This is a genomic window from Devosia sp. Root105, assembly GCF_001424865.1.
Classification (GTDB): Bacteria; Pseudomonadota; Alphaproteobacteria; order Rhizobiales; family Devosiaceae; genus Devosia_A.
The window spans coordinates 227,052-282,966 of the sequence record NZ_LMCR01000021.1 but is presented as its reverse complement, the minus strand read 5'-3'; the positions used below and the strand labels follow the sequence as shown (position 1 = coordinate 282,966).

The window sequence follows — 55,915 nt, the reverse complement described above, 5'->3', positions numbered from 1 at the left end:
GTAGGAGACGATGTTCCAATTGATGTCGAAGCCGGTGATCTTCTCCAGCGCCGGCTTATAGGCCATCGAGGTCGCGCGGTTGGCGCGCGCTACCTTGGCCGGATCTTCGCCCGCCAGCATCATCGGGTTGTCGCCCGAAATGGCGAGCCGCGCCGCATTGCCGTCGAACGCCTTGGCCATGCCCTCGAACAGCCAGCCCGGCGCCTTGTCGAAGCTCGCGTCCGCGGCGTGCCGATAGCGGTTGAGGGTGATCTCCTCGTCCGAAAAGATCGGCTGCACGATGCCGGCGCCGGCCTTGTAGGCGTGCTCGGTGATCTTGCGGACCAGTGGCAACGCCGCCATCGGCGCGGTCAGGACCAGGTCCTGCCCGGGCTGCAGCTGGAGCCCCACCTTGATCGCGACTTCCGCGAGCTTGTCGAGTTTGACCGGATCGATAGGGGTGTTGCCCTGAGCCATTGGAAAACCTTCGCGAAAATTGAGGCACGACCCTTACCCCTCGCTTCAGCCTGCTTCAAGGCGGCGAGATGCCGTAATTCGTCATCGCTGCGCTCGATCCTGGTCCCGATGCCCAATGCCCAAGCCCGTTGGGCCGCCAGCCGCTCGACGGCCTCGTCTTCGGGCCACTGCATGCCCATCCGCGTCCAGTCCATGTCCATCTCCAGTGCTTGTCACAGGGATGGTCGAGCCGGCTTTGGGGGATTCGACATTTTGGGAATCGAGCGCTTGGCTACCCCTCACCCCGCGGTGAGGCCTTCGGCCTCATCCGCCACCCTCTCCCCAAAGGGGCGAGGGGGCGATGTGGCACTGCCGGCGCAAAGTGCGTCCCCTCGCCCCCCTGGGGAGAGGGCCAGGGTGAGGGGCGCCAAGCACACTGCAGGTTAGTGCGCTCGCCCCGGCATCCGGTTGAACGCATCGAGCGCCGCGATCTTGTAGGCTTCGGCGAGCGTCGGGTAGTTGAAAGTGTTCTCGACGAAATAGTCGACCGTACCGCCCAGGTTCAGCACCGCCTGGCCGATATGCACCAGCTCGGTCGCCCCTTCGCCGATGATGTGGCAGCCCATGAGCTTGCGATCGTCGAGCGAGAATAGCAGCTTCATCATCCCGGATTGCAGCCCCATGATGTGCCCGCGCGAGGTCTCGCGGAACCGCGCTACGCCGCACTCGTAGGGGACGCCCTTGGCCTTGAGCTGCTGCTCGGTCAGCCCGACCGTCGAGATCTCCGGCACCGCGTAGATGCCGTAGGGGAAATATTCGGGGGCAGGGGGCATCGGCGCGCCGAATGCATGGCAGGCGGCGATCCGCCCCTGTTCCATCGAGGTGGAGGCGAGCGAGGGAAAGCCGATCACATCGCCTGCCGCATAGATATGCGGCACCGCGGTCTGGAAGGTCCGCGGGTCCACGGTCAGCCGTCCACGCTCGTCGGCGGTCAGCCCGCACGCCTCGAGTTCCAGCGCCGCTGTCGCACCCACCCGGCCGGCGCAGTAGAGCAGCGCCTCGGTGCGGATCTGCCGCCCGTCGCTCAGCGAGCTGACGGCAAAGCCGGCGGCGTCGACCTCGACCTTTTCCACCTTCACCCCGAGCCGCAGTTGCATGCCGCGCTTTCTCAGCTCGTGCACGAACTCGTCGATGATCTCGCGGTCGATGAACTCGAGGAAATTCTCGCGCGGTTCTACCAGCGTTACCGGTACGTCGAGCGCCGAAAAGATCGTCGCATACTCGATGCCGATCACCCCGGCGCCCACCACCGTCAGGCTCCTGGGCACCTTGGGGTCCGACGCCACGTCGTCGCTGTCGAACACGTTGGCCTGGTTGAACGGGATGTGCTTGGGCCGGTATGGCGCCGTGCCGACCGCGATGACGAAACGCTCGGCTTCGTACTCGCTTTCGCCCTCGCTGCCGTTCTTGATGGCGATCCGCCGCGGGCTGACGAAGCGGGCCCGCCCGGCCACCGTCCGCACCCCGTTGCGGGCAAACTGGTGCTCCAGCACGTCGATCTCGTGGTCGAGCGTCATCCGCAGCCGCGCCCCGAGATCCTTGCCCTCGATTTCCTTCTTCACCCGGTAGGCGAGCCCGTAAAAGCCGCGCTCGCGCCAGCCCGAGAGGTTGAGCACCGTTTCACGCAGCGTCTTCGACGGGATCGTGCCGGTATGCACCGACACCCCGCCGACCCGCAGCCGGTTCTCCACCACCAGCACCGCCTTGCCGAGCTTGGCCGCCTGAATAGCCGCCCGCCGCCCCGCCGGCCCCGAGCCGATGACGATCAGATCGAAAGTGTCCATGTGTGCTGTCCCCCGAGGCTGACTGTTGCACGCGGCAGATGAAGCTCACATGGCAAAGGCTGCATGGCGGGAATGCACCGCGCTTTCTGCCCTCAATGCGAGGTCCGAGATTGTGGCGCGGGGGAGACTGTACGATCATAAGCAAACTGTCGGTTCGATTTGAGCATCCCGAATGACGGGATGCCCGCCAATTGACCCTGGACGCAGGCAACGTGAATGGAGGTTTCGATGGAACCGGAATTCATCCGGGAGCCGAACTTCGACGTCATCGGCATCGGCATGGAATTTCTGATCCCGCCGATCGCCTATCGGACTCTCGACCGCAAGCTACTCAAGATTCAGTGGCATCGGGCAAAATCACCTATCACCTGCCGGAAACCTATCAGAGTGTCAGGTTCGAGACCCTCGCGGCCGCATTCTACGCGGCGTATGGCAAAGAGATGAGCTAGCAGCCACGTCAAGCGATTGGCCTCTGCCCCACAATGATGCAGGGCATCTCAGCTCAGAGGGGTGTAGGCGATATTCTTGCGACCTCACGGAAGGGTTAGGGCGCGGGGTAGCCTCGCTCAGTAAACCTCCGGCACATAGAGCTCCGGCTTCACCGCGTGCCGCACATAGTCGGCGTGTCGCACCCGGTCGGGCAGCTGCACGTCCTGCTTGGGCACGTCCTCGTAGTTCACCTGGCTCAACAGGTGCGCAATACAGTTGAGCCGCGCCCGCTTCTTGTCCACTGCCTGCACCACCCACCAGGGCGCTTCCTCGGTGTGGGTGCGGTCGAACATCTCTTCCTTGGCCTTGGTGTACTCTTCCCAGTGCACCCGGCTTTCGAGGTCCATGGGGCTGAGTTTCCACTGCTTCAGCGGATCGTGCAGCCGCATCTTGAAGCGGAATTCCTGCTCCTCGTCGGTGATCGAGAACCAGTATTTGACGAGGATGATGCCCGAGCGAACCAGCATGCGCTCGAACTCCGGCACGGTGCGGAAGAACTCTTCGAGCTCATCCGGCGTGCAGAACCCCATCACTCGCTCGACGCCGGCACGGTTGTACCAGGAGCGGTCGAACAGCACCATTTCGCCGGCTGTCGGCAGATGCGGCACATAGCGCTGGAAGTACCACTGGTGCCGCTCGCGCTCGGTCGGCGCCGGCAGCGCCACCACCCGCGCCACCCGAGGGTTGAGCCGTTGCGTCACCCGCTTGATGGCGCCGCCCTTGCCGGCCGAGTCGCGGCCCTCGAACAGCACCACCATCTTGAGCTTCTTGTAGGCCACCCAATCCTGCAGCTTCACCAGCTCGTGCTGCAGCCGGAACAGCTCGCGGAAATACACCTTGCGGTCGATGGTATCGTCGACCGGACCGGACATGCCCTCGGCGACCAGCTCATCGAGCCGGTCGTCTTCCATCTGCATTTCCAGCTCTTCGTCGAAGTCGTCGGCGATCGCCTGCTTGATCCGCTCGAGTTCGGCCGGGGTCTTGGCTTCGTGATCGTTCATCGGTGCACCCATGGATAGCTCGCGGGGAGGGGTGCCCGTTCCATATGAACCTATTGTGACCGTATGTCGGGCCGTCCTGGTGCGAAGCGATTATTGCTCGGCGACGCCCGCGAGCCGCAGCCCATCGAGGATCGCTTTGGTCCGCGAGGCATCCTTCTGCGGCTGCGCCGCCCAGACCTGGGCGATGGTCACGCCGGGCGACAGCCGACGCAGCGTCAGGAGGTGGCGCTTGGCTTCGTCCATCCGTCCCAGATGCGCATTGGCGGCGACCAGCATCCAGTAGGTGCACACGAAGCTCGGGTTGGCCGAAACCGAACGCTTGGCCCAGACCAGCGCCTCCTCGTAGTTCTCCTTGATCATCTGCGCGTGCGAGATCGCCGTCAGCGGCCAGTGTGCCCCATCGAGGCTGGGGCTGAGCCGGATCGCGTGCTCGCTGAAGGCGATCGCATCATCGACATTGCCGATATGCAGGTGCGTGATCCCGGCAAAGATCATCACCGTCAGGTTGTTGGGGTTGGCCTCCACCGCCCGCTGCGTCAGCATCAGCCCGCGGTCGTAATCGCGCAGGTTATGGATCAGCATCATCGAGCTGAGCGACAGCGCCACCGCGTCGTCGCGCGCATTGGCCAGCGCCCGCTCCACCAGCTCGATGCCATGCGCCGTGTCGTCGGTGCCGATCGCCGGCCAGCCCATGGTCGAGCGGTGCAGCATGGCGTTGCCCGCATAGACGAGGAAGGTCGGGTTGTTCGGCTCGAGCTCGATGGCTTTGAGCAGCAGGGCAATCGCTTCGGCATTGGCGTCGCGGGTCTGCGACAGGTGCATCGGCAGGGCGCGCAGGTAGAGGTCATAGGCCTCGACGCTGTCCGGCCGCTCCCGCCGCGAGCGTTCGATCTCGGCCCAGCGGATCGTCGGCTCGGCCACCGAGGCGACCTTGAGGGTGATCTGGTCCTGGAACTCGAACACGTCGTCGAGCTTGCCGTCGAACTTGTCAGCCCAGAGGTGGGCGCCGGTCATCGCGTCCACCAGCTGCGCGGTGATGCGCAGCCGGTCGCGGGCCCGCCGCACGCTGCCCTCGAGCACGTAGCGCACCCCCAATTCGCGCCCCACCTGCCGCACGTCGACGGCGCGGCCCTTGTAGACAAAGCTCGAATTGCGGGCGACTACCGCGAAATCGCGGAACCGGCTCAGCGCGGTGATGATGTCCTCGACCACCCCGTCGGCGAAATACTCCTGTTCGCTGTCGCCGCCCATATTGTCGAACGGCAGCACGGCGACCGTGGGCCGCCGCGGCGTTACCGGACCGAACTCCGGCGACCTGGTACTTCGGCCGACCCCGGTCACCACCTCGAACACCCGCACCGGCCGGGCGATGTTCTTCAGCTCGCGCTCGCCGAGGTCGCGGAAACCGGTCTTCATCCGGTCGCGGACTTCCTCGAACACCTTGCCCGAAACATAGACACCGCCGGGCTCGCCGATCTGCTGCAGCCGCGCCGCGACATTGATACCGTCGCCATAGATGTGGGAATCATCGTGCACCACATCGCCCTGGTTGACGCCGACGCGGAAGATCAGCCGCTTGTTGGCCGGCACGTCGGCATTGCGCTCGGCCATCAGCGCCTGCATGGCGACGGCGGCTTCAACGGCTGAGACTGTGCTGGAGAACTCGGCGACGATGCCGTCGCCGGCAAGGTCAACCACCCGCCCGCCATGCCGCTGCAGCAGCTGGAGCACGGCAGTCTGGTGTCCCTTCAGCGCAGCGACGGTGCCGGATTCGTCAGCGCCAATCAGGGCGCTGTATCCCGCTACGTCCGCACACAACACCGCCGCCAGGCGGCGCGACAAAACATGTTCCATTTCCGCTTCCTAGGCGGAGTCACCGCGCCCTGTCTCAGGGTAAAGCGTGGAGTTGTTACTTGGAAGTGGAAACGTAAGCTCACTCTGCTTTCGAGATGAGCCGAAAATCCGGCAGATCACGTAAGGCCAGCTCCGGTCCGGCCGGCGAATAGACCACGAACAGCTGCATCAGGCCGGTCCCGGTATTGAGCGTCGAGTGGAATCGGTCCTCCGGTACGAACACCGTGCAGCCCGGTCCGACCTTCTGTACCACCGGCACGCCTTCGGGCGTCTCGACCATCTGCTCGCCCTCGCCCGAGATCACGAAAATGATCTCTTCGGCCCCCGGATGGTTGTGCCGGCTGTGCCCCTGGCCCGGCGGCAGTTCCACCACCCCGCCGGAAAACCGCTTCGCCCCATTCACCTCCGGCGCCACCGTCAGCGCCAGCTGTCCCCAGTCGAACCCGAACGCGCTGACATCGCGTGGGTAGACAAAATTGTTCTCGGCCATTGTTTTTCTCCACATCGGGCTCCGCACCCCCACCTTTGATCCCTCCCCGCAACGGGGGAGGGAGACGACTGCGCCTCTGGTGCCCCACGCTCTCCCTCCCCCTTGCGGGGAGGGTAGCGCCGCCAGGCCCATCGGGCCTTGGCAAAGCTAGGGTGGGGGGCGCCTCGCGCTCGAACGGTCGACTAAGCCCCCGTCCGCAACCCCTTGAAGCTCTCGACCTGGCGCTTGATCGCCACTTCCACCGGCAGCCGCTCCATCGAGCTCGCCCCGTAAAAGCCGTGGCAGCCCTTCACCCGGTCGAGGATGAACTTCGCGTCGTCAGGCATCGAGATCGGCCCGCCATGGCAGAGGACGATGACGTTATCCCTTACCCGGCGCGCTGCCGCCGCGATCGCTTCGATCTCGGTCGCACACTGCTCGAGCGATTTCGCCGCCGTCGCGCCGATGGCGCCGCCGGTCGTCACCCCCATATGCGCGACGATGATGTCAGCGCCGGCCCTGGTCATCGCCACCGCTTCGTCGGGGTTGAACACATAAGGCGTGGTGAGGAGGTCCAGCTTGTGCGCCTCGGCGATCATCTCGACCTCGAGCCCATAACCCATGCCGGTCTCCTCGAAGCTGACCCGCATCACCCCGTCGAACAGCCCGATGGTGGGAAAGTTCTGCACCCCCGAGAACCCCATGGCTTTGAGCTCGGCGAGGAACTGCGGCATCAGGACGAACGGATCGGTGCCGTTCACCCCCGCCAGCACCGGGGTGCGCTTCACCACCGGCAGCACCTCGCGCGCCATGTCCTTGACGATCTCGTTGGCGTTGCCATAGGCCAGCAGCCCTGCGGCCGAGCCGCGCCCGGCCATGCGATAGCGCCCCGAATTGTAGATGATGATCAGGTCGATGCCGCCGGCTTCTTCGGCCTTGGCCGAAATGCCGGTGCCGGCCCCGCCGCCCACGATCGGCTGCCCGCGGGCCACCATGTCGTGGAATTTTCTGAGGATTTCGGCGCGCGCGATGGCAGCCATGCTGTCTCCCAAGAGGTTATTATGACGTGATTTCGTGAAAGGCGCGCATCGCGGCCTCGGCAAAACTAGGGTCGTTGATGTGGCAGTCGAGCCGGATCAGCTGCCGGTCGCCGGTCCACTGCACCGTCCGCTCGATGGCCTCGAACAGCTCGGCATCGGCCTCCGCGTCGCGGAACGCACCGCCCTCGATATCGAGCGCCGAAACGCCCCGTAGCGGCAAGAGGAAGCGCACCGGCCCGACCGCGGCGTTGAGCTTGCCGCCGATCCATTCCCCGGTCGCCCGGCACTCGTCGGCGCTGGTGCGCATCAGCGTCACATTGGCATTGTGCGCGTAGAACAGGCGGTCGGCATAGTGTGGCGGCACGGTCTCGGGCGCCCAGAAGTTGACCATGTCGCAGGCTCCGACCGAGCCGACATAAGGCACCGGCCGCCGCGACAGGCAGTCGAGCCGTTCCGGCCCAGCCGGCAGCACGCCGCCCAGCAGGTAGTCGCAGACTTCGGTTGTCGTGACGTCGATCAAGGCGCCGACCAGGCCGGAATCGACCAGCATTTCCATGGTCTTGCCGCCGGTGCCGGTGGCATGGAAGACCAAGGGTTCAACGGCCCCGGTCAACAGTTCGACGATCTGGGTGACCGCCGGCGTCGTCACCCCGAACATGGTGAGCCCGACCGCCAGCTTGGTCGCCGGTTCCACCATCGTGGGGTTGGCGCTCATTGCCACCACGGCGAGCGCCGCATTGGAGAGGATAACACGCGATATCCGGTTGAGCCCGGCGAGGTCGGTCACCGACGGCATCATCACGATATCGCTGACCCCGACATAGGGCCCGACATCGCCCGAGGCGAGGGTGGAGACCATTACTTTAGGCAGGCCAATCGGCAGTTTCCGCATCCCTGCTGTGACGATCGAGGTGCCGCCGCCGCCGCCGATCCCGACCATTCCAGCGATGTCATCACGTGTTATGACAAACTGCGCGAAGGCCGCTGCCATGCCGGCCACGGCAACACCGCGGTCGGTGCCCTCGAGCAGCCCGGGTGGTCCGAACTTCGCCACCTCCGCTGCCCCGACTTCCGGTGGAATGGTCGGCGCGCGGATGCCCACATCGACCACCAGCGGATCGGCGCCGAGCGCTCGGATTTTCTCGGCGAGGAAGGCCAGTTCCTCGCCTTTGGTGTCGGCGGTGCCGACCACATAGATGCGCTTCATCGCACCCCTCCCGACACCGTTCGGGTGACCCCCGCCGGTGTTCTCGCCGCCATGTCATGGCAGAGGCCCGCCGCCATTGCAAAGCATTTTGAGATGTGCGTATCATTTCGATATGGACGTCTCACAGCCCGACGAGCAGCAGGTTTCCGAGCCGAAAGGCGCCAGGGCGCGCACCCGTAAACTCATGCTCGAAACCGCCATCGCGCTGATGCAGCAGGGCCAGACGCCCTCGGTCAGCGATGTCGCCGAAGCCGCAGAGGTGTCGCGCGCCACGGCCTATCGCTATTTCCCCAGCCAGGCGGCTTTGGTCCACGCCGTAGTCGATGAGGGGCTGGGGCCGATCCTCAACTGGCAGAGCGCCAGCGACGATCCCGAGACCCGCGTCCTCGACCTCCTGGCGCTCACTATGCCGCGGGTTGCGGAATTCGAGGCGACCTTCAAGGCGGCGCTCAAGCTGTCGCTCGAGCAGTGGGCGCAGCGTCGTGCCGGCACCCTTGGGGCCGAGCCGCCATTCAAGCGCGGCCATCGCGTCGAGCTGTTGCAAATGGCGATAGCGCCACTCAAGAATAAATTGCCCGAGGCCAAGTTCCAACGACTCGCAAAGGCGCTGTCATTGGTCTACGGTCTGGAAGTTCTTATTGTTCTCAAAGACTTGTGGGGGCTTGAGTTCGAAGAAACTACCGAGGTCGCGACCTGGGCGGCCGCCGCGCTAGTTCGTGCCGCGGTCGCGGAGTCCGCCGCCTGATCCGGCATGGGAAACTATTTTCCTAAACTGGGCCTCGACTTGCATAAATGCTAGCATGTTAGCTTGACGAGGCTGGCAAAACGTTGAATTTGTAGTTCTGACGCACGTCGATCAAGGAGGAGGATCAAGTGCGACGGGCGCTGAGGGGCGCCGCAGCCGGTGACCGCGGGAGGCCTTGGGAGAGGTCGCTGCTGCTGGTCCCGGCGATGAGGGACATTGTTTCCCGCACGTCGCGAGAGAACGACCGGCCGCCGAAGCTTGGGAGAGCTTTTGGCCGGTTCGCTGCTGTGAAGGCCCCCGGCAAGGAGGAGGGGCTTCGGCTGGTGCCGCATCTGCCGGCCGTCGGAAGCGCTAGAGGGAGGACCATAATGCGCACTGCTACCAAGGGCATGCTGGCCGGTTTGGGCCTGATGCTTGCGTCGAGCACGTCTGTGCTCGCGCAGGAACTGACGATACTCTGGGCCGAATGGGATCCGGCCAACTACCTGCAGGAACTGGTCAATGCCTACCAGGCAGAGACCGGCGTCACCGTCACCGTCGAGACTGTGCCGTGGCCCGATTTCCAGACCAAGGCGTTCACCGAATTCAACGCCCAGGGTTCCGCCTATGACCTCGTCGTTGGCGACAGCCAGTGGCTGGGTGCCGGCTCGACCGGCGGCCACTATGTCGACCTCACCGAGTTCGTCAAAACTCACAACCTCACCACCACAATGGCTCCGGCCACCATGCAGTTCTACTCGGAGTACCCCGGTGGCTCGGGTACCTACTGGTCGGTGCCGCTCGAAGGCGACGCCGTGGGCTGGGCCTATCGCAAGGATTGGTTCGAAGATCCGACCGAGATGGCGAACTTCAAAGCCAAGTACGGCTACGATCTCGGCGTGCCGAAGGACCTTAAGCAACTCGTCGATATCGCCGAGTTCTTCCACCGTCCGGCCGAAAATCGCTACGGCGCTGCCGTCTATACGCAGGTCCCGGGCGACGCCATCACCATGGGTGCCGAGACATTCATCTTCTCGTATGGCGGATCGCTCGGTGACTACGCCAACTACAAGGTCACAGGTCTGCTGAACTCGAAGGAGTCGGCCGAGGGCCTCGAGGACTACAAGAAGCTCTATACCTACGGCCCTCCGGGCTGGGGCAACGCCTTCTTTGCCGAAGTGAACACGGCAATCGCGCAGGGCCAGGTAGCGATGGGGATGAACTTCTTCGCGTTCTTCCCGTCGCTGCTCAATGAGGCGACCAATCCGCAGGCCAAGAATATGGGTTTCTTTGCGAACCCGCCCGGCCCGCGTGGTGACGACTTCGCCGCTCTGGGCGGCCAGGGGATTTCGCTGGTCTCCTACAGCCAGAACAAGGACGAGGCGATGAAGTTCCTCGAGTGGCTGGTCAAGGACGAGACCCAGAAGAAGTGGGCCGAACTGGGCGGTTATACCGCTGCTGCGGCCATCCTCGAGTCGGACGAGTTCCAGAACGCGACGCCGTACAACAAGGCGTTCTTCGAGACCATGTTCAAGGTTCGTGACTTCTGGGCACTGCCCGAATACGCCGAGCTGCTCGACGAGGGCCAGCAGGGCTTCTACGACTATGTCGTGAACGGCAATGGCACCGCTCAGGAGGCGCTCGACAAGCTCGCCGCGACCTGGGTCGAAAGCCTCAAGGCTGCCGGCTACCCTGCCGAGTAACCCAACGACTGCGACCCGGGGAGGGGGAACCTCCTCTCCGGGCCAATTTCTAATCGGGGGATCATGCATTGACGACCATGATGACGACGCTCAGCCCGACTTCGCGAGCGGCTACGCGTGGCTGGAGCGACATCACCATCAGGAACCTTTTCGTCATCCCGACGGTTGCGTTCCTCATCATTTTCAACGTCTTCCCGCTGCTCTATTCGCTGGGCTTCTCGTTCACCGATTTCCGCGCATCGAGTAAAGACGCCGCCAATTTCGTCGGCCTCCAGAACTACGCCGACATCCTGGCCGATCCGGTGATCTGGCGGAGCTTCGCCACTACGCTCTGGTATGTCATCGTCTCGGTGAGCGGCCAGTTCGTCGTCGGCTTCGGGCTGGCGCTGCTGCTCAATCGGCCGATCCCCGGCAAGGGGCTGCTGACCACTCTGCTGCTCTTGCCCATGATGCTCTCGCCGGTCGTGGTGGGGCTGTTCTGGAAGCTCATTTACGATCCGTCCTGGGGTATCCTGAACTACGCGCTGGGCCTGGGCAAAACCGCCTGGCTCACCGACGCTAACCTTGCGCTTTACGCTGTCGCCATCACCGATATCTGGATGTGGTCGCCCTTCGTCATGCTGCTCTCGCTCGCTGGTCTCAGTGCGGTGCCCAAGCATCTGTACGAAGCCGCCTCGATCGACCGCGCCAGCAAGCTCTACACCTTCTTTCGGGTCACGCTCCCACTGGTCGCGCCGATCCTGCTCATCGCCGTCATCTTCCGCACCATGGAGGCCTTCAAGACCTTCGACATCGCCTTCGTGATGACCGGCCAGCCGCAGGCGGAACTGATCTCGTCGCGCCTCTACAAGATGGCGTTCGCGCAGTGGCAGACGGGGCCGGCCTCGGCGCTCGCCTACATCGTGCTGATCATGGTGCTGTGCATTACCAACATCTACGTGAAGTACCTCAACAAGGCCAAGGAGCGCTAGAATGGCTGTCGTTTCAACGCGCTCCGGACGACTGGGCAACCGCATTGCGATCGCTGTCGTGATCGTCGTCACGCTGATCTTCCTGTCCCCGATCTACTGGATCACGACGACGGCGTTCAAGCCGCTCGTGCAGGCCACGTCGGTGCCGCCCTCGGTGCTCTTCGAGCCCCAGATCACGCCTTTCGTGAAGCTGTTCACCAAGCGGGCCCAATTGACCGCGCCCGTCGCACCCGAGGTCTATGAGGCGGCGCCCTGGTGGGAGCGGCTGGTTCTCGACGGCGGCGAACGTCTCGCCCGCGACGGTAAGGGCGATGTCGTCTTTTCCGCCTATCCGGATCGATTCATCAACTCGCTGATCATCGCCATAACCTCGACCATCCTTGCGGTGTCGATGGGCACGATCACCGCCTATGGCTTCTCGCGCTTCCGGGTGAAGGGCGAGGCCGACCTCCTGTTCTTCATCCTCTCGACGCGCATGCTGCCACCCATCGTGGTCGCTATCCCGATGTTCCTGATGTATCGAGCGGTCGGTCTCAACGACACCCATGTCGGACTGATCATTCTCTATACCGCGTTCAACGTGTCGTTTGCGGTCTGGCTGATGAAGGGGTTCATGGACGAGATCCCCAAGGAGTATGAAGAGGCTGCTCTGGTCGACGGCTACACGCGCATGCAGGCTTTCTTCAAGATCGTCCTGCCCGAGGCCGCCACGGGCATCGCTGCCACCGCAGTATTCTGTTTCATCACGGCCTGGAACGAGTACGCTTTCGCGCTCATCCTCACCAATCGCCGGGCGCAGACAGCGCCTCCCTTCATTCCCAGCCAGATCGGCACGGGTCTGCAGGACTGGACCGTCATCGCTGCCGGTACGGTGCTGTTCCTGATCCCGGTCGCGATCTTCACCTTCCTCCTGCGCAACCACTTGCTGCGCGGCATGAGCTTCGGAGCGATCCGCAAATGACGCCTGAAGAAACCAAGGCTGAGCGCGACAAGAAGCAGGCGTTTCGACGCTTCAACGCCCGTATCCTTGAACCCGGTTCGATGGCCTTCATGCTGCTGGGGATACTGTTCCTGTGCCAGCCCTGGGTCGAATTCCTCCACCAGTACTCCGTCCTCGTCATGCTGATCGGCCTCATCGGCTTCAACGTCGCCGTACATATCCCGCCCCCGGACGGTCCCGAGCCTGACGCGGACGATACGGGCCCGGTCTCCATCTCGGCCGCGGTCAAGGGGCACCCACATGGCTGAGATTGAACTTCGCCATATCGACAAGCATTTCGGACCGGTTCACGTCATTCGCGATGTCAACCTCACCGTCAAGGATCGCGAGTTCGTCGTCTTCCTTGGTCCCTCAGGCTGCGGCAAGACCACGACGCTTCGCGCCATCGCCGGGCTCGAGGAAATCGACTCGGGCGATATCCTGCTCGACGGCAAGCCGATCCAGAACCTCAGCGCCGCTGATCGCGACATCGCCTTCGTGTTCCAGAACTATGCGCTCTATCCGCATTTCACCGTCTATGAGAACCTCGCTTTCCCGCTGCGCGCCGTCGGCACCAGCAAGGACGAGGTCGATCGAACCGTGCGCTCGGTTGGCAAGTCTCTAGGCATCGGCCACATGCTCAATGCACGCCCTTCGTCGCTGTCGGGCGGCGACATGCAGCGCGTCGCCATCGGCCGCGCCCTGGTGCGCCGGCCCAAGGCCTTGCTGCTCGACGAGCCGATCGGTTCGCTCGATGCCAAGCTGCGCGAGACCATGCGTGTCGAACTCAAGCGCCTGCATTTCGAGAACGGCTCCACGTCCATCTACGTGACCCACGACCAGGTCGAGGCCATGTCGCTCGCCGACCGCATCGTCGTGATGAATGAGGGCGTCCTGCAGCAGGTCGGCACCCCGACCGAGGTCTATCTGTATCCGGCCAATCTGTTCGTGGCGCAGTTCATCGGCTCACCCATCATGAACATTTCCGCCACCAGGATCAGCGAGGCCGATGGCACCGCCCGGATCGCTCTCGACAGCGCCAGCTTCGAGTTGCCGCGCGAGCTGCTCGGCATGCTGCAGCAGAAAAAGGCCGGCACCGATCTCTCACTCGGCGTGCGCCCCGAGGGTGTGCTGCTCAGCCACGACAGCAAGGCGGGTTACCAGCCGGCCGAGGCTCACATCATCCAGCCCTTCGGCAGCTTCGACATCGTCGATCTCAAGCTCGGCGAAAAAACCCTGCGCGCCCGCACCGCGTCGGGCTTCGTGACCAAGGCCGGCACCCAGGTCTGGGCTCGGATCGACCCGTCGCAGGCGCATTTCTTCGATACCAAATCGGGCGCCTCGCTCGACATCCGGCTGGCGCGTGACGAGGAAAGGTCGCGAGACGTTCCTACGCCGATCACCCGACAAAACGTGGAGCTCTAGGCGACCGACATGGCCCGTATCCGTCTCGACAAAGTCTCCAAGCGGTTCGGCGTGCATACTGCCGTCTCGGACCTCAGCATCGATGTGGCCGATGGTGAATTCTTCGTCCTGCTCGGCCCCACCGGTGCCGGCAAGACCACGACCCTGCGCATGATCGCCGGGCTCGAGAAGCCCAGTGCCGGCAGCATCTACATCGACGACGAGAACGTCGATGCCTGGGGCCCCGCCGAGCGCGACGTCGCCCTCGTCCTGCAGCAATACTCGCTCTATCCGCGTCTCTCCGTACGCGAAAACCTGGCCTTCCCGCTGCGCTCGAACGTGCGCAAGATGAGCCAGCCCGACATCGACAAGCGCATCGACTATGCCTCGAAGACGCTGCGTATCACGCACCTGCTCGATCGTAAGACGGACCGTCTGAGTGGCGGTGAAATGCAGCGCGTCTCCATCGGCCGCGCCATCGTGCGCGAACCCAAGGTCTTCCTGATGGACGAGCCGCTCTCGGCGCTCGACGCCAAGCTGCGCGAGGCCCTGCGCTCCGAGCTCAAGGACCTGCAGATGCGGCTCGGCGCCACGTTCATCTTCGTCACCCACGACCAGGTCGAGGCGATGACCATGGGCGACCGCATCGCAGTGCTCAACAAGGGCAGGATCGTCCAGGTCGGTACGCCACGCGACGTCTACACCAACCCGCGCGACACGTTCGTTGCGAGCTTCGTCGGCTCGCCCGCCATCAACCTGTTGCCCGGCAGCCTTGCCGGTGACGTGGCAAGCGTCGCCCAGGCTTTTGAGATGCCGATCACCCGCAGCGCCGCGGTTGAGGGGCCGGTGACCTTCGGCATCCGGCCGGAAGACGTCGAGGTCACCGCCGGCGCCCCGAACGAGGCGCGCATCCACGACGTCGAAAACCATGGCATCGAAAAGATCGTCACCTTGCGCGTCGGCGACAACCTGATGCGCGCTGCCGTCCCGGCCCGCGTCGAGGTCAAGGTCGAGGAAGCCGTGCGCTTCAGCTGGAACCCCGACAAGGTGATGCTGTTCGACGCCAAAACCGGCCTGAACCTCAGGGGGCAGGCGGCCTGATTTGTTTTGAGACTTTAGACCCCAGGGGAGGGGGACCATGGCATCCAACAACTACCCGAAGCTCCACAACGCCACCTGGCCCGGCGTGGTCGGCAAGGGCGCTCCCGGCGCCGAGCCGATTATCTCCCTCGATACGCTGCTGCAGCTCACGGCCAATGCCGAGGTCGATGGCCAGAAGTTTGACGGCGTCGATCTGTGGCTCGCCGATCCCCACATTTCCATCGATAGCTCGAAGGACGATGTGAAACGCATGGCCGACCACATCGCGAGCTTCGGCCTCAAGGTCGGTAGCTTCGTTGCCCCAATCTGGGGTGGCGCCGGTGGCGGCTCCGCCATGGGCGACGCCGATGAGGTCAAGCGCTTCCTCACCCAGGTCGAGAAGGCCTGTCGCATCGGCCAGCAGATGCGCGAGCTCGGCATCCGCCCTACCGGCGGCGTCCGCATCGACAGCTCCACCGGCGTCGAGGCCTGGGACACCGACCCGACGGGGAACACCAGGAAGATCGCCGATACCTTCCGCGAGGCCGGCCGCATCGCCCAGCACTATGGCGAGTACATCGTCGCCGAAGGCGAGATCTGCTGGGGCGGCATGCATTCCTGGCGCGAGAACGTAAAGCTGCTCGAGCTGGTCAACATGCCCGGCGTCGTTGGCTACCAGGCCGACATGGCGCACTCGATGCTGTTCGTCCTCGGCGCCAATGCCGAGAAAGACCGTATCCTGCCCACGGATTTCGAGTGGAGCGACAAGGCGGCGCTCGATGCCGCCTATCACAAGGTCGCCGACGCGCTCCGCCCCTGGACGCTGGATTTCCACGTCGCCCAGAATGACGGCACCACTTTCGGTTCCGGCGACCACGAAAAGACCGGGCGCCACTGCCAGATCGACGACCCCAATGGCCGGCTCGATGTGGTGAAGCACGCCGGCTACTGGCTGCGCGACGACAAGGGCGAGCTGACCAAAAAGATGCGTCACATCTGCTGGGACGGCTGCATGTTCCCCAACGCCGTCATGGAGCAGCAGGAAACCTGGAACAAGGTCCTCGGCGCCATGCTCAAAGTCCGCGAAGCCCACGGCTGGCGGGAATAGGCGTCATGGGGAAGAGGCGTTGCACTTTCCCCACCTACCGGGTCATCCCCGCGAAAGCGGGGATCTCCGTTTGCGATCTCTCGGCGTGCGCCCAAACGGAGGTTCCCGCTTTCGCGGGAATGACTCCGTGGGTAGCCGCGAACTAGGAACACTCCAATGACCAAACAACTCAATGTCGGCATGGTCGGCTACGGCTTCATGGCCCGCTGCCATTCGCACGCCTGGGCCTCCGTCAGCCATTTCTTCGATACCGGCTATCATCCGGTACTGAAGGCGGTGGCGGCGCGCAATGACAGCAAGGTGCGCCGCTTCGCCGAGCAGTGGGGCTATGAGAGTATCGAGCATGATTGGCGCGCCCTGATCGAGCGCAAGGATATCGACGCCATCGATATCTGCGTGCCCAACGACCTTCACGCCGAAATCGCCATCGCCGCGGCTCAGGCCGGCAAGATGGTGCTGACCGAAAAGCCGCTGGCCCGCACCGCGGCCGAGGGCCAGCCGATGGTCGATGCGGTCGAGAAGGCCGGCGTTCCCAACCTCGTCTGGTACAATTATCGCCGCGTCCCGGCCGTCACGCTGATCAAGCAGCTGGTCGACGAGGGCAAGCTCGGCCGCATCTTCCACTACCGCGCCAAGTTCCTGCAGGATTGGACCATTTCGCCCGATGTGCCGCAGGGCGGGCAGGGCACCTGGCGCCTCGATGTCGATGCCGCCGGCTCCGGCGTCACCGGCGACCTCCTGGCGCATTGCCTCGACAGCGCGCTGTGGATCAACGGCGATATCTCCTCGCTCACCGCCATGACCGAGACCTTCGTCAAGGAGCGCACCCACGCCGAAACCGGCAAGAAGCAGACCGTCGGCATCGATGACGCGGCGGCGGTGCTGACCCGCTTCAGCAATGGTGCGCTCGGCACGTTCGAGTCGACCCGCTACGCCCGTGGCCACAAGGCCGCCTATACACTCGAGATCAACGGCGAGAAGGGCTCGCTCGCCTGGGACCTGCACGACATGAACCGGGTGCAGTGGTTCGATCATTCCACCGAGGGCCGGCTGCGCGGCTGGACCAACATCCTCGTCACCGACGGCGACCACCCTTATCTCGGCAAGTGGTGGGTGCCCGGCCTGGTCATCGGCTTCGAGCACAGCTTCACCCACACCGCTGCCGATTTCCTCGAGGGCCTCGAAACCGGCAAACCGGCCGCGCCCACGTTCCGTGACGCGCTGGCGACCAACAAGCTCTGTGACGCGATCATCAGCTCGGGTAAGTCGGGCAGCTGGGTCAACTTGTAGCGCCAAGCAAACGGAACTAACCAATGAAACTCGGCTTCAATCTCCTGCTCTGGACCACCCACGTCACCGACGAACACTGGCCGATCATCGAGCGCCTCAAGGCCGTGGGCTATGACGGCGTCGAGGTTCCGATGTTCGAGGGCACGCCCGATCATTACGAAAAGCTCGGCCGCCGCTTGCGCGATATCGGGCTGGGCGCCACCGGCATCGGCGTCATGCCCGGCGGCGGCAAGTCTGCCGTCTCCCCCGAACTGAGCGAACGCGCCGGCGCCCTCAGCCACCTGCAATGGCTGACCGATTGCACCGCGGCGCTCGGCGGCACCCTTGCCGCCGGCCCGTTCCACCAGCCGCTCGGTGAGTTCACCGGCCGCGGCGCCACCGCCGATGAGAAATCACGGGTCCGCGACATCCACAAACAGGCGGCGCAGTATGCGGCGAAACAGGGCGTTGCCCTCTCGGTCGAGCCGCTCAACCGCTTCGAGTGCTATTTCCTCAACTCGGCCACCCAGGCCGCCGAACTGGTGCAGGCCGTCGACGAACCGAACTACGGCTATCTCTACGACACCTTCCACTTCAACATCGAAGAGAACTCGATCACATCAGTGATCCCGGCCACCATCAACCAGATCAACCACGTCCACATTTCCGAGAATAACCGCGGCGTCCCCGGCGCCGGGCACATCGATTTCCAGTCGGTGTTCAACGCCCTGAAGCGGGCCGGTTACGACGGCTGGCTCACTATCGAAGCCTTCGGTTCGGCCCTGCCGGACCTCGCCGCCGCCACCAAGATCTGGCGTCCGCTGTTCACCTCGGAAGCCGAGGTCTACGAGCAGGGTTACAGGCTGATGCGGGACGGCTGGGACCGGGCGCGCTGATCGCCTGAACGCGCCGTTCAGCGCCACGACATCGGCAGTGGCGCACCCTCAAGCCCGACGCGCACCCCGCGCGGGCTCCAATGAGGGACATCGATCATGAAAACGCTTCTTGTTCTTGTTGCTGTACTTGGGCTCACCACCGCAGTCGGTGCTGCCGACAATGTCTACCAGACCTCGAAAAGTCTGACGATCGGCCAGTATGGCGCCAATTGCGCCAGCATGGGCGGCACCTACGAGTCGCACGACGACAACACCGGGACCTGCTCGAAATCGGGCGGTTACAACGTCACCTGCTCGCGCGATGAAGGCATCACCACCTGCGTCGGCTACGACCCGAAGCGACCCAAGGCGCCGCAATAGATTTCGGCCGGCGAGTCTCGTAAGAAGCTTGCCGTGAACGCGGCGCTCCCCGTCCCGCGTCGAGCGCGAGGAGGAGTGCCGCGTGACCAAGATTGTGCTGCTGTCCGGATCCTATACCGGTCCCAACGGCGAAGGCCTGAAGCTGCTGAGCTTCGACACCACCAGCGGCGATATCGAGCTGGTTCGCAGCTTCCCCGGCACGCCAGACGTCTCGTGGATTGCCTTCGCGCCGACGACGCGCACCGTCTACGTCACCGACGAAATGGCCGAGAAGGCCGGCGCCTTCACACTGGCCGACGACAACAGCAGCGTCACCGCGCTCGGCTACCAGTCGACCGGCGCCAAATACCCCTGCTACCTCCGCATCAGCCCCAAGGGCACCAAGCTCGCCGTCGCCAACTATGGCGATGACTCCACTCCGGTGTTCTCGATCGATGCGGCGACCGGTGCGCTGAAATCCGACCCCACCGTACTGCGCAGCGCCCACGCCCATGACAAGGGCCACTCCCATTGGACCCAGTGGTCCCCCGAGGCCGACCGGCTCTACATGGTCGATCTCGGCCATGACGAAGTGCGCAGCGTTCGCTACGAAGCCGGCAGTTTCGTCGGCGGCCCCGAGACGGCGTTCGCAACGCCCAAGGGCGCCGGTCCGCGCCACCTGGCGTTCCACCCCAACGGCAAGTTCGCCTACCTGTTCACCGAATATGCCGAGACGGTCACCGCGCTCGCCCGCGAACCGGGCGGCAAGCTCGCCGAGCTCAACACCCTCTCGGCGCTTCCCGCCGACTTCAAGGGCACCTCGACCGGCGCCCACATCCAGATCAACGCCGCCGGCACCGTGCTCTATGTTTCGAACCGCGGCCACAACTCGATCACCGCCTTCGCCATCGCCGCCGATGGCCGGATCAGCTTGAAGCAGAACATTTCGTGCGGCGGCAACTGGCCCCGTTTCTTCCTGCTGCTCGACAAGCACCTGATCGTCGCCAACCAGGAGAGCGAAGACCTGGTGGTCTTCGACGTCGCCGCCGACGGCACCCTGAGCGCTACCGGCAAGCTGTTCAAACTGCAGAAGCCAGTCGCCCTGCTGCAGATCTAAGCCGCCGGCCTCTCGGTGATCCTCCCCCGCGTGGCGGGGGAGGGGGAACACGCGTAGCGTGGTGGAGGGGGCCGTCTGCTTCAGCGGACCATCGGCTACCGCACCTTGTGCTGCATCTCGGGCAAGAACACCGTCAGCAGCCCGGCCAGTGGCATGAAGGAGCAGAGCCAGAACACGTACTGGATGCCGGTCACGTCGGCCAAGGCACCGAGCGCCGCGGCGGCGATGCCGCCGGCGCCGAAGGCGAAGCCGAAGAAGATCCCGGCGATCATTCCGACCCGGCCTGGCAGCAGCTCCTGCGCGAACACCACGATGGCCGAGAACGCCGACGAGAAGATCAGCCCGATCAGCACCGTCAGGATCACCGTCCAGGTGAGGTCGGCATAGGGCAGGGCCAGGGTGAACGGCAGCACGCCGAGGATCGAGAACCAGATCACGAACTTGGCGCCGAAGCGGTCGCCGATCGGCCCACCGAGGAACACCCCGACCGCCGAAGCGCCGAGATAGACGAACAGCAGCAGCTGCGCGTCCTGCACGCCGACCTGGAACTTGTCGATCAGGAAGAACGTGTAATAGCTCGAGAGCCCCGCCATGTAGGCGTTCTTGGTCAGTGTCAGCACCGTCAGCACGGTGAGCGCAATCGCGGTGGTGCGCTTGTCGAACAGCAGCGCCGTGCTCACCGGCGCCTTGCCGGCATTGGCCTTGCGATGCGCCGCGTACCACATGCCGACCCGGGTCAGGATGAAGATGCCGACCAGCGAGCCAGCCGCGAACCAGGCAACGCTCGATTGGCCGCGCGGCAAGACGATGAATGCCGCCAGCAATGGCCCGATCGCCGAGCCGACATTGCCGCCCACCTGGAACAGCGATTGTGCGAGGCCATGCCTTCCGCCCGAGGCCAGCCGCGCTACCCGCGAACTCTCAGGATGGAAGATCGCCGAGCCCAGCCCGACAAAAGCCGAGCCGACCAGCAGCAGCCAGTAGCTCTGCGCAAAGCCCAGGATCAGCAGCCCGATCAGGCTCGAGGCCATGCCGACCGGCAGCGAGAAGGGCAGGGGGCGCTTATCGGTATACATGCCGATCGCCGGCTGCAGCAGCGACGCCGTGCACTGGAAGGTCAGCGTCAGCAGCCCGATCTGCACATAGTCGAGCCCATAGCTCTCCTTGAGGATCGGATAGATCGCCGACAGCAGCGATTGCATGGTGTCGTTGATCAGGTGGCAGACCGACACCGCGATGATGATCGAGAGCGTGGTCTTGCTGGCGATGGAAGTCGCCGGTGCCGAAGCTGTGGCCGTCAATTTGGGAATCCGGGAATGCTGAGGGATCAGCGGGTGCCGATCAGAAACGAATACTTGTCCCTAACATGTCAGATGCCCCGAGTCGTTAGCACTCAAGCGATTTTCCGTTCGGTTGGATAGCGAAACAACGGAAGCAGACGGCCCCCTCCCATCCTCCCCCATGAAGGGGGAGGTGCCCCGCCGGTTCATGGGGCACGATCGAAGACAGAGCCTCGACTCTTAACCTCCCCCTTCATGGGGGACTTCGAGCCATCCCGTAGGGCAAATCGCTCCAGTGGAGCGATTTGAGGCGAGAAGGCCATGAGAGCTACGCTCGAATGGCGAGGGAGGGGGCCGTCTCTATCAGTCAGGCCGCCACCCCCTGAACCACTCGCAGAACGCCCGCACGCCGTCTTCTATCGGCGTCGCCGGCACCTCGCCCACCAGCGCCCGCAGCAGGCTTACGTCTGCCGCCGTCTCCGTCACGTCGCCCGGCTGCATCGGCAGCAACTCTTTCTTTGCCTCGCGTCCCATCGCCGTCTCGATCGCTGTGACGAACCGCATCAGTTCCACCGGCCGGCCGCCGGCAATGTTCACCACCCGCCAAGGCGCCACGGGCGAAAGCGAGTCCGCCGCCGACACCGGCTCCCCCTGCACCGGCGCCTTGCCGATCAGCCGGTCGATCGCCGCCACCACGTCGTCGATATAGGTGAAATCCCGCCGCATCCGGCCTTCGCCATAGATGCTGATCGGCTTGCCTGCCGCGATCGCCTCGGCGAACCTGAACAGCGCCATGTCCGGCCGTCCCCAGGGGCCGTAGACGGTGAAGAACCTGAGGCAGGTGATCGGCACTCCGAACAGATGCGCGTAGGAATGGCTCATCGCCTCCGTCGCCTTCTTGGTCGCCGCATAGAGCGATACCGGCCGGTCGGTCATGTCCGTCTCGCGTGACGGCTGCCCGGCCGCCATGCCGTAAACCGAGCTCGATGAGGCGATCAGCAGGTGCTTCGGCGGCGTTCGGCGCGCCGCTTCGAGGATGGCGAGCGTTCCCGTCACGTTGCTGTCGGTATAGCTGAACGGCGCCTCGAGGCTGTAGCGCACCCCGGCCTGCGCCGCGAGATGCACCACCACCGCCGGCGCCTCGGAGAACGCCGCATCGATCGCCGCCTCGTCCTCCAGCCGCCCGGTCACCCCCAGGAACCGCCCGTTGGCCTCCAGCATTGCCTGCCGCTGCTGTTTGAGTCGCACGTCGTAATAGGGCGTCAGCGCGTCAAGCCCGATCACTTCGTGCCCCTCGGCGAGCAGCCGTAGGCTCAGGTGATAGCCGATAAATCCGGCGCTGCCGGTAACCAGAACGCGCACCCCGCCCCCCAAACCGTCTGCGGCACAATGCTTTTTGCCGCCACACGGTCGAATCTACGCGTCCTCGTTCGACAATGCCAAGAACCGTTTGACGCCCCGACCGGTGCCTCCGAATGCGCCCTCTTGAAGATTCCGCTTGCGTCTCCGATTTGGTGTGCTACATAACTAGCACACTACCAAGGCATCACGCATGAGCCAGTTCAACGACAGCCAGCCGATCTTCGTACAGATTGGCGAAAGGATTGCCGACATGATCCTGAGCAGGACCACCAAGGAGGGCGAGGCGCTGCCTTCAGTGCGCCAGATCTCCGCCGACCTCTCGGTCAATCCGTTGACCGTTACCCGTGCCTACCAGTCGCTCGTCGATATCGGTGTCGTCGAGTCGCGCCGCGGCATGGGCATGTTCGTGGCCGAAGGCGGCCACCAGCGGCTGCTCGCTCACGAGCGCCAGAAATTTCTGACCGAGGAGTGGCCGCGCGTCATGGCGCGCCTCGCTGCCCTCGATCTCGATCCCACACAGTTGTTGAAGCAAGGCGGTAAAGATGAATGATCTGGCTCAAACCACAGCTGCTCCGATCGTCTCGGCGCGTGGCCTCAAGAAGCACTTCGGTCGCACCGAAATCCTCCACGGGCTCGATTTCGACATCCCCGCCGGCCGCATCTACGGCCTCGTCGGCCACAATGGCGCTGGCAAGACCACCACGCTGAACGCGCTGCTCGGCCTTACCTCTTACGAGGGCACCGTGCGTGTCCTGGGTGAGGATCCGTACCAGAAGCGTGCTTCGCTGATGCAGAACGTCGCCTTCATCTCCGATGTCGCGAGCCTGCCGCGGTTTCTGCGGGTGCGTGAGCTGTTCGCGCTGCTCACCAACATCCACCCCAACTTCGATCAGGCGAAGGCCCGCGGCTTCCTCGAGGGCACCGACGTCAAGATGGACGCCCGGATCAAGAATCTCTCGAAGGGCATGATCGCCCAGCTCCACCTCGCGGTGGTGATGGCGATCGACGCCAAGCTCCTGGTCCTCGACGAGCCGACCCTCGGCCTCGACATCACCTATCGCAAGCGCTTCTACCGGCGCCTGCTCGAGGATTACATGACCGAGGAGCGCACCCTGCTGATCACCACCCACCAGGTGGATGAGATCGAGTTCATGCTCAGTGACATCATGTTCATCCGCGATGGTGAGCTGATCCTCCACATGCAGATGGAGACGGTCTCCTCGAAGTTCAGCCAGGTGCTGGTTCGCCCCGATCAGGTCGCCGCCGCCACGGCGCTCGGCCCGATCTACAGCGAGACCCGCTTCGGCCAGACCGCCATGGTCTTCGATGGCGTCGATCGCGATCGCCTCGCCCCGTTCGGCGAGGTCACCACTCCCACTCTCAGCGACCTGTTCGTCGCCCTCATGCAGCGCGGTCCCGCCAAATGAAGTCTCTCGTTGCCCTTATCAAGCGCGAGTATCTCGAGCATCGGGGAGCGTTCCTCTACGCCCCCGGCGTGATCCTCGGCATCATGACGCTGGTGCTGGTGTTCGGCATCGCCTCGAACCGTTTCCAGATGCACCAGGAAATCGGCGTCCCCTCGGCGCTGAAATTCTTCGAGTTCGGCTTCCTCGCGGTGGCCGCGCTGTGGAGCATGTACCTGCTGGCGGCGCTGTTCTTCTACTATGCCGATGCCTTCAGTGCCGATCGGCGCAACAACGCCATGTTGTTCTGGAAGTCGATGCCGGTCAGCGATTTCAAGGTGCTGGCCTCCAAATCCCTCGCCGGCATGACCATCCTGCCGGCGCTGATCTTCGCCGCCTATCTCATCACCGGCGTTCTCATCTACGTGGTCACCATGATCACCGCGATGATGCTGCCGCGCCTCGGCGTGCCCGGCATCTTCGAGTTCCTGTCCTCGGGCTTCCAGATCGCCGCCTTCGCGTTCGTCTGCCTCGTGACGGCGTTGCTCTGGTACGCGCCGTTCTTCGCCTGGGTTGGCGCGCTCTCGACCGTGTTCCGTCGCTGGTCGATACCGCTCGCCTTCCTCATCCCGGGGCTGGTCGGGCTCGCCGAGAACCTGATCTTCAACGACACCGGGCCGCGCGCCGGCTACGTCCTCAACTACCTCAACGAGCGGCTGAAGTTCGGCGCCGACAACCTGCACCTCGAACGCGAGATCTTCGCCGATGCCCAGTTCAACGCCATGGCGATGATCGCGCGTTTCCTTGCCACGGTCGACTGGGCGCAACTTGTCGGCGGCCTGATCGTCGCCGCCCTGCTCGTCTACGCCGCCAGCGAATACCGCCGCCGCATCGTCGCCACCTGACCTCGGCGCCGTCGGCAGCAGTATGGCCATCACTCCCTCCCCACCATCCATCCCCAAACGGGGATGGGGGTGGTGGTCGTTTTTTTGTCCTCCCCACGGGGCGGGGGCGGGGGACCATGCGGAGCATGGTGGAGGGGACACCTCAGGGACTCAGCCGTAGCTAATCGACCGACAACGCAACCCATTCACGCATATCTGTATCGACTGTCTGCCCGCGCGACAGCATTGGCTTGCCCCTCGGCCTCCGCCATATCAGGGTCAACCTAACGCCCGTCGCGAGACCCCATCATGATCACTGTCGAATCCCAGGCCGCGGTCCGCTCCGCCCCGACACTGCCGCTCACCACCCATCTCGGCGCCGTTCGCATCGGCGTCACCGATCGAGATAAGGCGCTCGCCGTCTGGCGCGATGTCGTCGGCCTCGAGCTCATCTCCGAGGATGCCGAAGCGCTGCATCTGGGCGCCGGCGGCCGCGAGCTGATCACCCTCGAACTTGGCGCCACGGGCCCGTTCCCCGATCGCTCGCTCGGCCTCTACCATGTCGCCGTGCATGTCCCGACCCGCAAGGCGCTGGCCGAAATGGTGGTGCGCGCCCTGATGCGCCGCGTCCGCATTTCGCCCACCGATCACCTCGTCTCCGAGGCGATCTACCTGTGGGACGACGACAATAACGGCATCGAGATCACCTTCGAGACGCCCTGGCGCGGTACCATCGGCGACGGCGAGGACGGCTTCTACGTCAAGACCATCGATGGTTCGCCCCATTCCGGCCGCGAGGCCATCGATGTCGACGACCTGCTCGCCGAACTCGATGACGTCAACGCCGTGCCGGCGCTGATGCCCGAGGGCACCCGCATCGGCCACATCCACCTGCATGTGCACGATCTCGAGCAAGCCATGCGCTACTATCGCGATGGCCTCGGCTTCGGCGGCCTGTTCATCATGCGCCGCTTCGGCATGGGCGATCTCGGCCTCGACTACCCGCCGCACACCATCGCCTTCAACATCTGGTCCGGCCCGAACGCCACCCAGGCGCCGAAGGGTTCGGCCGGCCTCCGCTGGTTCCACGTCGCACTGCCGGATCAGGCGGCGCTCGATGCAGTGAAGGCTCGGCTCGCGGCAATCGGCGCGGGCTATGCGGAGACCAACGAGGGGCTCGAGAGCAGGGACCCGGCCGGCAATCTGGTGAAGGTGGTCATCGGCTAAACGCTGACAGACGGCCCCCTCCCATCCTCCCCCATAAAGGGGGAGGTGCCCCGTCGGTTCACTAGGCACAATCGAAGACAGAGCCTCGACTCTTCACCTCCCCCTTTATGGGGGAGGCCGGGAGGGGGCCGCCTGCTTCGGTTCTATCGCCTAAAGCACCCCCAAAAACCCCGCCACATCGGCCTCGGTCGTCGCCCAGCTGGTCACCAGCCGCACCAGCGTTTCGTCCGCCGCGAGCCCGTCGGTCGGCCATTCATGCGCTGCGCCGCCCGCGGCCCGCAGCCGCGCCAGCGCCGCCCTGGGGATCACCGCGAACACCTCGTTCGCCGTGTTCTCCCAGCCGAGCCGCGCCACGCTGCTGGCCCGGATCCCGGCGCGCAGCCGGTCCGACATGGCGTTGGCGTGCCCGGCCCGCCGCAGCCAGTTGCCGTCCTCGAGATAGCCCTCGAACTGCGCCGCGACGAACCGCGCCTTGGAGAACGTGTGTCCGGCCCGCTGCCGCCGTGCTTCGAAGTCCCCGAGCAGCCCCGGGGTAAACACCACGATCGCTTCGGCCGCCCAGCAGCCGTTCTTGGTGGCCCCGAACGACAAGAAGTCTACCCCGGCCTTCCAGGTCAGTTCGGCCGGCGTTACGCCCAGCGCCGCCACCGCGTTGCCGAACCGCGCTCCATCCATGTGCACCTTCAGCCCGCCGTCACGCGCGATTGTCGCCAGCTCGGCCACCTGCGCCACCGAATACACGGTGCCCCATTCCGTCGCATTGGTGAGGCTCAGCGCCACCGGCACGCTCCGCCCACCAGGCGAGTGCTTGCCGAGCGCCGTGGCGAACGCTCCCGCGTCGATCAATCCGAGCGGGCTCTGTACCGGCGCCAGCTTCATGCCGCCCGACTGGAACTCCGTCGCGCCGCTTTCGTCGGTGTGCACATGCGCGTCCTCGCCGCAGAACACCACGCCGCCCGGCCGGCTCAGTGCCGCGAGCCCCAGCGAGTTCGAGGCCGTTCCGGTCGCGGTGAACCACACCTCCACCTCGCGCTCGAACAACTCCGAGAAGCGCTGCGCTACGCTGAGGCTCAGCGGATCCCCGCCATAGGCCGGCGAATAGCCGCCATTGTGCCGCACCAGCGCCGCCATCACCTCAGGCGTCGCCCCGGCCCAGTTATCGCTCGCAAAATTCACGCTGAAATACCCCGATACATCGCGGCCACGCTCCTAGCACACCGGCCTCTCAGTCGGCCATCGCCCCCCTTGCGGGGGAGAATGCGATTTCTTGGGTTTGGCCCTTCGCCAAACCCTTAGAAATCGCAAGAGGGGGGACGTTTTGCGCACTGGAGTCTCGGCCACGCGCCGCTATGATCCTCCGCAATAGGAGACCCCATGCGAGCCATATCCTGCACCGCGCCCGAGCAGCTGGCGCTGATCGACATCGACCGCCCCGAGCTGAAGCCCGGCTGGGTCCGCGTCGCCATTCGCCACATCGGCATCTGCGGCACCGACTACCACATCTTCGAGGGCAACTTCCCCTACTTCGAGTACCCGCGCGTCATCGGCCACGAACTGAGCGGCACCGTGGTTGACCCGAACGGCGAAGCCTTCGCCGCCGGCGATCCCGTCGTGATCAACCCTTATCTCAACTGCGGCCATTGCCCGGCCTGCCTCGAAGGCCGCGCCAATTGCTGCGAGACCCTCAAGGTCATCGGCGTGCACGCGCCGGGCGGCATGGCCGAAGAGATCGTCATGCCCGCTGGCAACCTCTACAAGGCCGAGGGCCTGAGCCTGCGCGATGCGGCCATGGTCGAGTTCCTCGCCATCGGCGCCCACGCCATCCGCCGCACCGCCGAGCTGAAGCCCGGCTCGCGCGCCCTGGTGGTCGGGTCCGGTCCGATCGGCTTGGGTGTCGCCTTCTTTGCAAAAATCGCCGGCGCCGACGTCACCGTCATCGATGCCGCACCTGACAAGATCGCCGCCACGCGCGCCCTCGGTTTCACCACCTTCTCGCCGGCCGAGCTCGAAGGCAGTGAGTTCACGCGCATCAAGTCGACCGGTTTCGACGCGGTGTTCGATTCCACCGGCTCGATCAAGGCGATGAACGCCTCGCTGTTCCATACCCGCAATGGCGGCAGCTATACCCTGGTCGGCGTCATCAAGGGCGACCTGGTGTTCCCCGATTCAGAAGTGCACCGGCGCGAACTCACCATCCGCGCTTCGCGCAACGCCATCCGCGCCGATTTCGAGCACGTCATGGAGTCGATCCGCCTCGGCAAGGTCCCCACCGACAAGCTCGCCACCCACGCCACCACCATGGACCGGGTGCCCGAGGATATGCCGATCTGGGCCCATGACCGCACCGGCGTCATCAAGGCGATCGTGACGGTCTGATCCTCCCCCGCGTGGCGGGGTCACGGATGAGCGCCGCAGGCGCTCACCGCTGGGGGACCAGCGAAGCTGGTGGAGGGAGCGCTCTCGTGCGGTGGCCCCTAGGCCTTCCAGCCCACGGCCTTGGGCGTCACATCGAGCTCGATCTCTTCCATGCCGAGCAGCCGCGCCACCACTTCGGGCGGGTCCTTCACCACATGCACGCCCGACACCGTGTCGATCTTGGTGTCGCGCAGGCCCTTGACCACCGCGACCACATGCTCGGGGTTGACGTAGATGATGCCATCGGGCGTATCGAGCTTCACGAGCCGCATAGAATTCTCCTTGGGTAGTCGCCCCACATAACCCAGCGCCGTGCGGCCGGTGACATCATGCCCGGCCCATGGACAATGAACAGTGAAGGGCGCTCGCCCAACCACCACCAGACGGACCACTGCCATGACCTCCCCCGATGACATCCTGAACTTCTGGTTCGTCGCGCACGGCGAGCCGGACTGGTTCGGCGGCAAGCCCGAGTTCGATGCGCTGCTCGCCGAGCGCTTCGGCGAAACCTATGCCGCCGTCGCCCGTGGCGAGGCGGCCTGGTGGCGCGCCAGCCCATCGGGTCGGCTCGCCGAGATCATCGTACTCGATCAGTTCTGCCGCCAGTTGCATCGCAAGCGCCCCGAGGCCTTCGCCTCCGATGCCATGGCGCTGCGTCTCGCGCAGGAGGCGGTCGCGCTCGGCGACGACATGCGGGTCGAACCCCGGCGCCGGACGTTCTTCTATATGCCCTACATGCATTCGGAGGATCTCGCGGTGCACGACGAGGCCATTCGGCTGTTCACCGCGCTCGGCGACGAGGACACGCTCAAATACGAGATCATGCACCGCGATTGCATCGCCCGCTTCGGCCGCTACCCCCGCCGCAACGCCGCCCTCGGTCGCGTCTCCACTCCCGATGAGATCGCCTACATCAACTCCGGCGACGGCATGTTCTGAAGCTGCCCGGCCTGGCCCTACTGCCGCTGATACTGCCGCGGCGAGTACGCCATCGTCCGCTTGAACGCCGTGCTGAACGCGCTTTCGGATTCATAGCCGATCGACAGTGCGATCGCCGCAACGCTCTGGCGTGAGTTGCGCAACCGGTCCGATGCCACCAGCATCCGCCAGCGCGTCAGGTACTCGATCGGCGACGTCCCCACCACCTGCTTGAACCGCTGGGCAAAGCTCGAGCGCGACATGCCGGCCACCCCGGCGAGCCCCTCGAGGGTCCAGCGTTGCGCCGGGTCGGCATGGATCGCGCCGACCACCTTGCTCATCTGCCGGTCGGCCAGCGCCTGCAGCCAGCCGGCCCCGGCGCATTGCGGTCCGCCGAGATAAATCCGCAGCACGTGCACCAGCATGATGTGGGCGAGGTGCTCGGAGACCAGGAAACCGCCCGGCCGCCGCTCGCGCACCTCCGCCGCCAGCTGGTCGAGCCCCCAGCGCAGCACGGAGGCCTGGCTCGAGGCTTCGCGTACCCGCACGATGGCGGGCAGGGCGCCCGACAACACTTCCACATGCGGCGCGGCGAAAGTGAAGCGGCCGCCGATCAGGAAAAAGTCGCCGCCGCCATTGCAGGTCGCGATCCCATCCCGGGCGTGGTCGTAAATGGCGTTCGCCTCGATCGGTGGCAACGCTGGGTCGGTGGCGAGGCCGAATGGCCGTCCCTTGGTCAACAGGAAGCAGTCGCCTTCTTCCATCCGCAGCGGCCCGCTTTCGCCCTCCACCCAGACCCAGCAGCTGCCACGCATCACCGCGTTGAACTTGATCCCCTCATGGGCCGGAAAGCGGATCGCCCAGTCCCCGCCAGCGTCGAGGCCGACGCTGATCGAGCTCTGTGGCTTCAGCAGTGAGAGGACGTCGGAGAGCGGATCCATTCACAGTTCCGGACGATCACGAAAGAACGGCGGACAATAGCGCATAGATCGTACGCTTCCAACCCGAGTAACTCTGCTGCAGCAATCCATCCCAGCAGCCGGAGTTCTTAAGTCATGGCCAACCCGCAAACGCCGATCGGATCCGGCTTCGGAGCCCGCACCACCGCCACCGAGGTGCTGCATGGGCAGGACCTGAACGGCAAGCTGGCGATCGTCACCGGCGGCCATTCCGGTCTCGGGCTGGAGACCACCAGGGCCTTGGCTGCGGCAGGCGCCCGCGTCATCGTCCCCGCCCGCCAGCCCGACACAGCTCTTGCCGCCGTGGGCGACCTTCCCGGCGTCGAGATCGAAGCCCTCGATCTTACCGACCTCGCCAGCGTCAGTGCGTTCGCCGCTCGCGTCGTGGCCTCACGCCGCCACGTCGATATCCTCATCAACAGCGCCGGCATCATGGCCTGCCCCGAGACCCGCGTCGGTCCTGGCTGGGAAGCCCAGTTCGCCACCAACCATCTCGGCCATTATGCCCTCGTCAACCGGCTGTGGCCGGCCCTTTCCGGCGGCGCCGGAGCCCGCGTCGTCGCCGTCTCCTCCGGCGCCCACGGCATCACCGGCATCCGCTGGGACGATGTGCAGTTCACCCACGGCTATGACCGCTGGCACGCCTACGGCCAGAGCAAGACCGCCAACGCCCTGTTCGCCGTCCATCTCGATGCGCTCGGTCGCGACGCCGGCGTGCGCGCTTTTTCGCTCCACCCCGGCAGTATCCTCACTCCGCTGCAGCGCCATCTGGCCAAGGCCGAAAAGGTCGCAGCCGGCTGGATCGATGAGAATGGCGATCTCGCCGACCCCAGCTTCAAGACCCCGCAGCAGGGTGCGGCAACCCAGGTGTGGGCCGCGACCTCCCCGCAACTCGCCGGTCTGGGTGGGCTCTATTGCGAAGACTGCGACGTCGCCCCGCTCAGCCAGGATGGCTTCACCGGCGTGCGCCCCTACGCCGTCGACCCAGAAGAGGCGGCCCGCCTCTGGGCCCTCTCGGCCGATCTCACCGGCGTCGACGCCTTCCGTCCGGCTTAACCGGGTGACTCAAAATCATAATACGACTTATGAATGACCGATGAACTTCCGGCTCTGCATCGGTTCAGCCGAACCCCCTTAGTCCTCTCTTACCCGCAGGCAACCGAGCCTGCTTTCATGGAGTGGACCAAATGTTCGCACGTCTCAATCGTTTCGCCCGGCCGACTTTCGCTGCCCTCGCCCTGTCGCTCGTCGCCGTCTCGGCTCCGCCGGTCCTCGCTGGCGGCCTGCAGGAGAAACCGATCTTTGAGAACCACGACGACTACGACGACTACGATTGCCAGAGCGTCAAGCAGGCGATCCGCTATCTCAAGAAGCGCAACTACAAGATGATCGAGAAGCTCGAGAAGGAAGCCGAGGAGGGCATCTACCTGTTCTCCGCCAAGAAGAAGAACTCCGAGCACGTCTTCGTCCCCTACTACATCACCTACGACGCCTGCGACCGCGAGATCGTCAGCCGCACCCCGGTGAAGGAAGAAAAGATGCTGTAACGGCTCTGCACGCGAGCTCTTACCCGGACGTCGGGGTTCGGGTGAGAGCTGCCTCCGTCGATCGCCGGCGCTGCGATATCGCTTCCAGCACCGGCCGCTGATGCGCTAGCCTCCCGCTGTTCCGGAGGCTCCCATGGACCATTTTCTGCCGCTTTTTGCCATTCTCGGCGCCCTCTTGCTCGGCGCCATCAGCCCAGGCCCGAGCTTCGTCTTCGTGGTCCGTACCGCCGTCGCCCAGTCGCGCACCGAAGGGCTCGCCGCGGCGCTCGGCATGGGAGTAGGGGCCATGGTGTACGGCGCGCTCGCCGTGCTCGGGCTGCGCACCCTGATGCAGGATGGCGGCCTGCTGTTCACTGCGCTGAAGGTCGCTGGCGGGCTTTACCTCGTCTATCTCGCCTGGAAGATCTGGAGCCACGCCGCCGACCCCATCACGGTCGAGGCCGGCGCCGCTCCCGCCGCCAATCCGCAGAAGGCCTTCACCTTCGGCCTCCTCACCCAGCTTTCCAATCCCAAGATCGTTGCGGTGTTCGGCGCGGTGTTCGCCGCGCTCCTGCCCGCCAATCCCGAGCCCTGGCTCTACTGGGCCCTGCCGCCGCTGATCTTCCTGCAGGAAACCCTGTGGTACAGCATCGTCGCCATCGCCTTCTCGGCGACAAAACCCCGCGCCATCTATCTGAGCGCCAAGCTCTGGGTCGATCGCGCCGCCGCCGCCTTCATCGGCATCCTCGGCGTCCGCCTGATCATCGAGGCCAGATAAGGAGGGCCGACATGCGGGAGACGACGGAGAAAGTCAGGGACCGCGTTTATTCGTACAACATCGCCAAGGTCTATCCGCTCTACATCGCCAAGGCGGAGAACAAGGGGCGCAGCAAGGCCGAGGTCGATGAGATCCTTCGCTGGCTGACCGGCCACACCCAGCAGTCGCTGGACGATCAGCTGACGAAGGGTGCCACCCTCGAAACCTTCTTCACCTCTGCGCCGGCGCTCAACCCGGCGCGATCGCTGATCACCGGCGTCGTCTGCGGCGTCCGCGTCGAGAACATCGAAGAACCGATGATGCGCGAGATCCGCTACCTGGACAAACTCATCGACGAACTCGCCAAGGGCAAGGCCATGGCGAAAATCCTGAGGACCCCAACGCCCGGCTGACCACGGAGGTGCCATCATGGCTGCGGACCCAAATGCGATTGCCGAGATCGAGGCGGCGCTCGAATGGCTCCGCTTCACCCACCCGATCAGCACGCATTTCGGCGCCGAGGTGCGCCGCACCGACCTTTCCGGCAAGCGGCTCGCCGGCTGGATGCACCTCCTCCCCGATACCATCCTGACCCTGATGCCGTTCGTCGAGGCCGGCGTGTCGGTCCGCGTTGGCGGGTGCAACCCCGATAGTACCGACCCCCGCGTGGTCGAGTATCTCGCCAACCACGGCGTTGAGATGTTCGATGGCCGGCGCGAGCCGCGCACGCTCTATGACGAAACGCTTCGCCGCTTCGCGACCGGCCCCCTCGATGCCATCTGCGACATGGGCGGCGAACTCATCGAGGCCGCCACCCTCGCGGGCACGCCGATCGCCGGCGCACTCGAGGCGACCACGACGGGCCTCCATCGGATCCGGCCCTTGACCCTCGCCTTTCCGGTGTTCGACTGGAACGGGATTGCCCTCAAGGACGCCATCCACAACCGCTTCCATGTCGGCGAAGAAACCTGGCCGGCCTTTGGCAGCATCACCGGCCTGTCACTGTTCGGTTGCCGGGTGCTGGTCGTCGGCTTCGGGCCGGTAGGCCGTGGCGTCGCCGAACGGGCCCGCGCGCTCGGCGCCGTAGTCACCGTCGCCGAGCGCGATCCGGTCCGCCAGCTCGAAGCGCTGCATTTCGGCTGCCGCACCCTGCCACTCGCCGAAGCGCTGGCGGAGGCAACCGTCATCGTCACCGCCACCGGTCGCGACGGCGTGCTTGGCGAGGCTGAACTGAATCTTTGCCGCGATGGTGCGGTGCTCTTCAATGTCGGCCACTCCAATCGTGAGATCGACGTCGATTGGCTCGATCGGCATGAGCGCCGGACCATGAAGGCTCATATCGAGCGCTACACTATCGGCGGCCGCTCGCTGTTCCTGCTCAACCGCGGCAGCCTGATCAACATCGCCTTCACCGGCAACCTGGCGGGTTCGGCGAGTTTCGATCCGTTCTCCGGCGTGATGATCCGTGGCCTGCTCTGGCTGCTCACCGCGGGCGCCGCCGGCATTCCGCCCGGCCTCCACGCCTATCCGCCGGAGCTGGAACGCGAGGTCGCGACCGCGGCGCTTGCGGTCCGCGCCCGCGCCTAGCGCCCTTACGTCCATCCGCTGAGGTCAGGGCCAGCCATGCCTCCGTCGCATCGGCCCCTTCCGGAATTCGCCACTTGCCCCTCCGCCGCGTCGGGCGTATCTCCCGGGCGTCGCGAAAAGCGACCGCCTCCCTTGATCCGCTCAGTGGCGGAGTAAACAGGTGGACGAATAGTCGTCCAGGTGGTCAAGCACACGCCAGCTCATGCCTTGCGCATGGCCTGGTCAGCGTCTCCCAGAACCCCAGTCGCCCGCCGTCGGGCATGATCGCGAAGCTGTCGTCGCCTGCGTGGGCGTCCGCCTGCTTCGCGTGGAGCAAGCTTGCCATGCAGAGATCACTCACCGTCATCTACACCGCCATTGTTCTCGATGCCGTCGGCATCGGCCTCATCTTTCCCATCCTTCCCTCGCTGCTCGCCGAGGTGACCGGCGCCGAGAATGTCGCCGCCTATATCGGCATCATGACCGCGCTCTACGCCGTCATGCAGTTCGTCTTCGCGCCGATCCTCGGCGCCCTCAGCGATCGGCTCGGCCGCCGTCCGGTGCTGCTGATCTCGCTCGGTGGCGCAGCGATTAACTACCTCTTCCTTGCCTTCGCGCCGAACCTCTGGCTGCTACTGCTCGGCCGCGCCATTGCCGGCCTCACCAGCGCCAATGTCTCGGTCGCCACCGCCTATGTCACCGACATCTCGCCCGAAGACACCCGGGCCCGCCGCTTCGGCCTGCTCAATGCCATGTTCGGCATCGGTTTCATCATTGGGCCGGTGCTCGGCGGCGCGCTGGGGGATTACTGGTTGCGGCTGCCCTTCATCGCCGCGGCGGTGCTGAACGCCGGCAACCTGCTGCTGGCTTTCCTCGTGTTGCCCGAGTCACGCACTCCGAGCCGCGAAAAGCTCGATCTGGCGGCGCTCAATCCGCTCCGCTCGCTGCGCTGGGCCCTCTCGGTCAAAAGCCTGCGGCCGATGATCTTGATCTTCTTCGCTTTCGCCGCCACCGGCGAGGTCTACGGCACCTGCTGGGCGCTTTGGGGCGGCGACACCTTCCAGTGGAATGGCCTGTGGATCGGATTGTCGCTCGGCGCCTTCGGCGTTTGCCAGACGCTGGCGCAGGCCTTCCTTCCCGGTCCCGCGGCAAAGCTGCTCGGCGAGCGCGGCGCGATCCTCACCGGCATCGCCGGCGCATCGATCGCACTCGTCGTCATGGCCTTTGCCACCCAGAGCTGGCTGATCTTCGCCATCATGCCGGTCTTCGCGCTCGGCGGCATCGGTGCCCCGGCGCTGCAATCGCTCGCCACGCGGCAGGTCGATGAGAGTCAGCAGGGCCAGTTCCAGGGCGTCCTCGCCTCGGCCGTCAGCCTTGCTTCGATCGCCGCGCCACTGCTGTTCTCGAGCCTCTATTTCGTCTTCCGCGACCACTGGCCCGGCGCCATCTGGCTTTCCGTCGTCGCGCTCTATGGGCTGCTGGTCCCCCTCGTCCTGAGCCTCCGGCTCGGGGGACCAGCCGCTCCTTCCGACCTCAGATAAGCCGTTGCCCGCCATCGATGTGGATCGTCTCGCCGGTCATGAACTCGCTTTCCATGGCGTAGAGATAGGCGGGCGCCACATCGCGCGGTGCGGCGATCCGGCCGATTGGCAGGCGGGCTGCCATTTCCGCGAAATAGCCCGCCTTGGCTTCGCCGACGAGTTCGTCGAACATCGGCGTATCGACCCAGCCGGGCGAGACGATGTTCACCCGGCCCGGCGCCAGTTCCAGCGCCAGCGCCCGGGCGAAGTAGCTGAACGCGCCGGCGATCGCCGAGACCACGGCGCCGCCCGGCACCGGCGGCCGGTCCTTGTTGATGCCCGAGGTGAAGGTCATCGACCCACCGGCCGTGAGCGTCCGCACGGCGTGCTTGGCCACCAGCACGGCGCCGATCAGCTTGTCGTCGACAAACCGCCGCACCATTTCGGCGTCGGTCTCGCCGATCGGGTCACCCGGCGGCGGCGTGCCGGCGGTCGACACCAGGTGGTCGAAGGCGCCGATGCCGGCAAAGGCTGCGGCAATCTCGGCTTCCCGCGTCATGTCGGCGGTTACCGTCTTCACCCGGCCATTGCCGCCGAGGTTACGCTGCGCTTGCAGTAGCTTGTCCTGCGAGCGGCCGACCAGCACCAGTTCGGCGCCGCGTTCCAGCGCCGCCGCAGCGACCCCAAGGCCAATGCCAGAGCTGCCTCCGACGACGACGACTTTCCTGCCCATAAGCTGTGCCATGGGATTTCTCCGTTGTGATGATGTTGGAAGGGGAGGAGCGCGACGCGGGCTCAGCCGCGATAGGCGCGCTCGAGGTCGGCGATGACGATCTTTTTCATCTGGTACATCGCCTGCAGCACGCGGCCGGCCTTGGCACGGTCCGGGTCCGCCAGCAGCTGCGATAGCCGGGTGGGCGACACCTGCCAGTAGACGCCGAACTTGTCGGTGAGCCAGCCGCAGGGCTGTTCCTTGCCGCCATCGGCGATCAGCGCATTCCAGTAATAGTCGGTCTCTTGCTGGTCATCGGTCTCGATGAGGAACGAGAAGGATTCGTTGTAGTGCGCCGGCGAGTTGGCATTGAGCGCCACCACCGGTTGGCCGGCGAGCGCGAAGCGCACCACCGACAGTTCCGGGTCGGGCATGATGCTGCGCCCGAGCACTTGGGAATCCCTGAAGATCGACGTGTAGAACGCCATTGCCTCGTCGGCCTGGTTCTTGAACCAGAGATGGGGGAATACCTTTGCCATTGCTCTTCTCCTTTCGTCGCTTAGCGGATCAGGCGTCTTCGTTGCGGACCGGGTGGATCGAGCCATCCCAGTCGCGCTCGTAGCCGAGGTCGGCCAGCAGATGCGCCGGAAAGCCCGTGACCCGATCCTCGGTGGCGCGGCGCGCCCTGGCATGGCGCAAGGGCGACACCACGGCGTGGATCGCGCTCCGCACCAGCGATATGGCGTCGCCGGCAACCTGCTGGACAGAGGGAGCCGAAGCGCGGCAGTCGTCGGCATAAGTATGATAGTTGCTCACAGGATGTTCCTTTCGTTTGCTGCCGGATCGTTTGAGATCGGCCGGAAACCGCTGTTTCCATGGCGATAATCTGGGCGATCGCCGCATAGACAACAAACGAGAATTGCTGCACGATCTGTGAGGAAAACTCACAGGTGGCGCATGCCTCGCAAACTCCCGCCGCTCTCCGCGCTGCCCGCTTTCGATGCGGCGGCACGGCACTTAAGCTTCACCAACGCCGCGGCCGAGCTGAATCTCACCCACGGCGCCATCAGCCGCGCCGTCCGCAACATCGAGGACCGGCTGGGCGTGCAACTGTTCGAACGCGGCACCCGTTCGGTCAGCCTCACGCCCGAGGGCGCCGCCTATGCCGCCGAGATCGCCGCGGCGCTCGACCAGATCAGCACGGCCACCATGGCGGTGGCGGCGCCGCGCCCGGCCGGGGTGCTCAATGTCAGCACCTCAGACGGCTTTGCCGGCCGCTGGCTGGTGCCGCGGCTCTACCGCTTCCATCGCGCCCACCGCGATATCGATGTGCGCATCTCAACCTCGGGCCTGCTCGCCGATTTCGTTCGTGACGGCGTCGATATCGCCATCCGCTACGGCGCCGGCGATTACGAGGGCGCGGTGTCCGAACTGCTGTCGGAGGTCGATGTGTTCCCGGTCTGCAGCCCCGAGCTGCTGGGCGGCGAGCACCCGCTCCGCGAACCGGCTGACCTGAGGCATCACACGCTGATCCATGACGGCTTCCCGATCGACTGGAAGACCTGGCTGGAGCGCGCGGGCGTCACCGACATCAACCCCAACAGCGGCGTGCGCTTCGATTCCGCCACCTATGCCACCGAGGCCGCCGTGCATGGCGAGGGGGTGCTGCTCGGCCGCAGTACTCTCGTCTCCGCCGACCTCGCCGCCGGGCGCCTAGTCCGGCCGTTCGGCCTCGAGCTCAAGGCGAGCTCAAAATACTATGTCGTCTACCTGCAGAGCGCCCTGCGTCAGCGCCGGGTCAGGGCCTTCCGCGACTGGCTGCTGGCCGAGAGTGCCCTCGACAATCAGTCAAGCGGCAAGTTGGGACAATCATAATACGACTTATGAATATGCGGTGACCGTTACTGTCGGTCGGCGTTCATTTCGGGCGACCTAGCGTCCCCTCAATCGGCGGGCAAATCACTGCCCGCCAGTTGCGGAGCAAGCGATGTCCTCACCCAGTGTCTCGATCCTTAAATCCTGCCTCGCGGCGGCAATCGTCGTCAGCGCCCTGGCTGCGCCTGCGGCCATCGCCGCCGGCGCCAAGGGAGGCTTCGACCTCGGCGGCGAGCACCTCAACGAGTGCCTCGGCCCTGAACGGGTTGCCAAAATCCTGAAGCGCAAGAAATACACGGAAGTGCAGCACTACCCTGAGTACTCGAAGGGCTACGTTTACATGTTCGTGGCTCTGAAGCCGAAGCGCGACGGTCACGTCGTCGTCTGGCACCTCTACTACGATGCCTGCGAACAGGAACTCATCGGCAAGGAATCGCAGGAATAGGCAATGCCGCAGCGCGGCAGTAGGTGCCGCGCCCCTAAACCCCGCGCACCTGCGCCGGATCAACCAGCGCACCCTTGTGGCCGATCACCACGCCGGCCACCCGGTGGGCGCGCTCGGCGGCTTCGACCGGCGACAGGCCGCGGGCCCGGCCGCTGAGATAGCCGCCGTTGAACGAGTCGCCGGCCCCGGTCGCATCGACGACCTTCTCGGCCTCAGGCGCCGGCACGTACTGGCGCACGCCGTCTGCCGTGGCGACGAAAGCCGGTTTCGAGCCGTCCTTGGCCACCACTTCCTGCGCCCCGAGCTTCAGGTAGCGCTCCGCCGTCGCCTCGGGCGAAGCATCGCCGAACAGCGGCGCTTCGTCGGTATGGGTCGGCAGCACGATATCGGCGATCGCTGCGGCCGCCGTCAGCGTCGAGGCCATGATCCGTGGGCTGGTCCACAGCGCCGGCCTCAGATTGGTGTCAAACACCACGGTCGCGCCGGCATCGCGCGCCTTGACGATGGTGCGCATCAGCTTGCCGCGGGCTCGCGGCGCCAGGATCGCCATCGAGATGCCCGAGAAATACACCGTGTCGGCGCCTACCACCGCCGCCTCCAGCGCCTCGACATCGTCGGCAAGGAGTTTCGCCGCCGATTGCCCGCGCCAGTAGGTGAAGTGCCGGTCGCCCTTTTCCTGGTGGATCATGTAGAGCCCGGGCCGGCGGTTGGCGATGGTCTGGATCCGTTCGGTGCCGATCCCGGCCTTCTTGATGAACGCCCGCATCTCGCCCGAATACATGTCGTCGCCGAGCGCCGTCACATAATCGACATCCCAGCCTTCCGGCAGCAGAGCCCGTGCGTACCATGCGGTGTTCAGCGTATCGCCGGCATAGCCGAGGCGGTACATCCCACCTTCGCCGCCAGACATTTCGATCATGGCTTCGCCGATACTCACAAACCGTTTGGTCACGCCGTCTTCCCCTCAACTGCCCAATGCTTATGCCGGGGATATTTTGCCCACGCAACCGCCTGGTATGGCAGTCCCCGAGATGCTCCGTTATTGATGCACGTGCGTTTCATGATCCTCTCCCGTGCGGCGGGGGAGGGGCCACCCCAGGGGTGGTGGAGAGGCACGCCGTCTATCAGAGGGAACACCGACAAATGCCACGCCTGTCCATGTCCGAAATCCAATCAGACAGCCTTCGTACACGTGGCGTTGACGTCATGGATTACGACCGATCGACGGTCACCCCAGGCATCGTTCACCTGGGGATCGGCGCTTTCCATAGGGCCCACATGGCTGCCTATGTCGACAGCCTGCTCGCCAAAAACCCCAGCTGGGGCATTATCGGCGCCTCGCTGCGCCGTCCCGATACCCGTGACGCGCTCGAGCCGCAGGATTTCCTCTATACCCTCGCCATCCGCGATGCCTCGGGCACCAAACCGCGCATCATCGGCTCCATCCTCGATGTGCTCGATGCCAACACCCAGCGCGCCCAACTGATTGAAACCATGGCCGATCCGGCGATCCGCATCGTCTCGCTGACCGTCACCGAGAAGGGCTATTGCCACGATCCCTCGACCGGCGAGCTCGACGAAAAGCATCCCGATATCGTCCACGACCTGGCGCATCCGGAGACGCCGATCAGCGCGCCCGGCATTATCGTCGCCGCACTCGAACGCCGCCGGCAGCGCGGGCTGGCCCCCTTCACGGTGATGAGCTGCGACAACCTCCCGTCGAACGGCAAAACCGCCGGCCGCATCGTGCGCCGCTTCGCCGAGCTGCGCGCGGCCGGGACGAGTCTTGCGGACTACGTTCAGAACGTGAGCTTTCCCTCGACCATGATCGATCGGATCGTGCCAGCCACCACCGACGCCGACCGCAGCATCGTCGCCGAGATCACCGGTCTCGACGACGCCTGGCCGATCATGACCGAGCCCTTCACCCAGTGGGTGATCGAGGACGATTTTCCCGCCGGCCGGCCGCCCTTCGAAACCGTCGGCGCCGAACTGGTCGAAGATGTCGAGCCGTTCGAGCTGATGAAGCTGAGGATGCTCAATGGCAGCCATTCGACCATGGCCTATCTCGGCTATCTCTCGGGCTATCAATACGTCAACGAAGCCATCGCCGACGCTGCAATTCACCGGCTGGTCCACGGGCTGATGACCGAAGAAGCAATGCCGACCCTGCCGATGTCGCGCACGACGCTCGAGGTCTATCGCGACCAGCTGCTGGCTCGCTTCGCCAACCCCGCGCTCAAGCACCGCACATGGCAGATCGCCATGGACGGCACACAGAAACTGCCGCAGCGCCTGCTCGGCACCATTCGCGATCGGCTCAAGGCGACGCAGCCATTCCCGCGCCTGGCGTTGGGTGTCGCTGCCTGGATGTGGTACGTCACCGGCATCGACGAAGCCGGCCAGCCTATCGATGTCAAAGACCCCATGGCCACGCGGCTACGTCAGATTGCCGACGAGGCAGGGCGCGATCCCGAGAAACTGGCGAACGGCCTCCTCGCCGTGACGGAAGTCTTCGGCACTGACCTGCCGCAGGTTGCGGTGTTCCGCGATACAGTCACCAACCACCTGAAATCGCTGCTGGAGAACGGCGCGAAGGAAGCGGTGCAGAGGCTAGGCTGACCTGCCCCTCACCCGTCTCGGCTTCGCCGAGCCACCCTCACCCTCAAGGGGAGAGGGCAGAAGGGCTAGATCGCGCCGCTGCGACCTTCTCCCCTTGAGGGAGAAGGTGGCGCGCAGCGCCGGATGAGGGGTATCGCATCGCTTGCGATGCGCGATCCGAGCGTCAGCGAGGAGCGACTAAAGCCGCCCCTCCATCGCCCGGTCAAAAATCTCCAGTGCCAGCTTCTTGGTCAGTTCCACCGGGTTGCCGCCCGCCGTCGGATCGACGATCGCCATCTCGCCGATCAGCTCGCGCTTCTCGCCGCTCACCTTGAAGTCCTTCAACGTGTTGGGAACGTTGAGCCGGGCGCGCAACCCGTTGATGGCGCTGAGGAACGCGTCGAAGTTGGGCGAGAGCCCGCAATAGGCAGCGAGCCGGGCGATCTTGGCTTCGATCGCATCGCGGTTGGCCACCAGCACATAGGGCATGAACACCGCATTGGTCATGCCGTGATGCGTGTCGTAGAGCGAGCCCACCGGGTGGCTCAGCGAATGGATGGCGCCCAGCCCCTTCTGGAACGCCGCCGCCCCCATCGCTGCCGCACTCATCAGGTGACCACGCGCTTCGATATCGTTGGGGTTCTCCACCACCTTGGGCAGGTTCTCGAGTGCCAGCCGCACCCCTTCCACGGCGATGCCGTCAGCCAGCGGGTGATAGCCCTTGGCGCAATAGGCCTCGAGGCAATGCGCCAGCGCATCGAACCCGGTACCCACGGTAATGAAAGTCGGCATGCCGACCGTCAGCTCCGGATCGGCGATCACCACCCTGGGCATCATCAGCGGGTGAAAGATCACCTTCTTGGTATGCGTCGTCTCGTCGGTAATCACCCCGGCGCGGCCAACTTCCGAGCCGGTCCCGGCGGTGGTCGGCACCGCGACGATCGGGAAGATCCCCTTGGGGTCGGCGCGGGTCCACCAGTCGCCGATATCCTCGAAATCCCACATCGGCCGGGTCTGTCCGGCCATGAAGGCGATCACCTTGCCGGTGTCGAGCCCGGAACCGCCGCCGAAGGCGATCACCCCGTCATGCCCGCCTTTGCGCAGCACCTCGATGCCGGCATTGACGTTGGCCGAGATCGGGTTGGGCTTCACATCGGCGAACACGCCGACCTCGAAGCCGGCATCGCGCAGCAGCTTCAGCGTGTTCTGTGTCACCGGCAAACTCGCTAGCCCGGCATCGGTCACCAGCAGCGGCCGCGCAATCCCCGCCGCCTTCAACGCCTCCGGTAGCTCCGCAATGCGGCCGGCGCCGAACTTCACGGCGGTGGGGTAATTCCAGTTGGCCTTGGTCGTCATTCCCGCTCTCCCGATAGCCCAGTTCTCCACCGGGTCATTCCCGCGAAAGCGGGGATCTCTGTTTACGTCTCACCCCCCAACGGGGTTTCCCGCTTTCGCGGGAATGACCCGGTGGGGGTGGCACCAACCGTGGCCCAACGATGAGGCGATGCCTCACACCTTCTTCAAATGATAGCTCTTGGGCTGCGTCAGGTTGGCATAGCCGATCTCGCTCAGCGCGCCGCCTTTGCCGGTTTCCTTGACCCCGGTCCACACCAGCGCCGGATCGAGATAGTCGCAGCGGTTGGCGAACACCGTGCCGGTCTCGACTTTCGCACCGAGCTTGGCCGCCGCCTCGAGATCTTCGGTCCAGATCGAGGCGGTCAACCCATACGGGCTGTCATTCATCAGCTCGATCGCCTCGGCGTCGTCGCGCACTTTCATGATGCCGACCACCGGCCCAAAACTCTCCTCGCGCATCACCGCCATCTGGTGGTTGACGTTGGTCAGCACTTCCGGCGCCAGGTAAGGCGAGCTCTCCTCGTCGAGGTCGTGCTTGGTATTGAGATGCGCCTTGGCGCCCTTCCGCAGCGCTTCCAGCGTCTGCCCGCGCACCAGGTCGGCAAAGCGAGGCGTCGCCATCGGCCCGACCATGGTGTCGACGTCGAGCGGGTTACCCAGCGTCCAGCTCCGGGCGTTCTCGACAAAATCCTTGACGAAGCGGTCATAGACCGAGGCGTGCACGTAGATGCGCTCCACCCCGCAGCAGCTCTGCCCGGAATTGAAGAACGAGCCGTCGACCAGGTTCTCCACCGCGTGCGTCAGGTTCGCATCTTCGCGCACATAGGCCGGGTCCTTGCCGCCGAGCTCCAGCCCCAGCGTTGCAAAGGTCCCCGCTGCAGCGCGCTCGATCCGCCGCCCGCCTTCCACCGAGCCGGTGAAATTGATGTGGTCGATCTTGCCCGAGCCGATCAGCTTTTCGGTATCGCCATGGTTCAGCACCAGGTTCTGGAACAGCCCGTCCGGCATTCCGGCCGCCTGGAACGCCTCGGCGAAGCGCTCGCCCACCAGCAGCGTCTGCGACGCATGCTTCAGGAGCACCGCGTTGCCCGCCATCAGCGCCGGCACGATCGTGTTGATCGCCGTCAGATAGGGGTAGTTCCACGGTGCGATCACCATCACCGTGCCCAGCGGCTCGCGCGCGATCCAGCGCGTGAAGCCGGGCTTGTCCGGCCGCATCGAGGGTTTGAGGCTCTCCTCGGCAATGCCGATCATATGGCGCGAGCGTTCTTCGACGCCGCGCTTCTCCCCGCCATAGCGCACCGGCCGGCCCATTTGCCAGGCCAGCTCCGGTACGATCTCGTCGTTTCTGGCGAGCAGCGCATCGAGGAAGTGCTCGAGGAACTTCACCCGCTCCTTGACCGTCACCTCGGCCCACACCTCGCGGGCCCGCCGGGTCTTGGCCACCGCTGCGTCGATCTCAGCGCCCGTTGCGACCTTGCGCTCGGCATACACGCGCCCATCGATGGGCGAGACGATCTGGACCCTGTCGGTCATCTGTCACCTATGTCGTTGTGCCCGGAGTTCTAGCTGCGCTCGAACCCGCGCTTCAACTCCCAATCGGTGACTCGCCGGTCGTATTCGAACTGCTCCCAGTTGCCGGTATGCACGTAATGCCCGATCACCGGCTCGCCGAACGCCTCGCGCAGCATGCTCGAGTTCTGCATCGCGGCGATCGCGTCGCGCAGCGTCTTGTGCACTTCCCGCAGCTTCTCGCCGACATAGGCGTCGCCGGTGAAGGCCGGCTCCAGCGGCAGCTTGTCCTCGACCCCTTTCAGCCCGGCCGCGATCAGCGCCGCGTAGGCGAGATAGGGGTTGAGGTCCGCCCCGCCGATCCGGCACTCGACGCGCACCCCCTTGGTGTTTTCGCCGCAGAGGCGAAACCCCGCCGTGCGGTTGTCCGACGACCAGATCGCCTTGGTCGGCGCGAAGGTTCCGGCCTGGAAGCGCTTGTAGGAGTTTATGAATGGCGCGAGGAAATAGGTGATGTCGCCGGCATAGGTCAGCAGCCCCTGCATGAAATGCTTCATCAGGTCGGACATGCCGAGCTTGTCCTTGCTGTCGATGAAGGCGTTCTTGCCGGCTTTGGCGAGGCTCATGTGGATGTGGCTGGACGAGCCAGCGAGGCCGAAATCCCACTTCGCCATGAAGGTGATGGCCTTGCCGTGGTTATGCGCGATTTCCTTCATCGCGTTCTTCATCACCACATGCCGGTCCGCCATGGTCAGCGCATCGGCATAGCGCACGTTTAGCTCTTCCTGGCCGGGGCCCCATTCGCCCTTCGAGTTCTCCACCGGAATGCCCGAGGCCTGCAGCTGCCGCCGCATGTCGCGCAGCACCCCTTCTTCCTTGGTGGTCTGGAAGATGTGGTAATCCTGGATGTAGTAACCGGCGGTGGTGAGGTTCCGATAACCCTTGTCCCAGGCCGAGCGGAAGCTCTCGTCGAACAGGTAGAACTCCAGCTCCGAGGCGAAATTTGCCGTCAGGCCGAGCTTTTCCAGCCGCTTCAGCTGCGCCTTGAGGATGGCGCGCGGGCTATGCGGGATCGGCTCGTGATGGTGGTGGTCGACGAGGTCGGCGAGGATGATCGCCGTGCCATCCAGCCAGGCCGCCTTCATCAGTGTCCCGAGGTCGGGCCTCATGACGAAATCGCCATAGCCCTTGGCCCAGTTGGCCGCCTCGTAGCCGGGCACCGGCTCCATGTCGATATCGTTGGCGAGCAGGTAGTCGCAGCCATGCGTCTCGTCGATCGCCCCGTCGAGGAAGAACTCGGCCTGGAAGCGCTTGCCGATCAGCCGGCCCTGCATGTCGGGAAACGCCACCAGCACGGTGTCGATGGTGCCGGCTTTCACGTCGGCCTTCAGTTGATCGAGCGTATAGGCGGCTTGCGCCATGGCAGAACTCCCTCAGAACGCTGGTCTTGTTGTTGGTAAGGGGGCCGCAGCGCCGGGCCGCAGCCCCCTTGGTCGCTATTTCTTGGCGTGTTCGAGCGCGAACTCTTCCTCGGGCGAGAGGATGAGCTTGTGTCGGCCGACCAGCGCGAAATAGACGATGCCGACGGCGCACCAGACGATCACCCAGATCACGCCCTTGAAGAAGTTCGGATCCTGGATCTGGTAGCCCAGCGTCACGGCGGCGATGATGATGGTCACCACCGCACCGGGAACGCCCACCGGGCTTTTGAATGGCCGCTCGATGTTGGGCAGCTTGCGCCTGAGGATGATGAAGCTCAGCGCCTGCGCGATATAGCTCAGCATCGCACCGAACACCGCCATGTTGAGCAGCACCGAACCGATGATGTCGTCACCCAGCTGCGTTTCGCCACCGCCGCCGCCGCCATTGGCGTACCAGATCACCAGCATCACGCCGAGACCCAGCGCCGCGCCCGCGATCATGGCGAAATGCGGGGTCTTGTACTTGGCATGCGTCTCCGACAGCGCCGACGGGAAGTAGCCGGCGCGGCTCAGCGAATAGACCTGCCGGCCCTGGGCGTAGAGGATGGTGTGGAACGAGGCGACGAGGCCGATCAGCGCCACGACGCCGAAGGCCGAGGCGGCCCAGCCCACATCCGGGAACATGGCGCGGATACCGTCGAGCGCCGGCTCCAGCGATGAGCCCAGCGCGAACGAACCGACCCCTGCGATCGAGGGGTTGAGCAGCACCACGAGGAAGGCCGAGAGCGCCAGCGTCGCAAAGCCGAGCATGATGCCACGCGGCATATCGCGCTTCGGATCGACCGATTCCTCGGCTGCCAGCGGCACCTGCTCGATGGCGAGGAACAGCCAGACCGCGAAGGGTAGGGTGGCGAGCACGCCGCCAAAGCCCTTGGGGAACCAATCGCCACCGCCTTCCGGCAGCTCGGAGCCATCAGGCGCGATGTTCAGCGCCCAGCGCGAGAAGTCGATATGCCCGAAGGCGCTGATGTAGAAGAACGCCAGCCCCGCCAAGGAGATCAGCGTCACCGCCAGCGTCACCTTGTAGCTCAGCGCCACCCCGAAAATGTTGAGCGCGAGGAAGATGGCGTAGAACACGATCCATAAGACCGGGTAGAGCGATGTATCGAGCCCGGTGATCGAGCCGAAATACGCCGAGATGAACGTGCAGATCACCGCCGGCGTCAGCACGTACTCGACGTTCTCGAACAGCCCGGTGACGAACCCACCCCAGGGCCCCATCGAACTGCGCGCGAACGAGTAGGCGGCGCCGGTATGGGGCAGCGCCGGGCTCATCTCGGCGATCGAGAAGGTCAGGCCCAGATACATGATGGCAATGATGATGCCGGCCACCAGCATGCCGCCCCAGCCGCCGGTGGCGAAGCCGAAATTCCAGCCCGAAAAGTGGCCCGAGATCACCGCGCCGACGCCCAGCGCCCAGAGTGACCAGATGCCGGCATAGCGCTGCAGGCCGCGCTTTTCGAAATAGGTCTTGTCGCGGGTGGCGTATTTCACACCACCCGCCTGCGTGCCCGTGGCACTAGACGGAATGTCAGCCATCAAACCCTCCTGTGAACTGACGTGTTCTGGTCGGTCGGCGATGTAGCCGCTGCCCCGCCGCGCGACCCAAGCGCGGCAGTGAGGCAGCGGGCCAGCCGGGCGGCCCACAGGCTCACCCCTTCTGGTTCGAGAATTTCGTTGTGCCGGATCTCGATCATCGACGATTCGAGTCCTCGCCCGTCGCCGTGATGCTCAAGGGTGTAGGTGACGCCGTTGAGCGCCGAGTAGGGCTGGTTCCAGCCGATATCGAGGCTCGCCTCGTCGGCCGCCAGCGCCTCGCGCAGCGCCGCGGTGAACCGATCGTCCCGTCCGTGGATCAGCCCGATCGGCCATGGCCGCGGCACATCCTTGTAGACCGGGGTGAACGAATGCACCGTCACCAGCACCGTCTCGATCCCCGCGGCCTTGCGTCGGTCGAGCACATCCTGCAGCGCCCTATGAAACGGCGCGTGGTACGCCCCGATCCGCTCCGCCCGCTCGTTGTCGCCGATCCCCTTGTTGCCGGGGATGTCGGTTCGCTCCGACACCACCGGGATCAGGTCCGGCGCGTCATGGTCGCGGTTGCAGTCGATCACCAGCCGGCTGACCGTCGAGGCCACCAATGGCGCGTCGAGCAACTCGCTGAGCCCGAGCGCCACCGCCATCGCGCCCGGGTCCCAGGCGACATGCATCAGCCGCTGGTGCGGCGTCAGGCCAAGGTCACCATAGTGGTCGGGGAAGCGGTTCGAGGCATGGTCGCAGGCCAGCACGAAAGGCGATCGCCCCTCGGTGTTGAACACCAGCACTGGCGGAATGACGCTCGCCTCGTGGTTCGCGCCGGCCTCGTGGCCCACCATACTGACCCCTGTGGGACGTGCCGGCCCCCAAAGCCTTCGCCCCTGCTGTTCGCGCCGTACGAGGCTTCCGTACGGTTCGTTAACGAGCAGTTGACGGGTTTTTGACCGTCTGGTCAATCCACCCGCTACATCTCGCTGTGGGACTTCATGAAGGCCTGCGGCGCGACGACAATCTTGCCGTCCACCGCGCCGATCAGCTTGTCGTCCTTGCCCTCATAACTGAGCGCCTGCAGCACGGAACGGATGATCCCCAGCCGCCCGCGCTTCTTGTCGTTGTTGAACACGATCCGCCACGGCGCATGCTCGGTGTGGCTCGCCCCCAGCATGCGGTTGCGCGCTTTGGTGTAATCGTCGAAGCGCTTCAGCGCCTCGAGGTCGATCGGCGACAGTTTCCACACCTTCAGCGGATCATGCCGCCGGTCGTGAAAGCGCTTCAGCTGCATCTCACGGCCGATGGTCAGCCAGAATTTGAACAGGTGGATGCCGTCCTCCACCAGCATCTTCTCGAAATCCGGCACCGCCCCGAGGAAGCGCGTGGTCTCCTCCGGTGTGCAGAACCCCATCACCGGCTCGACGCCCGCCCGGTTGTACCAGGAGCGGTCGAACAGCACCTGCTCGCCCGCCGCCGGCATCCAGTCGACATAGCGCTGGAAGTACCATTGCGTGCGTTCGCGATCCGATGGCTTGGGCAGGGCGACCGACATGTTGAAGCGGGGGTTGAGGTTCTCGAGATAGCTGGCGATCGAGCCACCCTTGCCGGCCGCGTCGCGCCCCTCGAACACGATGACGATCCGCTTGCCGGTCTTCTGCTGATCGTGCTGCAGCAGCGCCAGCTGCCGCTGCACCTGCAGCATCTCGGCCTCGTAGACGTCCGAATCCAGCTTCTCGTCATAGGGAAAGCCCCCGCTTTCGAGCGCCTTCTTTTTGATCGAGCGGGGCAGCACCGGGTCTTCGAGGTCGAAGCCCTCCAATGCGTCGGACATGAACGAACTCCGTGGCCTGTCATGACGGTGTCACAACCGTGCTATGAACACCCCCGTCTGGCAAGCCGGGGTGAATCGCCCCGTGGGCTCCAAGGAAGGCTCGATGGCGGAAGAAGCGCAGCGCTCGGCGACGGGGATCACGTGGCTCGATACGGTCAGGGCCCGGCTTTACGGCCGGCTGCTGATGCTGCTCGCCATGGGCCTGGTGTTCATGACCCTGGCCGGGCTCAACCTCATCGATCCCTGGCTCGACATCCTCGCCTACGCCGTCATCGTCGCCATCGCCGCGGTGGTGCCGGAGACTAGCGAGTCGGCGAGTGGCGTGGCGCCCGGCGCCAGCACCACCGAGCTCGCCTTTGCCGATGCCGTCCGGCACTTTGCCGATGCGCTGCCCGACCCCTCGATCGTCATCGACCGGCGCAGCGTGATTGTCCATCTCAACGGGCACGCGGCGCGGCACTTCCCCGGTGTCGTCGCCGGCAGCCCGATCGCCTTCACCATGCGTTTTCCGCAACTGCTCGCCGCCATCGAGGCCGCCCGGCTCGGCGCGTCGCAGACCATCGAGCTGCACCAGACTGTCCCCACCGAGACCTGGTACAAGGCCACCGTGGCGCCGCTCGCCGCCGGCGATCCGCTCAATGATGGCGTGTTGGTCATCACGCTGCAGAGCCAGACCGAGGAAAAGCGCCTCGAGATGCTGCGCACCGATTTCATCGCCAATGCCAGCCATGAGCTCCGCACCCCGCTGACGTCGTTGGTCGGTTTCATCGATACGCTGCTCGGCCCCGCCGCCAACGACAAGGAGGCCCGCGAGCGCTTCCTCGGGCTGATGCGCGGCCAGGCCGCCCGTATGGCCAAGCTGATCGAGGATCTCCTGTCGCTGAGCCGCATCGAGATGCGCCAGCACATGCGGCCCACCGCTCCGGTCGAACTGGGCGCGTTGCTGCGCGAAGTGGCCGAGGGCCTCAACAAGCTCGCCGAAGATACCGACACCAAGCTCAGGGTGCAGGCGCCGGATGAACCGGTCACCGTCAGCGGCGATCGCGACGAGCTCTACGAGGTGTTCGAGAACCTCATCGACAACGCCATCAAGTACGGTGCCGACGGGGATACCATCGACATTACGCTGTCGCCCGATGCCGGTCGTCGCGGTTTCGATGCCATCGTCTCGGTAGTCGATCACGGCGTTGGGGTCGCCGCCGAGCACGTGCCGCGCCTCACCGAACGCTTCTATCGCGTCGATGCCGATACCAGCCGCAAGAAGAAGGGCACCGGCCTCGGCCTCGCCATCGTCAAGCACATCGTCACCCGCCATCACGGCGTGCTGACGATCAAGAGCCAGCCGGGGCAGGGCACTCGCGTCGACGTGCTGCTCAGAAAATGACAGTTGCCCGGCTTTCCACAGGCCGCAATCTCGGTTCCAGAGAATAGCGATTATAGATCAACGATCTAGGCTGTCACAGAAATGCAATCCCAGTGTCATAAAACCTTGTGACAACGCCCCTAGGTTCCGCCTTGCAGACAGGGCGGCCGGAGGAACCGGGACCGTCGACTGGCCTGAAAGGGCCGATCCTTCCGAAAGGGAACATCATCATGAAGATTGCAGTTTTCGCGAGCGCCGCGGTTATCGCGCTTGCCGCTGGCCTTGGTGCCGCCGCGGCGCGCGACCAGGTCCAGGTCGCCGGTTCGTCCACCGTTCTCCCCTATGCCAAGATCGTCGCCGAGTCGTTCGGCGAGGCCTTCCCGGACTTCAAGACCCCGGTCGTCGAGTCCGGTGGTTCGGGCGCTGGCATCAAGCAGTTCTGTGAAGGCGTCGGCGAAGACAAGATCGACATCGCGAACTCCTCACGTCCGATGAAGGCCGAAGAGCTCGAGACCTGCAAGACCAACGGCGTCGCCGACGTCGAGGAAGTCAAGATCGGCTACGACGGCATCGTCTTCGCCACCGACACCGCCGGCCCGGATTTCGCCATCCAGCCCGCCGACATCTACAAGGCTCTCGCCGCCCAGGTCGTGGTTGACGGCAAGCTCGTCGACAACCCCTACACCAAGTGGTCGGAAGTGAACGCAGCGTTCCCAGAGTGGGATATCGCTGCTTACATCCCGGGCGAGAAGCACGGCACCCGCGAAGTGTTCGAGACCAAGCTCCTGGACGCCGGCTGCGACAAGGACGCCCTGAAGGCCGCTGGCGTGGCAGACGATGCCGTTGCCAAGGCCTGCATCGCCATCCGCAAGGACGGCAAGGCCGTCGACATCGATGGCGACTACACCGAGACCCTGGCGCGCATCGACAGCAACAAGACCGGCGTCGGCGTCTTCGGCCTCGCCTTCTACGAGAACAATGCCGACAAGCTGAAGGTTGCGACCGTCGGTGGCGTCGTCCCCTCGACCGAGACCATCTCGTCGGGTGAATACCCGGTCAGCCGTCCGCTGTTCTTCTACGTCAAGAAGGCGCACATCGGCGTCATCCCGGGCCTCAAGGAATATGTCGACTTCTTCATCTCGGACGACATGATCGGGCCGGACTCGCCGCTCGCTCAGTACGGCCTCGTGGCGGCTCCTGATGCGGAGCGCGAAGAGATCCGCGCCAAGTTCGAAGCCGGTACGGCTCTCTGATACGACGTCTCGGCGCGGGCTCCATGGGCCCGCGCCGTCTCCCCGCATAGCGGGTCTACCCGCCCGTAGTGGCGGTCTAACCGGGGCAAGTGAGGCGTCATGTCAGCAGGCTGGGTAGTTGCAATCGTTCTGGCCATTGGTGCCTTGGCCTATTTCTTTGCCGCCCAGCGCGCCCGCGTGCAGCGCGACGGCACCGACCGGTCCAAGGAAGTCGCGCACTCGCTGCCGACCTATCACGGCTGGCTCGCCTTCATCTTCGCCACCGTCCCGGCGCTGCTGGTCTTTCTCGTTGTCAGCTCCATCTCGGCCGGCCTGCTCGATAGCCGCATCCGCACCGAGGTTACGGCCCACATCGCCGACCCGGCAGCCGCCAGCCTTTCCATCGGCATTGTCCGCAATGCGTCGAACGCACTGACCCAGCTTGATCTGTCGGGCGCCAATGTCCCGACCTCCTATGCGGCGCTCCGCGACATGGCGACGTCCGCGGGCATCAGCCTTGCCGAGAGCGGCGAGGACTACATGGTGCCGCTCGCCGCCGGCGTGAATGCCGATGCCGGCGTCCACAAGCTGATCGGCCAGGGACTGACACTGCTGCTGGCGCTCGCCGGCGCTGCCTTTGCCTATTCCCGCATCCGGCTGCGCCTCAGGGCCCGCAACCAGGTCGAGCGGGTGGTGCTGTGGTCGCTGCTGGCTGCCTCGACGGTCGCCGTCCTCACCACTGTCGGCATTATCCTGTCGATGCTGGGCGAGACCATCCACTTCTTCTCCGACGTCAACCCGCTGACCTTCTTCTTCGGCACCGTCTGGGATCCGCGTTTCGCCGCAGCCGGCTCCAGCGGCAGCGAGGGCCAGTTCGGCCTGATCCCGCTGCTCATGGGTACGCTCTACATCGCCCTGGTCTCGATGCTGTTCGCCGTGCCGGTCGGTCTGATGGCCGCCGTCTATATGGGCGAATACGCCTCGAACCGGGTGCGCTCGACGGTCAAGCCGCTGCTCGAACTGCTCGCCGGCATCCCCACCATCGTCTACGGCATCTTCGCCGTGGTGACGCTCGGGCCGTTCTTCCGCGATCTTTCGGCCGCGCTCGCCGGTGGCTTCTCCTTCATCCAGGCGCAGTCGGTGTTCACCGCCGGCATCGTCATGGGTGTGATGCTGATCCCGGTGGTCTCCTCGCTCTCCGATGACGTGATCACCGCCGTGCCCCGCGCCATGCGTGACGGCTCGCTGGCGCTTGGCGCCACCCGGTCGGAGACCATCCGCAAGGTGATCCTGCCGGCCGCGCTCCCCGGCATCGTCGGCGCGCTGCTGCTCACCGCCTCGCGCGCCATCGGCGAAACCATGATCGTGGTGCTCGCCGCGGGTGTCGCCGCCCGCATTAACTTCAACCCGTTCGAGGCGATGACCACCATCACGGTCAAGATCGTCAACCAGCTCACCGGCGACCTCGAGTTCAACTCGCCGCAGACCCTGGTTGCCTTCGCCCTCGGCCTCACCCTCTTCACGCTGACGCTCGGCATGAACGTCTACGCGCTCTACATCGTGCGCAAGTATCGGGAGCAGTATGAATGACCGACGCAGCCTTGCCCCACGCCACTGTGGCCACCGCGGCTTCGGCCCGTCGTGATTTCGGCCTGAGGCGCCGCCACGCCGCCGAGTTCCGTTTCCGCCTCTATGGCATCGTGGCCATCATCATCGGCCTCGGCTTCCTTGCCATCCTGCTGGTTTCGATCTTTTCGAAGGGTTACACCGCCTTCGTCCAGACCGCGATCACCGTGCCGGTCGAGTTCTCTGCCTCGATCATCGACAAGGACAACGAGCGCGCCACCAACCCGCGCGTCCTCGTCTCCGCCAACTACCCGATCATCGCCCGCAACGCCGTGGCCAAGGCGCTCGGCGTCTCGACCGACGACAAGGCGGCAATGCGCGACATCGCCAAGTTCGTCTCCGATGGTTCGCGTTCGACGCTGCGCGAGATCGTCGTCGCCGACCCCTCGGTGATCGGCACCACCCGCAACGTTACCCTGCTCGCCGCCGCCGATATCGACAGCGCCAACAAGGGCCAGATCGATCTCACGGTGCCCCAGGATAAGCGCAAGGTCTCCGACCAGCAGGTCGCCTGGCTCGATCAGTTGAAACAGGAAGGCGCCATCTCGACGCCGTTCAACTGGGGCCTGCTCACTTTCGGCGCCTCCAGCCGCCCCGAGACCGCCGGGCTCGGCGTGGCGCTCGTCGGCTCGCTCTACATGATGGCAATCGTGCTGCTCTGCGCGCTCCCCATCGGCGTTGCCGCCTCGATCTATCTCGAGGAGTTCGCCAAGAAGAACCGCTTCACCGACTTCATCGAGGTGAACATCAACAACCTCGCGGCGGTGCCCTCGATCGTCTTCGGCCTGCTCGGGCTGGCGGTGTTCATCAACTTCTTCGGTATGCCGCGTTCGGCGCCGATCGTCGGCGGCCTGGTCCTCACGCTGATGACCCTGCCCACCATCATCATCGCCACCCGCGCCGCGCTGCGCTCGGTGCCGCCCTCGATCCGTTCGGCTGCGCTGGGCATCGGTGCCTCGAAGATGCAGATGGTGTTCGATCACGTGCTGCCGCTCGCCACCCCGGGCATCCTTACCGGCACCATTATCGGCCTCGCCCGTGCCCTGGGTGAAACCGCGCCGCTGCTGCTCATCGGCATGGTGGCCTTCGTCGCCGACCGCCCGACGACGCCGCTCGATCCGGCGACCGCTTTGCCCGTGCAGATCTACATGTGGGCCAACGAGGCCGAGCGCGCCTTTGTCGAGCGCACCTCGGGCGCCATCATCGTGCTGCTGCTGTTCCTCGCCCTGATGAACCTCGCCGCCATTCTCCTCCGCCGCCGCTTCGAGCGCCGCTGGTAACCCCTGACCTGGATGACCGACATGTCCCTCGAATCTGCTGCGACCCTTGCCGCTCCCGTCTCGCGTCCTAACGCCCTGCCGAAGATGACCGGCGAGAATGTCGGGGTGTTCTATGGAGCCAAACAGGCGCTGTTCGACGTCAACCTGAAGATCGAACAGTTCAACGTCACCTCGCTGATCGGCCCTTCGGGCTGCGGCAAGTCGACATTTCTCCGTTCGCTCAACCGCATGAACGACACCATCGACGGCTGCCGCGTCACCGGCAAGATCAACCTCGACGAGGACGATATCTACGACCCGTCGATCGACGTGGTGGAACTGCGTGCCCGCGTCGGCATGGTGTTCCAGAAGCCCAATCCGTTCCCCAAGTCGATCTACGAGAACGTCGCCTACGGCCCCAAGATCCACGGCATCGCCCGCAACAAGGCCGACCTCGATGAGATCGTGCATTCCTCGCTGCGCCGCGCCGGCCTGTGGAACGAAGTGAAGGACCGCCTGCAGGAGCCGGGCACCGGCCTTTCCGGTGGTCAGCAGCAGCGCCTCTGCATCGCTCGCGCCATCGCCACCAAGCCCGAAGTGCTGCTGATGGACGAGCCCTGCTCGGCGCTCGATCCGATCGCCACCGCCGTCATCGAGGAACTGATCGACGAGCTGCGTGAGAACTTCACCATCGTCATCGTCACCCACTCCATGCAGCAGGCCGCCCGCGTCAGCCAGAAGACCGCGTTCTTCCACCTCGGTAAGCTCATCGAGGAAGGCAAGACCGAGGACATCTTCACCAATCCCAAGAACAAGCAGACGCAGGACTATATTACCGGCCGTATCGGCTGACCCGAGAGGAACTCGAGAATGGCATCGCTCAACGAGCACATCGTTTCCTCTTACGAGGACGAACTCACCAACCTCAACAAGGCAATTTCCGAGATGGGTGGCATGGTCGAACAGGCCATCACCGAGTCGGCCGTCGCCTTGCTCAAGCTCGATCACAAGCAGGCCCAGGACGTGCGCCTGTTCGACAAGAAGATCGACGAGATGCAGCAGCGCATCAATGACGCGGCGGTGTCGATCATTGCGCGCCGCCAGCCGATGGCGGCGGACCTGCGCATGGTGGTGACCTCGATCCAGGTCGCCAATGACCTCGAGCGCACCGGTGATATGGCCAAGCAGTTGGCCAAGCGCGCCATGCAGATCGAGTCCCTCGGTCTCGCGCCAAAATTCTACAATGGCGTCAAGCACATGAAGGAACTGGTGGCGCGGCAGCTGAAGAGTGCCATCGATGCCTACCTCAACCGCGACTCTGCTGCGGCCGTCGAGGTCTGCAGCCGCGA

At 64.9% G+C, this 55,915-nt stretch carries 55 protein-coding genes (2 of these 55 only partly in view); 33 read left to right on the top strand and 22 right to left on the bottom strand.

What is annotated here, in order from left to right:
• From ASC68_RS28140 to ASC68_RS28110, 7 genes are all read right to left on the bottom strand, one after another.
• A protein-coding gene (locus ASC68_RS28140; protein WP_055887956.1) for an aminopeptidase crosses the window boundary here: on the bottom strand, positions 1-456 show its beginning. It extends 789 nt beyond the left edge of the window; only the first 456 of its 1,245 coding nucleotides appear in the window; its start codon is at positions 454-456; its stop codon lies off the left edge, out of view.
• A 422-nt stretch (positions 457-878) separates the two neighbouring features.
• On the bottom strand, positions 879-2,279 hold the full coding sequence (gene sthA / locus ASC68_RS28135; protein WP_055887954.1) for a Si-specific NAD(P)(+) transhydrogenase: 1,401 nt from the start codon (positions 2,277-2,279) through the stop codon (positions 879-881).
• Positions 2,280-2,845: 566 nt separating this feature from the next.
• Positions 2,846-3,769 (bottom strand): polyphosphate kinase 2, encoded by a 924-nt coding sequence (ppk2, locus tag ASC68_RS28130; protein ID WP_055888026.1) that lies wholly within the window; start codon positions 3,767-3,769, stop codon positions 2,846-2,848.
• 90 nt (positions 3,770-3,859) lie between these two features.
• Positions 3,860-5,623 carry an adenylate/guanylate cyclase domain-containing protein gene (locus ASC68_RS28125; RefSeq protein ID WP_055887951.1) on the bottom strand — a complete coding sequence of 588 codons (1,764 nt, stop codon included), beginning with the start codon at positions 5,621-5,623 and terminating at the stop codon, positions 3,860-3,862.
• Between the two features lie 79 nt (positions 5,624-5,702).
• Positions 5,703-6,113, bottom strand: a complete 411-nt coding sequence (locus ASC68_RS28120; RefSeq protein ID WP_055887948.1) for a cupin domain-containing protein — start codon at positions 6,111-6,113, stop codon at positions 5,703-5,705.
• 182 nt (positions 6,114-6,295) lie between these two features.
• Complete coding sequence (locus tag ASC68_RS28115; protein ID WP_055887945.1) at positions 6,296-7,132, bottom strand: phosphoenolpyruvate hydrolase family protein; 837 nt, start codon at positions 7,130-7,132, stop codon at positions 6,296-6,298.
• A gap of 19 nt (positions 7,133-7,151) precedes the next feature.
• Complete coding sequence (locus tag ASC68_RS28110; RefSeq protein ID WP_055887940.1) at positions 7,152-8,339, bottom strand: Tm-1-like ATP-binding domain-containing protein; 1,188 nt, start codon at positions 8,337-8,339, stop codon at positions 7,152-7,154.
• 112 nt (positions 8,340-8,451) lie between these two features.
• On the opposite strand from ASC68_RS28110, the gene ASC68_RS28105 reads away from it, so the two are divergent.
• The 12 genes from ASC68_RS28105 to ASC68_RS28050 all read left to right on the top strand — a co-directional run bounded on the left by ASC68_RS28105 (position 8,452) and on the right by ASC68_RS28050 (position 19,929).
• Positions 8,452-9,084, top strand: coding sequence for a TetR/AcrR family transcriptional regulator (locus ASC68_RS28105; protein ID WP_055887937.1), 633 nt, complete (start codon positions 8,452-8,454; stop codon positions 9,082-9,084).
• 368 nt (positions 9,085-9,452) lie between these two features.
• Positions 9,453-10,766, top strand: a complete 1,314-nt coding sequence (locus ASC68_RS28100) for an extracellular solute-binding protein (RefSeq protein ID WP_055887935.1) — start codon at positions 9,453-9,455, stop codon at positions 10,764-10,766.
• A gap of 80 nt (positions 10,767-10,846) precedes the next feature.
• Positions 10,847-11,737 (top strand): sugar ABC transporter permease, encoded by an 891-nt coding sequence (locus ASC68_RS28095; protein ID WP_055888021.1) that lies wholly within the window; start codon positions 10,847-10,849, stop codon positions 11,735-11,737.
• 1 nt (position 11,738) lies between these two features.
• Complete coding sequence (locus ASC68_RS28090; protein ID WP_055887932.1) at positions 11,739-12,698, top strand: carbohydrate ABC transporter permease; 960 nt, start codon at positions 11,739-11,741, stop codon at positions 12,696-12,698.
• Positions 12,695-12,985: a hypothetical protein gene (locus tag ASC68_RS28085; protein WP_156384756.1), complete on the top strand. Its 291-nt coding sequence runs from the start codon at positions 12,695-12,697 to the stop codon at positions 12,983-12,985. The genes ASC68_RS28090 and ASC68_RS28085 overlap by 4 nt, the downstream gene beginning before the upstream one ends.
• The gene (locus tag ASC68_RS28080) at positions 12,978-14,141 is read left to right on the top strand and encodes an ABC transporter ATP-binding protein (RefSeq protein ID WP_082528542.1); all 1,164 of its coding nucleotides are present in this window, start codon (positions 12,978-12,980) and stop codon (positions 14,139-14,141) included. Before ASC68_RS28085 ends, ASC68_RS28080 begins: the two co-directional genes overlap by 8 nt.
• 9 nt (positions 14,142-14,150) lie before the next feature.
• Entirely contained in the window at positions 14,151-15,221 is a 1,071-nt protein-coding gene (locus tag ASC68_RS28075) for an ABC transporter ATP-binding protein (protein ID WP_055887929.1), read from the top strand.
• Positions 15,222-15,258: 37 nt separating this feature from the next.
• Positions 15,259-16,308, top strand: coding sequence for a TIM barrel protein (locus tag ASC68_RS28070; protein WP_055887926.1), 1,050 nt, complete (start codon positions 15,259-15,261; stop codon positions 16,306-16,308).
• Between the two features lie 156 nt (positions 16,309-16,464).
• Positions 16,465-17,598 (top strand): Gfo/Idh/MocA family oxidoreductase, encoded by a 1,134-nt coding sequence (locus ASC68_RS28065; RefSeq protein ID WP_055887923.1) that lies wholly within the window; start codon positions 16,465-16,467, stop codon positions 17,596-17,598.
• A 23-nt stretch (positions 17,599-17,621) separates the two neighbouring features.
• Entirely contained in the window at positions 17,622-18,473 is an 852-nt protein-coding gene (locus ASC68_RS28060; RefSeq protein WP_055887920.1) for a sugar phosphate isomerase/epimerase family protein, read from the top strand.
• A gap of 96 nt (positions 18,474-18,569) precedes the next feature.
• Entirely contained in the window at positions 18,570-18,833 is a 264-nt protein-coding gene (locus ASC68_RS28055; protein ID WP_055887917.1) for a hypothetical protein, read from the top strand.
• Between the two features lie 82 nt (positions 18,834-18,915).
• The gene (locus ASC68_RS28050; protein WP_055887916.1) at positions 18,916-19,929 is read left to right on the top strand and encodes a lactonase family protein; all 1,014 of its coding nucleotides are present in this window, start codon (positions 18,916-18,918) and stop codon (positions 19,927-19,929) included.
• A gap of 95 nt (positions 19,930-20,024) precedes the next feature.
• On the opposite strand, the gene ASC68_RS28045 is transcribed toward ASC68_RS28050, so the two are convergent.
• Positions 20,025-21,230 (bottom strand): MFS transporter, encoded by a 1,206-nt coding sequence (locus ASC68_RS28045; RefSeq protein ID WP_055887913.1) that lies wholly within the window; start codon positions 21,228-21,230, stop codon positions 20,025-20,027.
• 342 nt (positions 21,231-21,572) lie between these two features.
• Positions 21,573-22,571 carry an NAD-dependent epimerase/dehydratase family protein gene (locus ASC68_RS28040; RefSeq protein ID WP_055888018.1) on the bottom strand — a complete coding sequence of 333 codons (999 nt, stop codon included), beginning with the start codon at positions 22,569-22,571 and terminating at the stop codon, positions 21,573-21,575.
• A gap of 190 nt (positions 22,572-22,761) precedes the next feature.
• On the opposite strand from ASC68_RS28040, the gene ASC68_RS28035 reads away from it, so the two are divergent.
• The 4 genes from ASC68_RS28035 (at position 22,762) to ASC68_RS28020 (ending at position 26,085) form a co-directional block, all read left to right on the top strand.
• Positions 22,762-23,121: a GntR family transcriptional regulator gene (locus ASC68_RS28035; RefSeq protein ID WP_055887910.1), complete on the top strand. Its 360-nt coding sequence runs from the start codon at positions 22,762-22,764 to the stop codon at positions 23,119-23,121.
• Complete coding sequence (locus ASC68_RS28030) at positions 23,114-23,998, top strand: ABC transporter ATP-binding protein (protein ID WP_055887907.1); 885 nt, start codon at positions 23,114-23,116, stop codon at positions 23,996-23,998. The genes ASC68_RS28035 and ASC68_RS28030 overlap by 8 nt, the downstream gene beginning before the upstream one ends.
• Positions 23,995-24,879 carry a hypothetical protein gene (locus ASC68_RS29285; protein WP_055887904.1) on the top strand — a complete coding sequence of 295 codons (885 nt, stop codon included), beginning with the start codon at positions 23,995-23,997 and terminating at the stop codon, positions 24,877-24,879. The genes ASC68_RS28030 and ASC68_RS29285 overlap by 4 nt, the downstream gene beginning before the upstream one ends.
• 288 nt (positions 24,880-25,167) lie before the next feature.
• Positions 25,168-26,085: a hypothetical protein gene (locus ASC68_RS28020; protein WP_055887901.1), complete on the top strand. Its 918-nt coding sequence runs from the start codon at positions 25,168-25,170 to the stop codon at positions 26,083-26,085.
• A gap of 150 nt (positions 26,086-26,235) precedes the next feature.
• Here the strand turns inward: ASC68_RS28020 and ASC68_RS28015 are convergent, their stop codons facing one another.
• Positions 26,236-27,261 (bottom strand): low specificity L-threonine aldolase, encoded by a 1,026-nt coding sequence (locus ASC68_RS28015; RefSeq protein WP_055887898.1) that lies wholly within the window; start codon positions 27,259-27,261, stop codon positions 26,236-26,238.
• A 198-nt stretch (positions 27,262-27,459) separates the two neighbouring features.
• Here ASC68_RS28015 and ASC68_RS28010 point away from each other — a divergent pair, with 198 nt between their 5' ends.
• Entirely contained in the window at positions 27,460-28,461 is a 1,002-nt protein-coding gene (locus ASC68_RS28010) for a zinc-binding alcohol dehydrogenase family protein (protein WP_055887895.1), read from the top strand.
• A gap of 98 nt (positions 28,462-28,559) precedes the next feature.
• On the opposite strand, the gene ASC68_RS28005 is transcribed toward ASC68_RS28010, so the two are convergent.
• On the bottom strand, positions 28,560-28,772 hold the full coding sequence (locus ASC68_RS28005) for a hypothetical protein (protein WP_055887892.1): 213 nt from the start codon (positions 28,770-28,772) through the stop codon (positions 28,560-28,562).
• Between the two features lie 124 nt (positions 28,773-28,896).
• Between ASC68_RS28005 and ASC68_RS28000 the strand changes: the two genes are divergently transcribed.
• Positions 28,897-29,439, top strand: a complete 543-nt coding sequence (locus ASC68_RS28000) for a DUF924 family protein (RefSeq protein WP_055887888.1) — start codon at positions 28,897-28,899, stop codon at positions 29,437-29,439.
• Between the two features lie 17 nt (positions 29,440-29,456).
• Here the strand turns inward: ASC68_RS28000 and ASC68_RS27995 are convergent, their stop codons facing one another.
• A complete protein-coding gene (locus ASC68_RS27995; RefSeq protein ID WP_055887885.1) occupies positions 29,457-30,359 on the bottom strand; it encodes an AraC family transcriptional regulator in 903 nt (300 codons plus the stop codon).
• Between the two features lie 114 nt (positions 30,360-30,473).
• Between ASC68_RS27995 and ASC68_RS27990 the strand changes: the two genes are divergently transcribed.
• The 6 genes from ASC68_RS27990 to ASC68_RS27965 all read left to right on the top strand — a co-directional run bounded on the left by ASC68_RS27990 (position 30,474) and on the right by ASC68_RS27965 (position 35,767).
• The gene (locus ASC68_RS27990; RefSeq protein ID WP_055887882.1) at positions 30,474-31,433 is read left to right on the top strand and encodes an SDR family NAD(P)-dependent oxidoreductase; all 960 of its coding nucleotides are present in this window, start codon (positions 30,474-30,476) and stop codon (positions 31,431-31,433) included.
• 131 nt (positions 31,434-31,564) lie between these two features.
• Complete coding sequence (locus ASC68_RS27985) at positions 31,565-31,924, top strand: hypothetical protein (protein WP_055887879.1); 360 nt, start codon at positions 31,565-31,567, stop codon at positions 31,922-31,924.
• A 133-nt stretch (positions 31,925-32,057) separates the two neighbouring features.
• The gene (locus tag ASC68_RS27980; RefSeq protein ID WP_055887876.1) at positions 32,058-32,681 is read left to right on the top strand and encodes a LysE family transporter; all 624 of its coding nucleotides are present in this window, start codon (positions 32,058-32,060) and stop codon (positions 32,679-32,681) included.
• Between the two features lie 11 nt (positions 32,682-32,692).
• Positions 32,693-33,073: a DUF2200 domain-containing protein gene (locus tag ASC68_RS27975; protein ID WP_055887874.1), complete on the top strand. Its 381-nt coding sequence runs from the start codon at positions 32,693-32,695 to the stop codon at positions 33,071-33,073.
• A gap of 16 nt (positions 33,074-33,089) precedes the next feature.
• Entirely contained in the window at positions 33,090-34,247 is a 1,158-nt protein-coding gene (locus ASC68_RS27970; RefSeq protein WP_055887872.1) for an NAD(P)-dependent oxidoreductase, read from the top strand.
• A gap of 323 nt (positions 34,248-34,570) precedes the next feature.
• Positions 34,571-35,767 carry a TCR/Tet family MFS transporter gene (locus tag ASC68_RS27965; protein ID WP_055887868.1) on the top strand — a complete coding sequence of 399 codons (1,197 nt, stop codon included), beginning with the start codon at positions 34,571-34,573 and terminating at the stop codon, positions 35,765-35,767.
• On the opposite strand, the gene ASC68_RS27960 is transcribed toward ASC68_RS27965, so the two are convergent.
• From ASC68_RS27960 to ASC68_RS27950, 3 genes are read right to left on the bottom strand one after another with little or no spacing between them, the layout of a single operon-like run.
• Positions 35,760-36,491 (bottom strand): SDR family oxidoreductase, encoded by a 732-nt coding sequence (locus tag ASC68_RS27960; protein WP_055887865.1) that lies wholly within the window; start codon positions 36,489-36,491, stop codon positions 35,760-35,762. The genes ASC68_RS27965 and ASC68_RS27960 overlap by 8 nt on opposite strands.
• Before the next feature lie 50 nt (positions 36,492-36,541).
• Complete coding sequence (locus ASC68_RS27955; protein ID WP_055887862.1) at positions 36,542-36,997, bottom strand: VOC family protein; 456 nt, start codon at positions 36,995-36,997, stop codon at positions 36,542-36,544.
• 28 nt (positions 36,998-37,025) lie between these two features.
• A complete protein-coding gene (locus tag ASC68_RS27950) occupies positions 37,026-37,274 on the bottom strand; it encodes a hypothetical protein (protein WP_055887859.1) in 249 nt (82 codons plus the stop codon).
• Between the two features lie 141 nt (positions 37,275-37,415).
• On the opposite strand from ASC68_RS27950, the gene gcvA reads away from it, so the two are divergent.
• Positions 37,416-38,333 (top strand): transcriptional regulator GcvA, encoded by a 918-nt coding sequence (gene gcvA / locus ASC68_RS27945; RefSeq protein WP_055887857.1) that lies wholly within the window; start codon positions 37,416-37,418, stop codon positions 38,331-38,333.
• Positions 38,334-38,445: 112 nt separating this feature from the next.
• The gene (locus ASC68_RS27940; RefSeq protein WP_055887854.1) at positions 38,446-38,778 is read left to right on the top strand and encodes a hypothetical protein; all 333 of its coding nucleotides are present in this window, start codon (positions 38,446-38,448) and stop codon (positions 38,776-38,778) included.
• A 34-nt stretch (positions 38,779-38,812) separates the two neighbouring features.
• Here ASC68_RS27940 and ASC68_RS27935 read toward each other — a convergent pair whose 3' ends face one another.
• Positions 38,813-39,730, bottom strand: coding sequence for a sugar kinase (locus ASC68_RS27935; protein ID WP_082528540.1), 918 nt, complete (start codon positions 39,728-39,730; stop codon positions 38,813-38,815).
• Between the two features lie 254 nt (positions 39,731-39,984).
• On the opposite strand from ASC68_RS27935, the gene ASC68_RS27930 reads away from it, so the two are divergent.
• Positions 39,985-41,400, top strand: a complete 1,416-nt coding sequence (locus ASC68_RS27930; protein ID WP_248310615.1) for a mannitol dehydrogenase family protein — start codon at positions 39,985-39,987, stop codon at positions 41,398-41,400.
• Positions 41,401-41,577: 177 nt separating this feature from the next.
• Here the strand turns inward: ASC68_RS27930 and ASC68_RS27925 are convergent, their stop codons facing one another.
• The 6 genes from ASC68_RS27925 to ppk2 (ASC68_RS27900) all read right to left on the bottom strand — a co-directional run bounded on the left by ASC68_RS27925 (position 41,578) and on the right by ppk2 (ASC68_RS27900) (position 49,086).
• Complete coding sequence (locus ASC68_RS27925; RefSeq protein WP_055887849.1) at positions 41,578-42,735, bottom strand: iron-containing alcohol dehydrogenase; 1,158 nt, start codon at positions 42,733-42,735, stop codon at positions 41,578-41,580.
• A 153-nt stretch (positions 42,736-42,888) separates the two neighbouring features.
• Entirely contained in the window at positions 42,889-44,271 is a 1,383-nt protein-coding gene (locus tag ASC68_RS27920) for an aldehyde dehydrogenase family protein (RefSeq protein WP_055887846.1), read from the bottom strand.
• Positions 44,272-44,300: 29 nt separating this feature from the next.
• Positions 44,301-45,668: a glutamine synthetase family protein gene (locus ASC68_RS27915; RefSeq protein WP_055887841.1), complete on the bottom strand. Its 1,368-nt coding sequence runs from the start codon at positions 45,666-45,668 to the stop codon at positions 44,301-44,303.
• A gap of 75 nt (positions 45,669-45,743) precedes the next feature.
• Complete coding sequence (locus ASC68_RS27910; protein ID WP_055887839.1) at positions 45,744-47,267, bottom strand: amino acid permease; 1,524 nt, start codon at positions 47,265-47,267, stop codon at positions 45,744-45,746.
• Positions 47,267-48,103: an N-formylglutamate amidohydrolase gene (locus ASC68_RS27905; protein WP_055887837.1), complete on the bottom strand. Its 837-nt coding sequence runs from the start codon at positions 48,101-48,103 to the stop codon at positions 47,267-47,269. Before ASC68_RS27905 ends, ASC68_RS27910 begins: the two co-directional genes overlap by 1 nt.
• A 125-nt stretch (positions 48,104-48,228) precedes the next feature.
• Positions 48,229-49,086, bottom strand: coding sequence for a polyphosphate kinase 2 (ppk2, locus tag ASC68_RS27900; RefSeq protein ID WP_055887834.1), 858 nt, complete (start codon positions 49,084-49,086; stop codon positions 48,229-48,231).
• A 103-nt stretch (positions 49,087-49,189) separates the two neighbouring features.
• On the opposite strand from ppk2 (ASC68_RS27900), the gene ASC68_RS27895 reads away from it, so the two are divergent.
• The 6 genes from ASC68_RS27895 to phoU form a co-directional block, all read left to right on the top strand.
• A complete protein-coding gene (locus ASC68_RS27895) occupies positions 49,190-50,470 on the top strand; it encodes an ATP-binding protein (RefSeq protein WP_055887831.1) in 1,281 nt (426 codons plus the stop codon).
• A gap of 209 nt (positions 50,471-50,679) precedes the next feature.
• On the top strand, positions 50,680-51,702 hold the full coding sequence (locus ASC68_RS27890; RefSeq protein WP_055887827.1) for a substrate-binding domain-containing protein: 1,023 nt from the start codon (positions 50,680-50,682) through the stop codon (positions 51,700-51,702).
• A 99-nt stretch (positions 51,703-51,801) separates the two neighbouring features.
• On the top strand, positions 51,802-53,271 hold the full coding sequence (gene pstC, locus ASC68_RS27885; protein WP_055887824.1) for a phosphate ABC transporter permease subunit PstC: 1,470 nt from the start codon (positions 51,802-51,804) through the stop codon (positions 53,269-53,271).
• Complete coding sequence (gene pstA, locus ASC68_RS27880) at positions 53,268-54,587, top strand: phosphate ABC transporter permease PstA (protein ID WP_055887821.1); 1,320 nt, start codon at positions 53,268-53,270, stop codon at positions 54,585-54,587. The genes pstC and pstA overlap by 4 nt, the downstream gene beginning before the upstream one ends.
• A gap of 21 nt (positions 54,588-54,608) precedes the next feature.
• Positions 54,609-55,418 (top strand): phosphate ABC transporter ATP-binding protein PstB, encoded by an 810-nt coding sequence (gene pstB, locus ASC68_RS27875; RefSeq protein WP_055887818.1) that lies wholly within the window; start codon positions 54,609-54,611, stop codon positions 55,416-55,418.
• Positions 55,419-55,436: 18 nt separating this feature from the next.
• Positions 55,437-55,915 carry the 5' portion of a phosphate signaling complex protein PhoU gene (gene phoU / locus ASC68_RS27870; protein ID WP_055887815.1) on the top strand. Its footprint extends 217 nt past the window's final position, so the window shows 479 of its 696 coding nt (coding positions 1-479); its start codon is at positions 55,437-55,439; the stop codon falls past the right edge of the window.

Excerpts from the sequence above, each read along its gene's own strand:
- sthA (WP_055887954.1), bottom strand. The coding sequence starts at position 2,279 with ATGGACACTTTCGATCTGATCGTCATCGGCTCGGGGCCGGCGGGGCGG.
- ppk2 (WP_055888026.1), bottom strand. The coding sequence starts at position 3,769 with ATGAACGATCACGAAGCCAAGACCCCGGCCGAACTCGAGCGGATCAAG.
- ASC68_RS28125 (WP_055887951.1), bottom strand. The coding sequence starts at position 5,623 with ATGGAACATGTTTTGTCGCGCCGCCTGGCGGCGGTGTTGTGTGCGGAC.
- ASC68_RS28120 (WP_055887948.1), bottom strand. The coding sequence starts at position 6,113 with ATGGCCGAGAACAATTTTGTCTACCCACGCGATGTCAGCGCGTTCGGG.
- ASC68_RS28115 (WP_055887945.1), bottom strand. The coding sequence starts at position 7,132 with ATGGCTGCCATCGCGCGCGCCGAAATCCTCAGAAAATTCCACGACATG.
- ASC68_RS28110 (WP_055887940.1), bottom strand. The coding sequence starts at position 8,339 with ATGAAGCGCATCTATGTGGTCGGCACCGCCGACACCAAAGGCGAGGAA.
- ASC68_RS28105 (WP_055887937.1), top strand. The coding sequence starts at position 8,452 with ATGGACGTCTCACAGCCCGACGAGCAGCAGGTTTCCGAGCCGAAAGGC.
- ASC68_RS28100 (WP_055887935.1), top strand. The coding sequence starts at position 9,453 with ATGCGCACTGCTACCAAGGGCATGCTGGCCGGTTTGGGCCTGATGCTT.
- ASC68_RS28095 (WP_055888021.1), top strand. The coding sequence starts at position 10,847 with ATGACGACGCTCAGCCCGACTTCGCGAGCGGCTACGCGTGGCTGGAGC.
- ASC68_RS28090 (WP_055887932.1), top strand. The coding sequence starts at position 11,739 with ATGGCTGTCGTTTCAACGCGCTCCGGACGACTGGGCAACCGCATTGCG.
- ASC68_RS28085 (WP_156384756.1), top strand. The coding sequence starts at position 12,695 with ATGACGCCTGAAGAAACCAAGGCTGAGCGCGACAAGAAGCAGGCGTTT.
- ASC68_RS28080 (WP_082528542.1), top strand. The coding sequence starts at position 12,978 with ATGGCTGAGATTGAACTTCGCCATATCGACAAGCATTTCGGACCGGTT.
- ASC68_RS28075 (WP_055887929.1), top strand. The coding sequence starts at position 14,151 with ATGGCCCGTATCCGTCTCGACAAAGTCTCCAAGCGGTTCGGCGTGCAT.
- ASC68_RS28070 (WP_055887926.1), top strand. The coding sequence starts at position 15,259 with ATGGCATCCAACAACTACCCGAAGCTCCACAACGCCACCTGGCCCGGC.
- ASC68_RS28065 (WP_055887923.1), top strand. The coding sequence starts at position 16,465 with ATGACCAAACAACTCAATGTCGGCATGGTCGGCTACGGCTTCATGGCC.
- ASC68_RS28060 (WP_055887920.1), top strand. The coding sequence starts at position 17,622 with ATGAAACTCGGCTTCAATCTCCTGCTCTGGACCACCCACGTCACCGAC.
- ASC68_RS28055 (WP_055887917.1), top strand. The coding sequence starts at position 18,570 with ATGAAAACGCTTCTTGTTCTTGTTGCTGTACTTGGGCTCACCACCGCA.
- ASC68_RS28035 (WP_055887910.1), top strand. The coding sequence starts at position 22,762 with ATGAGCCAGTTCAACGACAGCCAGCCGATCTTCGTACAGATTGGCGAA.
- ASC68_RS28030 (WP_055887907.1), top strand. The coding sequence starts at position 23,114 with ATGAATGATCTGGCTCAAACCACAGCTGCTCCGATCGTCTCGGCGCGT.
- ASC68_RS29285 (WP_055887904.1), top strand. The coding sequence starts at position 23,995 with ATGAAGTCTCTCGTTGCCCTTATCAAGCGCGAGTATCTCGAGCATCGG.
- ASC68_RS28020 (WP_055887901.1), top strand. The coding sequence starts at position 25,168 with ATGATCACTGTCGAATCCCAGGCCGCGGTCCGCTCCGCCCCGACACTG.
- ASC68_RS28010 (WP_055887895.1), top strand. The coding sequence starts at position 27,460 with ATGCGAGCCATATCCTGCACCGCGCCCGAGCAGCTGGCGCTGATCGAC.
- ASC68_RS28005 (WP_055887892.1), bottom strand. The coding sequence starts at position 28,772 with ATGCGGCTCGTGAAGCTCGATACGCCCGATGGCATCATCTACGTCAAC.
- ASC68_RS28000 (WP_055887888.1), top strand. The coding sequence starts at position 28,897 with ATGACCTCCCCCGATGACATCCTGAACTTCTGGTTCGTCGCGCACGGC.
- ASC68_RS27995 (WP_055887885.1), bottom strand. The coding sequence starts at position 30,359 with ATGGATCCGCTCTCCGACGTCCTCTCACTGCTGAAGCCACAGAGCTCG.
- ASC68_RS27990 (WP_055887882.1), top strand. The coding sequence starts at position 30,474 with ATGGCCAACCCGCAAACGCCGATCGGATCCGGCTTCGGAGCCCGCACC.
- ASC68_RS27985 (WP_055887879.1), top strand. The coding sequence starts at position 31,565 with ATGTTCGCACGTCTCAATCGTTTCGCCCGGCCGACTTTCGCTGCCCTC.
- ASC68_RS27980 (WP_055887876.1), top strand. The coding sequence starts at position 32,058 with ATGGACCATTTTCTGCCGCTTTTTGCCATTCTCGGCGCCCTCTTGCTC.
- ASC68_RS27975 (WP_055887874.1), top strand. The coding sequence starts at position 32,693 with ATGCGGGAGACGACGGAGAAAGTCAGGGACCGCGTTTATTCGTACAAC.
- ASC68_RS27970 (WP_055887872.1), top strand. The coding sequence starts at position 33,090 with ATGGCTGCGGACCCAAATGCGATTGCCGAGATCGAGGCGGCGCTCGAA.
- ASC68_RS27965 (WP_055887868.1), top strand. The coding sequence starts at position 34,571 with ATGCAGAGATCACTCACCGTCATCTACACCGCCATTGTTCTCGATGCC.
- ASC68_RS27960 (WP_055887865.1), bottom strand. The coding sequence starts at position 36,491 with ATGGCACAGCTTATGGGCAGGAAAGTCGTCGTCGTCGGAGGCAGCTCT.
- ASC68_RS27955 (WP_055887862.1), bottom strand. The coding sequence starts at position 36,997 with ATGGCAAAGGTATTCCCCCATCTCTGGTTCAAGAACCAGGCCGACGAG.
- gcvA (WP_055887857.1), top strand. The coding sequence starts at position 37,416 with ATGCCTCGCAAACTCCCGCCGCTCTCCGCGCTGCCCGCTTTCGATGCG.
- ASC68_RS27940 (WP_055887854.1), top strand. The coding sequence starts at position 38,446 with ATGTCCTCACCCAGTGTCTCGATCCTTAAATCCTGCCTCGCGGCGGCA.
- ASC68_RS27930 (WP_248310615.1), top strand. The coding sequence starts at position 39,985 with ATGGATTACGACCGATCGACGGTCACCCCAGGCATCGTTCACCTGGGG.
- ASC68_RS27925 (WP_055887849.1), bottom strand. The coding sequence starts at position 42,735 with ATGACGACCAAGGCCAACTGGAATTACCCCACCGCCGTGAAGTTCGGC.
- ASC68_RS27920 (WP_055887846.1), bottom strand. The coding sequence starts at position 44,271 with ATGACCGACAGGGTCCAGATCGTCTCGCCCATCGATGGGCGCGTGTAT.
- ASC68_RS27915 (WP_055887841.1), bottom strand. The coding sequence starts at position 45,668 with ATGGCGCAAGCCGCCTATACGCTCGATCAACTGAAGGCCGACGTGAAA.
- ASC68_RS27910 (WP_055887839.1), bottom strand. The coding sequence starts at position 47,267 with ATGGCTGACATTCCGTCTAGTGCCACGGGCACGCAGGCGGGTGGTGTG.
- ASC68_RS27905 (WP_055887837.1), bottom strand. The coding sequence starts at position 48,103 with ATGGTGGGCCACGAGGCCGGCGCGAACCACGAGGCGAGCGTCATTCCG.
- ppk2 (WP_055887834.1), bottom strand. The coding sequence starts at position 49,086 with ATGTCCGACGCATTGGAGGGCTTCGACCTCGAAGACCCGGTGCTGCCC.
- ASC68_RS27895 (WP_055887831.1), top strand. The coding sequence starts at position 49,190 with ATGGCGGAAGAAGCGCAGCGCTCGGCGACGGGGATCACGTGGCTCGAT.
- ASC68_RS27890 (WP_055887827.1), top strand. The coding sequence starts at position 50,680 with ATGAAGATTGCAGTTTTCGCGAGCGCCGCGGTTATCGCGCTTGCCGCT.
- pstC (WP_055887824.1), top strand. The coding sequence starts at position 51,802 with ATGTCAGCAGGCTGGGTAGTTGCAATCGTTCTGGCCATTGGTGCCTTG.
- pstA (WP_055887821.1), top strand. The coding sequence starts at position 53,268 with ATGACCGACGCAGCCTTGCCCCACGCCACTGTGGCCACCGCGGCTTCG.
- pstB (WP_055887818.1), top strand. The coding sequence starts at position 54,609 with ATGTCCCTCGAATCTGCTGCGACCCTTGCCGCTCCCGTCTCGCGTCCT.